The 57,671-nt window shown below is 35.5% G+C and carries 61 protein-coding genes and 1 tRNA gene (1 of these 62 only partly in view); 39 read left to right on the top strand and 23 right to left on the bottom strand.

Annotated elements, in window-relative coordinates:
- Together IEW94_RS14720 and IEW94_RS14725 are read right to left on the bottom strand one after the other, a co-directional pair.
- The coding region (locus IEW94_RS14720; protein WP_188654451.1) for a site-specific integrase at positions 1 to 859 on the bottom strand (859 nt) is incomplete at its 3' end.
- Between the two features lie 252 nt (positions 860 to 1,111).
- A tRNA-Pro gene (locus tag IEW94_RS14725) sits at positions 1,112 to 1,186 on the bottom strand.
- A gap of 175 nt (positions 1,187 to 1,361) precedes the next feature.
- On the opposite strand from IEW94_RS14725, the gene IEW94_RS14730 reads away from it, so the two are divergent.
- From IEW94_RS14730 to IEW94_RS14795, 14 genes are all read left to right on the top strand, one after another.
- Positions 1,362 to 3,653, top strand: a complete 2,292-nt coding sequence (locus IEW94_RS14730) for a TonB-dependent receptor (protein WP_188654452.1) — start codon at positions 1,362 to 1,364, stop codon at positions 3,651 to 3,653.
- 27 nt (positions 3,654 to 3,680) lie between these two features.
- Positions 3,681 to 4,814, top strand: a complete 1,134-nt coding sequence (locus IEW94_RS14735) for a PQQ-dependent sugar dehydrogenase (RefSeq protein WP_188654453.1) — start codon at positions 3,681 to 3,683, stop codon at positions 4,812 to 4,814.
- 1 nt (position 4,815) lies between these two features.
- Entirely contained in the window at positions 4,816 to 5,217 is a 402-nt protein-coding gene (locus IEW94_RS14740; RefSeq protein ID WP_188654454.1) for a c-type cytochrome, read from the top strand.
- 64 nt (positions 5,218 to 5,281) lie between these two features.
- Positions 5,282 to 5,887: a uridine kinase gene (gene udk, locus IEW94_RS14745; protein WP_188654455.1), complete on the top strand. Its 606-nt coding sequence runs from the start codon at positions 5,282 to 5,284 to the stop codon at positions 5,885 to 5,887.
- Positions 5,888 to 6,217 (top strand): FtsB family cell division protein, encoded by a 330-nt coding sequence (locus IEW94_RS14750; RefSeq protein WP_188654457.1) that lies wholly within the window; start codon positions 5,888 to 5,890, stop codon positions 6,215 to 6,217.
- Complete coding sequence (locus IEW94_RS14755; RefSeq protein WP_188654459.1) at positions 6,210 to 7,583, top strand: methylmalonyl-CoA mutase subunit beta; 1,374 nt, start codon at positions 6,210 to 6,212, stop codon at positions 7,581 to 7,583. The genes IEW94_RS14750 and IEW94_RS14755 overlap by 8 nt, the downstream gene beginning before the upstream one ends.
- 2 nt (positions 7,584 to 7,585) lie before the next feature.
- A complete protein-coding gene (locus tag IEW94_RS14760; protein WP_188654461.1) occupies positions 7,586 to 8,185 on the top strand; it encodes a hypothetical protein in 600 nt (199 codons plus the stop codon).
- Positions 8,186 to 8,227: 42 nt separating this feature from the next.
- Positions 8,228 to 10,351: a methylmalonyl-CoA mutase gene (gene scpA, locus IEW94_RS14765; RefSeq protein ID WP_188654463.1), complete on the top strand. Its 2,124-nt coding sequence runs from the start codon at positions 8,228 to 8,230 to the stop codon at positions 10,349 to 10,351.
- Between the two features lie 107 nt (positions 10,352 to 10,458).
- Entirely contained in the window at positions 10,459 to 10,878 is a 420-nt protein-coding gene (locus IEW94_RS14770; RefSeq protein ID WP_188654465.1) for a hypothetical protein, read from the top strand.
- Between the two features lie 230 nt (positions 10,879 to 11,108).
- Complete coding sequence (locus IEW94_RS14775) at positions 11,109 to 11,660, top strand: outer membrane beta-barrel protein (protein WP_188654467.1); 552 nt, start codon at positions 11,109 to 11,111, stop codon at positions 11,658 to 11,660.
- A gap of 200 nt (positions 11,661 to 11,860) precedes the next feature.
- Positions 11,861 to 12,688, top strand: a complete 828-nt coding sequence (locus IEW94_RS14780; protein WP_188654469.1) for an alpha/beta hydrolase — start codon at positions 11,861 to 11,863, stop codon at positions 12,686 to 12,688.
- Between the two features lie 252 nt (positions 12,689 to 12,940).
- Positions 12,941 to 14,389: a serine hydrolase domain-containing protein gene (locus IEW94_RS14785; protein WP_188654471.1), complete on the top strand. Its 1,449-nt coding sequence runs from the start codon at positions 12,941 to 12,943 to the stop codon at positions 14,387 to 14,389.
- Between the two features lie 206 nt (positions 14,390 to 14,595).
- The gene (locus IEW94_RS14790; protein ID WP_188654473.1) at positions 14,596 to 15,339 is read left to right on the top strand and encodes a DUF6090 family protein; all 744 of its coding nucleotides are present in this window, start codon (positions 14,596 to 14,598) and stop codon (positions 15,337 to 15,339) included.
- Positions 15,340 to 15,398: 59 nt separating this feature from the next.
- Positions 15,399 to 15,977: a methyltransferase family protein gene (locus IEW94_RS14795; RefSeq protein ID WP_188654474.1), complete on the top strand. Its 579-nt coding sequence runs from the start codon at positions 15,399 to 15,401 to the stop codon at positions 15,975 to 15,977.
- A 75-nt stretch (positions 15,978 to 16,052) separates the two neighbouring features.
- Here IEW94_RS14795 and IEW94_RS14800 read toward each other — a convergent pair whose 3' ends face one another.
- From IEW94_RS14800 to IEW94_RS14820, 5 genes are all read right to left on the bottom strand, one after another.
- Positions 16,053 to 16,742: a DUF6624 domain-containing protein gene (locus tag IEW94_RS14800; protein WP_188654476.1), complete on the bottom strand. Its 690-nt coding sequence runs from the start codon at positions 16,740 to 16,742 to the stop codon at positions 16,053 to 16,055.
- Between the two features lie 27 nt (positions 16,743 to 16,769).
- Positions 16,770 to 17,834, bottom strand: a complete 1,065-nt coding sequence (locus IEW94_RS14805; protein ID WP_188654478.1) for a serine hydrolase domain-containing protein — start codon at positions 17,832 to 17,834, stop codon at positions 16,770 to 16,772.
- Between the two features lie 24 nt (positions 17,835 to 17,858).
- Positions 17,859 to 18,194, bottom strand: coding sequence for a GIY-YIG nuclease family protein (locus IEW94_RS14810; protein WP_188654480.1), 336 nt, complete (start codon positions 18,192 to 18,194; stop codon positions 17,859 to 17,861).
- Positions 18,195 to 18,255: 61 nt separating this feature from the next.
- Entirely contained in the window at positions 18,256 to 19,176 is a 921-nt protein-coding gene (locus tag IEW94_RS14815) for a DUF6624 domain-containing protein (protein WP_188654481.1), read from the bottom strand.
- 4 nt (positions 19,177 to 19,180) lie between these two features.
- Positions 19,181 to 19,561 carry a hypothetical protein gene (locus IEW94_RS14820; RefSeq protein WP_188654483.1) on the bottom strand — a complete coding sequence of 127 codons (381 nt, stop codon included), beginning with the start codon at positions 19,559 to 19,561 and terminating at the stop codon, positions 19,181 to 19,183.
- A 258-nt stretch (positions 19,562 to 19,819) separates the two neighbouring features.
- On the opposite strand from IEW94_RS14820, the gene IEW94_RS14825 reads away from it, so the two are divergent.
- The 8 genes from IEW94_RS14825 (at position 19,820) to IEW94_RS14860 (ending at position 26,170) form a co-directional block, all read left to right on the top strand.
- Positions 19,820 to 20,341, top strand: coding sequence for a GNAT family N-acetyltransferase (locus IEW94_RS14825; RefSeq protein WP_188654485.1), 522 nt, complete (start codon positions 19,820 to 19,822; stop codon positions 20,339 to 20,341).
- Positions 20,342 to 20,597: 256 nt separating this feature from the next.
- Positions 20,598 to 21,362 carry a ParA family protein gene (locus IEW94_RS14830; RefSeq protein WP_188654487.1) on the top strand — a complete coding sequence of 255 codons (765 nt, stop codon included), beginning with the start codon at positions 20,598 to 20,600 and terminating at the stop codon, positions 21,360 to 21,362.
- A 3-nt stretch (positions 21,363 to 21,365) separates the two neighbouring features.
- Positions 21,366 to 22,277 carry a ParB/RepB/Spo0J family partition protein gene (locus IEW94_RS14835; protein ID WP_188654489.1) on the top strand — a complete coding sequence of 304 codons (912 nt, stop codon included), beginning with the start codon at positions 21,366 to 21,368 and terminating at the stop codon, positions 22,275 to 22,277.
- On the top strand, positions 22,267 to 22,842 hold the full coding sequence (locus tag IEW94_RS14840; protein WP_188654490.1) for a DUF5683 domain-containing protein: 576 nt from the start codon (positions 22,267 to 22,269) through the stop codon (positions 22,840 to 22,842). Before IEW94_RS14835 ends, IEW94_RS14840 begins: the two co-directional genes overlap by 11 nt.
- Before the next feature lie 3 nt (positions 22,843 to 22,845).
- Entirely contained in the window at positions 22,846 to 23,550 is a 705-nt protein-coding gene (gene dapB / locus IEW94_RS14845) for a 4-hydroxy-tetrahydrodipicolinate reductase (protein ID WP_188654492.1), read from the top strand.
- Between the two features lie 65 nt (positions 23,551 to 23,615).
- Positions 23,616 to 25,172, top strand: a complete 1,557-nt coding sequence (lepB, locus tag IEW94_RS14850; protein ID WP_188654494.1) for a signal peptidase I — start codon at positions 23,616 to 23,618, stop codon at positions 25,170 to 25,172.
- Positions 25,173 to 25,241: 69 nt separating this feature from the next.
- Positions 25,242 to 25,862 (top strand): WbqC family protein, encoded by a 621-nt coding sequence (locus IEW94_RS14855; RefSeq protein WP_188654496.1) that lies wholly within the window; start codon positions 25,242 to 25,244, stop codon positions 25,860 to 25,862.
- Positions 25,862 to 26,170 (top strand): DUF6122 family protein, encoded by a 309-nt coding sequence (locus IEW94_RS14860; protein ID WP_188654499.1) that lies wholly within the window; start codon positions 25,862 to 25,864, stop codon positions 26,168 to 26,170. The genes IEW94_RS14855 and IEW94_RS14860 overlap by 1 nt, the downstream gene beginning before the upstream one ends.
- Positions 26,171 to 26,178: 8 nt before the next feature.
- On the opposite strand, the gene IEW94_RS14865 is transcribed toward IEW94_RS14860, so the two are convergent.
- From IEW94_RS14865 to IEW94_RS14900, 8 genes are all read right to left on the bottom strand, one after another.
- Positions 26,179 to 27,210, bottom strand: a complete 1,032-nt coding sequence (locus IEW94_RS14865) for an endonuclease/exonuclease/phosphatase family protein (RefSeq protein WP_188654501.1) — start codon at positions 27,208 to 27,210, stop codon at positions 26,179 to 26,181.
- Between the two features lie 5 nt (positions 27,211 to 27,215).
- Entirely contained in the window at positions 27,216 to 28,088 is an 873-nt protein-coding gene (locus IEW94_RS14870; RefSeq protein WP_188654503.1) for a rhomboid family protein, read from the bottom strand.
- Positions 28,088 to 28,837, bottom strand: coding sequence for a rhomboid family intramembrane serine protease (locus IEW94_RS14875; protein ID WP_188654505.1), 750 nt, complete (start codon positions 28,835 to 28,837; stop codon positions 28,088 to 28,090). The genes IEW94_RS14870 and IEW94_RS14875 overlap by 1 nt, the downstream gene beginning before the upstream one ends.
- A gap of 2 nt (positions 28,838 to 28,839) precedes the next feature.
- A complete protein-coding gene (mutL, locus tag IEW94_RS14880) occupies positions 28,840 to 30,684 on the bottom strand; it encodes a DNA mismatch repair endonuclease MutL (protein ID WP_188654507.1) in 1,845 nt (614 codons plus the stop codon).
- Positions 30,685 to 30,975: a riboflavin synthase subunit beta gene (locus IEW94_RS14885; RefSeq protein WP_188654509.1), complete on the bottom strand. Its 291-nt coding sequence runs from the start codon at positions 30,973 to 30,975 to the stop codon at positions 30,685 to 30,687.
- A gap of 8 nt (positions 30,976 to 30,983) precedes the next feature.
- A complete protein-coding gene (locus IEW94_RS14890; protein ID WP_188654510.1) occupies positions 30,984 to 31,223 on the bottom strand; it encodes a hypothetical protein in 240 nt (79 codons plus the stop codon).
- A 126-nt stretch (positions 31,224 to 31,349) separates the two neighbouring features.
- The gene (gene ribH / locus IEW94_RS14895) at positions 31,350 to 31,835 is read right to left on the bottom strand and encodes a 6,7-dimethyl-8-ribityllumazine synthase (protein ID WP_188654512.1); all 486 of its coding nucleotides are present in this window, start codon (positions 31,833 to 31,835) and stop codon (positions 31,350 to 31,352) included.
- A 1-nt stretch (position 31,836) separates the two neighbouring features.
- Positions 31,837 to 32,610: a YfgM family protein gene (locus tag IEW94_RS14900; protein ID WP_188654514.1), complete on the bottom strand. Its 774-nt coding sequence runs from the start codon at positions 32,608 to 32,610 to the stop codon at positions 31,837 to 31,839.
- Positions 32,611 to 32,742: 132 nt separating this feature from the next.
- Between IEW94_RS14900 and recF the strand changes: the two genes are divergently transcribed.
- The 4 genes from recF to IEW94_RS14920 all read left to right on the top strand — a co-directional run bounded on the left by recF (position 32,743) and on the right by IEW94_RS14920 (position 34,818).
- Positions 32,743 to 33,822, top strand: coding sequence for a DNA replication/repair protein RecF (recF, locus tag IEW94_RS14905; RefSeq protein WP_188654516.1), 1,080 nt, complete (start codon positions 32,743 to 32,745; stop codon positions 33,820 to 33,822).
- A gap of 4 nt (positions 33,823 to 33,826) precedes the next feature.
- Positions 33,827 to 34,243 carry a lipocalin family protein gene (locus IEW94_RS14910; protein WP_188654518.1) on the top strand — a complete coding sequence of 139 codons (417 nt, stop codon included), beginning with the start codon at positions 33,827 to 33,829 and terminating at the stop codon, positions 34,241 to 34,243.
- Positions 34,243 to 34,539 carry a DciA family protein gene (locus IEW94_RS14915; protein WP_188654520.1) on the top strand — a complete coding sequence of 99 codons (297 nt, stop codon included), beginning with the start codon at positions 34,243 to 34,245 and terminating at the stop codon, positions 34,537 to 34,539. Before IEW94_RS14910 ends, IEW94_RS14915 begins: the two co-directional genes overlap by 1 nt.
- 87 nt (positions 34,540 to 34,626) lie before the next feature.
- Positions 34,627 to 34,818, top strand: coding sequence for a cold-shock protein (locus tag IEW94_RS14920; RefSeq protein ID WP_188654522.1), 192 nt, complete (start codon positions 34,627 to 34,629; stop codon positions 34,816 to 34,818).
- Between the two features lie 131 nt (positions 34,819 to 34,949).
- Here IEW94_RS14920 and IEW94_RS14925 read toward each other — a convergent pair whose 3' ends face one another.
- Entirely contained in the window at positions 34,950 to 35,369 is a 420-nt protein-coding gene (locus IEW94_RS14925; protein WP_188654525.1) for a nucleoside-diphosphate kinase, read from the bottom strand.
- 90 nt (positions 35,370 to 35,459) lie between these two features.
- Between IEW94_RS14925 and IEW94_RS14930 the strand changes: the two genes are divergently transcribed.
- The 5 genes from IEW94_RS14930 to IEW94_RS14950 all read left to right on the top strand — a co-directional run bounded on the left by IEW94_RS14930 (position 35,460) and on the right by IEW94_RS14950 (position 39,662).
- Complete coding sequence (locus IEW94_RS14930; protein WP_188654527.1) at positions 35,460 to 36,479, top strand: DHH family phosphoesterase; 1,020 nt, start codon at positions 35,460 to 35,462, stop codon at positions 36,477 to 36,479.
- Positions 36,472 to 37,011, top strand: coding sequence for a gliding motility-associated peptidyl-prolyl isomerase GldI (gene gldI, locus IEW94_RS14935; protein WP_188654528.1), 540 nt, complete (start codon positions 36,472 to 36,474; stop codon positions 37,009 to 37,011). The genes IEW94_RS14930 and gldI overlap by 8 nt, the downstream gene beginning before the upstream one ends.
- A gap of 12 nt (positions 37,012 to 37,023) precedes the next feature.
- Positions 37,024 to 38,154 carry a peptidylprolyl isomerase gene (locus IEW94_RS14940; RefSeq protein ID WP_188654530.1) on the top strand — a complete coding sequence of 377 codons (1,131 nt, stop codon included), beginning with the start codon at positions 37,024 to 37,026 and terminating at the stop codon, positions 38,152 to 38,154.
- Positions 38,155 to 38,227: 73 nt separating this feature from the next.
- Positions 38,228 to 39,157 carry a prolipoprotein diacylglyceryl transferase gene (lgt, locus tag IEW94_RS14945; RefSeq protein WP_188654532.1) on the top strand — a complete coding sequence of 310 codons (930 nt, stop codon included), beginning with the start codon at positions 38,228 to 38,230 and terminating at the stop codon, positions 39,155 to 39,157.
- Position 39,158: 1 nt separating this feature from the next.
- Positions 39,159 to 39,662: a DUF192 domain-containing protein gene (locus tag IEW94_RS14950; protein WP_188654533.1), complete on the top strand. Its 504-nt coding sequence runs from the start codon at positions 39,159 to 39,161 to the stop codon at positions 39,660 to 39,662.
- A gap of 59 nt (positions 39,663 to 39,721) precedes the next feature.
- On the opposite strand, the gene secDF is transcribed toward IEW94_RS14950, so the two are convergent.
- From secDF to IEW94_RS14970, 4 genes are all read right to left on the bottom strand, one after another.
- A complete protein-coding gene (gene secDF / locus IEW94_RS14955) occupies positions 39,722 to 42,700 on the bottom strand; it encodes a protein translocase subunit SecDF (protein WP_188654535.1) in 2,979 nt (992 codons plus the stop codon).
- 178 nt (positions 42,701 to 42,878) lie between these two features.
- Complete coding sequence (locus IEW94_RS14960) at positions 42,879 to 43,496, bottom strand: hypothetical protein (RefSeq protein ID WP_188654537.1); 618 nt, start codon at positions 43,494 to 43,496, stop codon at positions 42,879 to 42,881.
- 70 nt (positions 43,497 to 43,566) lie between these two features.
- Complete coding sequence (gene mdh / locus IEW94_RS14965; protein ID WP_188654539.1) at positions 43,567 to 44,493, bottom strand: malate dehydrogenase; 927 nt, start codon at positions 44,491 to 44,493, stop codon at positions 43,567 to 43,569.
- A gap of 178 nt (positions 44,494 to 44,671) precedes the next feature.
- Positions 44,672 to 45,688, bottom strand: coding sequence for a DUF6588 family protein (locus tag IEW94_RS14970; RefSeq protein WP_188654541.1), 1,017 nt, complete (start codon positions 45,686 to 45,688; stop codon positions 44,672 to 44,674).
- Positions 45,689 to 45,919: 231 nt separating this feature from the next.
- On the opposite strand from IEW94_RS14970, the gene IEW94_RS14975 reads away from it, so the two are divergent.
- The gene (locus IEW94_RS14975) at positions 45,920 to 46,690 is read left to right on the top strand and encodes a membrane metalloprotease (protein WP_188654543.1); all 771 of its coding nucleotides are present in this window, start codon (positions 45,920 to 45,922) and stop codon (positions 46,688 to 46,690) included.
- Between the two features lie 84 nt (positions 46,691 to 46,774).
- On the opposite strand, the gene gyrB is transcribed toward IEW94_RS14975, so the two are convergent.
- On the bottom strand, positions 46,775 to 48,715 hold the full coding sequence (gene gyrB, locus IEW94_RS14980) for a DNA topoisomerase (ATP-hydrolyzing) subunit B (protein WP_188654545.1): 1,941 nt from the start codon (positions 48,713 to 48,715) through the stop codon (positions 46,775 to 46,777).
- Positions 48,716 to 49,081: 366 nt separating this feature from the next.
- Complete coding sequence (asnB, locus tag IEW94_RS14985) at positions 49,082 to 50,755, bottom strand: asparagine synthase B (protein ID WP_188654547.1); 1,674 nt, start codon at positions 50,753 to 50,755, stop codon at positions 49,082 to 49,084.
- A 278-nt stretch (positions 50,756 to 51,033) separates the two neighbouring features.
- On the opposite strand from asnB, the gene IEW94_RS14990 reads away from it, so the two are divergent.
- Positions 51,034 to 51,570 carry a DUF2911 domain-containing protein gene (locus IEW94_RS14990; RefSeq protein ID WP_188654550.1) on the top strand — a complete coding sequence of 179 codons (537 nt, stop codon included), beginning with the start codon at positions 51,034 to 51,036 and terminating at the stop codon, positions 51,568 to 51,570.
- A 45-nt stretch (positions 51,571 to 51,615) separates the two neighbouring features.
- Here the strand turns inward: IEW94_RS14990 and IEW94_RS14995 are convergent, their stop codons facing one another.
- Positions 51,616 to 52,245 (bottom strand): 7-carboxy-7-deazaguanine synthase QueE, encoded by a 630-nt coding sequence (locus IEW94_RS14995; protein ID WP_188654552.1) that lies wholly within the window; start codon positions 52,243 to 52,245, stop codon positions 51,616 to 51,618.
- A gap of 102 nt (positions 52,246 to 52,347) precedes the next feature.
- Between IEW94_RS14995 and IEW94_RS15000 the strand changes: the two genes are divergently transcribed.
- The 6 genes in view from IEW94_RS15000 to IEW94_RS15025 are tightly spaced (at most 51 nt apart) and all read left to right on the top strand, a layout consistent with a single transcriptional unit that may run on beyond the window.
- Positions 52,348 to 53,892: a helicase HerA-like domain-containing protein gene (locus tag IEW94_RS15000; RefSeq protein ID WP_188654554.1), complete on the top strand. Its 1,545-nt coding sequence runs from the start codon at positions 52,348 to 52,350 to the stop codon at positions 53,890 to 53,892.
- Between the two features lie 51 nt (positions 53,893 to 53,943).
- Positions 53,944 to 54,903: an alpha/beta fold hydrolase gene (locus IEW94_RS15005; protein ID WP_188654556.1), complete on the top strand. Its 960-nt coding sequence runs from the start codon at positions 53,944 to 53,946 to the stop codon at positions 54,901 to 54,903.
- Positions 54,904 to 54,939: 36 nt separating this feature from the next.
- Positions 54,940 to 55,500 carry a hypothetical protein gene (locus IEW94_RS15010; RefSeq protein WP_188654558.1) on the top strand — a complete coding sequence of 187 codons (561 nt, stop codon included), beginning with the start codon at positions 54,940 to 54,942 and terminating at the stop codon, positions 55,498 to 55,500.
- Positions 55,501 to 55,511: 11 nt separating this feature from the next.
- A complete protein-coding gene (locus IEW94_RS15015; protein ID WP_188654560.1) occupies positions 55,512 to 56,486 on the top strand; it encodes a YitT family protein in 975 nt (324 codons plus the stop codon).
- 11 nt (positions 56,487 to 56,497) lie between these two features.
- Positions 56,498 to 56,860, top strand: a complete 363-nt coding sequence (locus IEW94_RS15020; protein WP_188654562.1) for a cupin domain-containing protein — start codon at positions 56,498 to 56,500, stop codon at positions 56,858 to 56,860.
- On the top strand, positions 56,860 to 57,671 hold the 5' portion of the coding sequence (locus IEW94_RS15025; RefSeq protein ID WP_188654564.1) for an alpha/beta hydrolase. The gene runs 16 nt beyond the window's last position; the window shows 812 of its 828 coding nt (coding positions 1–812); the start codon lies at positions 56,860 to 56,862; the stop codon falls past the right edge of the window. The genes IEW94_RS15020 and IEW94_RS15025 overlap by 1 nt, the downstream gene beginning before the upstream one ends.

Below are 57,671 nucleotides of genomic sequence, written 5' to 3' on the forward strand. Positions count from 1 at the left end.
GTCTGTAGTGGATCCATAACTCCCCATCAATTCCTATGCTGATATTGTCCTCTTTTAGGTTGATCACATCGATATAGCTCAGACTGGTATAGCAACTGAACACGAACAGGTCCTTGACCAATTGCAGCCGCCCTATGGTGAACCGCTTCTCCTCTACTGCCCTTAGTTCTTGTAAGCTCAAGAAGCCTCGTTCAGTTTTTATGAATTGGGACTTGAAGTTGGCAAAGGGGTCCCTGTCCAGCCATCCCAGTTTTACGGACAGGTTCACAAGTTTCCTTAGGCGCTCTATATGTTTCATCACCGTATTGTTGCCCATGGGTTTCTGGTGGTCCTCGGGGACATGCCCCCTCAGGTATTTCTCAAACTTGATTATGAAATTATAATCCAGTTCCCGTAAATAGATGTCCGTGGTCCCATGGTTCTTCAATAGAAATTTCGATAGGTACTTTTGCGTGGTGTAGTAGTTCTTCTGGGTGCCCCACTTTAACTTGCCCTGCATGTCCTCGTTATGGTACTTGATGATATCGTTGACCGAACGGTTCTGCTCGTCCTCTCCAAGATATCTTGCCTTAACGGCTTGGGAGGTGATGAGCCTGTGCTCGAGTTTCAGGTCCTGGTAGCATTTGAAAAGGCCACTGTTCACTTCCTCTAAATAACCGTTTAGGGCTCTTGTGAATTGGTTGTTTCCCCGGGAGCGTCCCTTATGGGCGTCCCAATCCGATACGGAAACTTTCCGCTTTAAACTGATGGTTGCTCGTTTGCCGTTTACCGTGACCCGTGCGTAAATGGAGGCTTGGTTGTCTTTTGCCCTGGAAAGGTCCGCCCAGAACAGGATGCTGAAGGTTGCTGTCGTTTTCATGTTTTCGTCTTTTTGTTAATACTTTTTTTTATTACCAGACGAAAGTCAAATCACCTTAAAGATACATTTATTCCAACAACTGATCGCTCAATTTTAACAATTCGGTCAACACGTTTTAAAAAAACATTTTGTTATCCGATTTGTTGACTTTTTTAACAGTGTTTTTTGTTCTCTTATGAAACCGTTAAAAATGCAAAAACCTGTAAATCATACGATTAACAGGTTTTTGATTTGGATTGATATACTCTTTTGTCGGGGTGGCAGGATTCGAACCTGCGACCTCCTGCTCCCAAAGCAGGCGCGATAACCGGGCTACGCTACACCCCGAAACGTTAAAAAGACTGATTTGGAAAGACCTATCATGGTTCATTTTAACAGTGTGCAAATATAGTTTTTTTTATAATATTACCTTGTAAAATGCATTAATTTTGGTTTGTTTGAAATCAAATTTTAAAAACCCACTTCTATAATTTAAATTTAGTCGAAATATATATTCTTTTAGATGAGATACACCAAAGCTCACACCATATCCCTGCTTTTAGTTTTGAATGTGTTTTTTACATATGCTCAGATAAAAGGCAAAATAATTGATAGTGAAAACAAAGCGCCAATTGCTGATGTTGAAATACTAAATACCAATAATGATATAATTTCTAAATCAAATGCTTTTGGTGAATTTGATTTACCTGATATGGGCACATATGAGTTCAAAAAATCTGGGTTTCAAGACAAGAAGGTTACTATCAAAAAAACTGGTTATTTGGTTATTCAACTTAACATTAATGTATCCCAATTAAACGAAATTATTGTTAGCGCCAATCATATCCCACAAAGGCTAAAAAAAGCAACTTCCAGTATTGATGTAATCACTTCGAATGACATTCAAAGAATCAACAATGTGAATCTAACAGAAGTTTTGAACAAGGTTCCTGGCGTCTACATGCAAACAGGTTCATTAAACACCAATAAAATTTCCATTCGTGGCATAGGATCCAGAAACCTGTATGGCACATCAAAGATCAGGGCATATTTTGAAGATATACCCTTAACAACCGGTAATGGAGAAACCACCATTGAAGATTTTGAACTTGGTGCTATTTCACGTTTTGAAATCATTAAAGGCGCAGCTTCCAGTATTTACGGTGCAGGCTTAGGTGGTACTATTCATTTAATGCCCAAAAATGCATTCCTTAATCAAAAGTATATCAAAACCGAACTATCTTTAGGCTCTTTTGGACTCACAAAGGAAATAGTCAATTTTAATTACGGAACAGAAAATAATAGTTTCAGGGCTGTTTATAGCAACACCAAAAGTGATGGCTATAGAGATAATAATGCATACAATAGACAAACCTTTACTATTAATACAAATCATTATTTAAATGAAACCAACAGCTTATCGTTTTTAGTGAGTTATGTAGATTTAAAATCATACATTCCTAGTTCTGTTGATGAAAATACCTATCGTAACAATCCAACTGCAGCAGCTTACACTTGGGCTCAATCTAAAGGGTACGAAGATTCTCAGCGAGGTATCTTTGGAAGCACATGGGACCATCAGTTCAATGAACATGCTAAGGTTATAACCAGTATCTTTAGTTCGTTCAAAAAATCTTATGAGCCTAGACCATTCGATATTTTAAGTGAAAACACGTTTGCGTTGGGTTTGAGAAGCAGATTACTGGGAACAGACACGCTTTTTGGCAAAGAACTAAACTGGACCTTAGGCACTGAATTTTTCAAAGACAGATATATTTATGGAACCTTTGAGAATTTATACCAAGATTATCCCCAAGGCACTGGCAGTGTAGAAGGTGATCGGTTATCCAATTTTAAGGAAAACAGAACCTATTACAATGCTTTTTTTGAAACAAATTACAATATAACAAAAAGCACAACGCTTTCAGTTGGACTAAATTACAACAGAACCCTATATAAGTTAAAGGATAGGTTTGTAACACAAGATAATCCAGACCAATCTGGTTCTTATGGTTTTAAGGGCATACTCTCACCAAAATTTGGTGTTTCCCATGAGCTATCAAAAAACATCAGTCTGTTTTCAAATATTAGCCATGGGTTTTCTCCACCCACTACTTCTGAAACATTGTTACCTGATGGCATGATTAACACTAATATAAAGCCAGAAACAGGTTGGAATTATGAAATAGGAACCCGAACGGCCCTCTACAATAGTCGTCTAAAAATACAGGTATCTCTTTATCGTCTGGCAATTAAAAACTTATTGGTAGCCAGAAGAACCGGTAACGACCAATTTATTGGCGTTAATGCCGGAAAAACTAGGCATGACGGTATGGAACTTAGCCTAAAATATCAATGGCTAACATCAAAAACATTCTCGCTTAACCATTATTTAACCTATTCATTAAATCATTACAGGTTTAAGGATTTTGTGGATGGAGACAACAATTATTCTGGTAATAAATTAACGGGAGTTCCCTCAAACATTCTTAACACGGGAATTGATATAAATTCACAAAGCGGGATTTATGGCACCATTAATTTTGAACATGTTGGTAAGATGCCAATAACCGATAGCAATTCCATTTTTAACGATGCCTACAACCTGACTAACCTAAAATTAGGATACAGAACATCCATTAAAAAGACTTTTTTGGTTAATGTTTATTTTGGCCTTGATAATGTTTTTGATGAACACTACGCCTCACAAATATTAATTAACGCTAGAGGATTTAATGGAGCTGCCCCAAGATATTACTATCCAGGCAGCCCAATAAATTTTTATTTGGGAATTAATATTAATTTTTTATTTTAAATAAATTTATTGAAACACTTGAATATCATGAAACAATATCTGGTTTTATTATCCGTAATTTTATACTCATATGTGTCTTATGCACAACCATACGCTACTAAAATTTTAGCTGAAGACCCTGTAAATCTTAACTATACTGCCGAACTCGTAATCCCTGATTTAAATGTCCCTTGGGGTATGGCTTTTTTGCCTGACGGAAGTATGCTAATAACCGAACGGACAGGTGAATTATATCACTTTAAGAATGGAATGAAAACTTCTGTCGAAGGCGTTCCAGATGTCTATGTGCGTGGCCAAGGTGGGCTTATGGATATTGAATTACACCCAGATTACCCTAACAATGGATGGATTTATTTTTCTTATTCTTCCCCTGAAGGAGAAGGTGAAGGCGGCAACACAGCCATCATGCGCGCTAAATTGAGTGATAATATGTTAGTTGATAAACAACTGTTATACAAGGCTGTTCCTAATACAAAAAAAGGACAGCATTGGGGTTCAAGAATAGAATTTGATAATGATGGCTACTTATATTTTTCTATTGGAGAACGTGGCGAAGGTTCTTATAATGCGCAAGACATTACTCGTGATGGCGGTAAGATTTACAGACTTAAAGATGATGGAAGCATCCCCAAAGACAATCCTTTTATTACTGTTACAAATGCCAAAAAGGCCATCTTCAGCTATGGTCATAGAAATCCACAAGGATTGGTAAAAAACCCTGAAACTGGTGAAATTTGGGAACATGAACATGGCCCTATGGGAGGCGACGAAATAAATATCATACATAAAGGTAAAAACTATGGATGGCAAGTCATATCATATGGTCTTAATTATGATGGCACTAAATTTACCGATATTACTAAAAAAGAAGGGATGGAACAACCTGTCTTTTATTGGGTTCCTTCAATAGCACCCTGCGGAATGATTTTTGTCACATCCGATAAATATCCTGACTGGAAAGGAAATCTATTGGTCTGTTCCTTAAAATTTAAATACTTGGAACGTTTAGTAATTGAAGACAACAAGGTTGTAAAACGTGAAAAATTATTTGGAGATCTACAAGGAGGAAAATTCAGAAATGTACGTCAAGGACCTGACGGATATATTTATTTTGCTGTTGAAGGAAAAGGGATTTATAAAATAATTCCTAAAAATAACTAATATGAGACTATTTTTCTTGGGTTTACTCTTTACTTTTTTTTCAATATTTACTGCTGTTTCACAAACCAGTCCGCTTCAAGAAAGCATTAAGCGTGGTAGTGAAATTTACACGGATTTTTGTATGCAATGTCATTTATCAACCGGATTAGGGCAAGAAGACATCTATCCACCACTGGCAAAATCAGATTATTTAATGACCAACAGAGAAGCCAGTATTCGAGGAATTAAGTTTGGCCAGCAAGGAGAAATGGTCGTCAATGGTAAAACCTATAACAATATCATGTCGCCATTAGGCTTGACTGATGACGAAGTTGCTGACGTAATGAATTACATCACCAATAGTTGGGGCAATACAAATGATAAAATGGTAACCATTGAAGAGGTTTCCAAAATCAAAAAATAGATTTTTTAACAGTTATTTCATGTCGCATTTAACTAACTTTGTATAGATAAACAAGATAATTTCAATGCTCATAATAGGAATTGCTGGCGGAACAGGATGCGGTAAAACAACCGTAGTAAATAAAATCATTGACGAGCTTCCAGAAGGAGAAGTTGGTGTTATTTCTCAAGATTCGTATTACAAAGACACTTCGCATTTAAGTTTTGAAGAGCGAATTAAAATTAATTTTGACCATCCCCGTTCCATTGATTTTGATTTACTGGAACAGCATCTTAAAGAATTAAAACAAGGGCAAGCCATACACCAACCAGTCTATTCGTTCGTTAAACATAATAGAACTGGTGACACCATTGTAACACATCCCAGAAAAGTAATGATTGTTGAGGGTATTTTAATCCTTACAAATCCGGAATTGCGAGAGATGTTTGATATTAAGATTTTTGTACATGCCGATACTGACGAGCGTTTGATAAGGCGTTTAAAACGGGATATTTCAGAACGTGGCAGGGATTTGGACGAAGTGTTAATGCGTTATCAAACCACTCTAAAACCCATGCATGAACAGTTTATTGAACCCATGAAAGAACATGCCGATATTATTATACCAAACAATAGGCACAACATGGTAGCAATTGATATATTGAGACAAATAATAACCCAAAAACTATAAATGGCACGATTTAAAATCAAATCCAAATTTTTAAAACCATTCAAAAATGTGTACATACTCATTTTAGTTGTGTTTGCGGTTTGGATGTTGTTTTTTGATGCCAATTCCTGGCTCATCCATCATGAGCTTAATTCTGATATTGAGGATTTACAAGACCAAAAAGATTATTATAAAAAAGAAATCGAAAAAGACAAAAAAGCCATTAATAAACTAAGTACCGAAGATGGCTTAGAAAAATTTGCACGTGAAACATATTATATGAAACGTGAAAATGAAGACATCTTTATTATTGAATATGAAGATAGCCTAAAAACAAAAGATGATGAGTAATATATTGTTTGATGAATTCAATCCCGTAACGTCCAAACAGTGGAAACAACTCATACAATTTGACCTTAAAGGGGCCGACTACAACGAAACCCTTGTTTGGAAAACCAATGAAGATATTGATGTAAAGCCTTTTTATCATGCCGATGAATTTAAGGAACTCCCTAAGATATCATCTACAAAAGCATCCCAATGGCATATATGCCAATCCATTTTTGTGGCAGATGTAAAAAAGTCCAATGAAAAAGCTCTAAACATCATTGAAAGAGGGGCAGAAAGCATTAATTTTATAATCCCTTCCGAAGATGTTTCCATTAAAAATTTAATAGAAGGCATTGATCTCTCTTCCACAATACTTTACTTTGAATTTCAGTTTCTTTCAGAAAAATATATCCAATCATTTTCTAATATCCTTAACAATAAGAACATTGTCATCCAAACGGATATTATTGGACACTTGGCCAGAACCGGCAACTGGTTCAGCACACTTCAAGAAGACCACAAACAGTTTGAGAGTATTATTAGCAAAACCAAAGCGCTAAGCATTAATGTGTCTTTATACCAAAATGCAGGCGCAACAATAGTGCAACAGTTAGCTTATGCCCTAGCACATACCAATGAATATTTAAATCATTTAGATTCTGTCATTGCGAGTGGAACGAAGCAATCTCTCGCTGTAATTTTCAACGTGTCTGTCGGCACCAATTATTTTTTTGAAATAGCAAAACTAAGGGCTTTAAGATTACTTTGGAATACCATTTCTTCAGAATACACCATCAATACAGACTGTCAGATTTTTGCTAAACCAACCAAACGTAACAAAACACTGTATGATTATAATACGAATATGTTACGAACCACTACGGAATGCATGAGTGCCATTTTAGGTGGAGCCAATACCATTTGCAACCTTCCGTATGATGCCATTTATCATAAAGACAACGAATTTGGTGAACGTATTGCCAGAAATCAACTATTGATTTTAAAACACGAAAGCTATTTTGATAAAGTGGATAATCCTTCAGATGGCGCATACTATATTGAAACACTTACCAAACAACTGGCCGAAAAAGCCTTGGAATTATTTAAAGATATTGAGGCCAATGGTGGCTTTCTAAAGCAATTGAAAGAAGGCACCATCCAACGGAAAATTAAAGAAAGTGCAGCAAAAGAACAAGAACAGTTTGATGCAGGCAAGGAAATTTTATTGGGTAGCAATAAACATCCCAACCCTAATGACCGGATGAAACACGAACTGGAATTGTACCCTTTTGTTAAGACCAATCAAAGAAAAACATTAATTGAACCCATTATAGAAAAACGATTATCAGAAAAACTTGAACAAGAACGATTAAAAAAAGAAGATTAAAAATGAAGACAAACTTTTACATTACCGCATTTTTATTAGTAGTTACTTTAGTAAGTTGTAAAAAAGAAAATTCGTTTACTGATTACAAGTATGCAGACAAACCACTAGCATTACCTTGTAATGACATCAATTCAAAACTATATAATGAAGCGCTTTACAGTTTTGAGGATGATATTTTAAATTTTTATGACAAAGACAAAAAAAGCAGTTTGCTAAGAGTGTATTCACAATTTATGAGGGAAGCCGTTTATAACAGAGCTAAATATCAAAACATGGTGTCTGAACACACCTTAAAGGTTTTTGATGCCCTAAAACAAGACAATGACTTGTGGAATCCAAACAATCCGGTAAGCAAATTGAATTACAACAGTAAACTCATGGATTGCATCTCAAAAAACATTAAGGACAATGATTTAAAAACCACGCTAAACGCCTTATTGACAACCAACAGTATGACTCCAGAATTATATGGCGCTCCAGTAATGAGTAGTTACCGTTTAGCCTTGAGTGACAAAGCATTGGCAAGCTACATTGCTTTTGATTTATATTATGCCAGATTGTTTAATGTGGATGTAACCCAAGTTGAAAAAACAAAATCCTAATCACATTTAAACAAAACCAATAAAAAGATATTTTATATATAGATGTCAAGAAAAAATCTTCAACATATCTCGCTAAATCAAGATACCAAAAGCAACATGCCAGAAACCGAAAGTGCTTTTAAAACGGCTGAAGGTATCGCTTTAAGAACAATCTATTCTGCTGAAGATTTAAAACACTTGGAACATCTTAACTTTGTTGCCGGGATAGAGCCATATCTTCGTGGGCCTTATTCAACCATGTATGTTCGCAAACCCTGGACCATCAGGCAGTATGCTGGCTTTTCAACTGCTGAAGAGAGTAATGCTTTTTACAGAAGAAATTTAGCGGCAGGCCAAAAAGGATTGTCCGTTGCCTTTGATTTACCCACGCACCGAGGCTATGACTCAGACCATGAACGTGTTGTTGGTGATGTTGGTAAAGCGGGTGTTGCCATTGATTCGGTTGAGGATATGAAAATCTTGTTTGACCAAATTCCTTTGGATAAAATGTCAGTTTCCATGACCATGAATGGCGCCGTGCTCCCCATTATGGCTTTTTATATTGTAGCGGCAGAAGAGCAAGGCGTCAACCAAATTGCCCTATCAGGAACCATTCAAAATGATATTCTTAAGGAGTTTATGGTACGAAATACCTATATCTATCCGCCTACGCCATCCATGAAAATCATTTCTGATATTTTTGAGTATACCAGTAAGCACATGCCCAAATTCAATAGCATCAGTATCTCAGGCTATCATATGCAAGAAGCTGGCGCCACCTGCGATATTGAACTGGCTTATACGTTGGCAGATGGCTTGGAATACATTCGAAAAGGATTGGATGCTGGCATGGACATAGACAGCTTTGCTCCACGCCTGTCGTTCTTTTGGGCCATTGGCATGAACCATTTTATGGAAATAGCCAAAATGCGTGCAGCACGTATGCTTTGGGCTAAAATAGTCAAGCAGTTCAACCCAAAAAACAAAAAATCACTGGCATTAAGAACCCATTGCCAAACCAGTGGCTGGAGCTTAACGGAGCAAGATCCCTTTAATAATGTGGCAAGAACCTGTGTTGAAGCTGCCGCAGCCGCTTTTGGAGGCACACAGAGTTTACACACCAATGCCTTGGACGAAGCCATTGCCTTACCAACCGATTTTTCAGCAAGGATTGCCCGAAACACACAAATTTTTTTGCAGGAAGAAACCAAAATAACCAAAACGGTCGATCCTTGGGCTGGTAGCTATTACGTAGAATCCTTGACCCATGATATTGCTCAAAAAGCCTGGTCGCTCATTGAAGAAGTAGAACGCTTAGGTGGTATGACCAAAGCCATTGAAGCGGGCATTCCCAAACTGCGCATTGAGGAAGCTGCGGCAAAAAAACAGGCGCGTATAGATTCTGGTCAAGATATTATTGTTGGCGTTAACAAATATCGACTGGAACATGAAGATCCTATTTCAACATTGGAAGTTGATAACCAAACAGTAAGAAATTCACAAATTGAACGGCTGAATACCATAAAAGCCACACGGGATTCCATAAAAACAAAAGCCGCTCTCGAAAAATTAACCGAAGCAGCACGTTCAGGAAAACAAAATTTATTAGCTTTAGCTATTGAAGCAGCCAGAGAGTGGGCTACACTGGGCGAAATTAGTGATGCCCTTGAAGTTGTTTTTGGAAGATACAAAGCTCAAATTAAATCCTTTAGTGGTGTGTACAGTAAAGAAATAAAAGACGACGACTCCTTTAAAAAAGCTCGGGAACTGGCTGATACATTTGCCGAACAAGATGGTAGACGACCACGTATTATGATTGCCAAAATGGGACAGGATGGCCATGACCGTGGCGCCAAAGTGGTGGCTACCGGTTATGCCGATGTAGGCTTTGACGTTGATATTGGTCCTTTATTCCAAACCCCACAAGAAACAGCCAAACAAGCCGTAGAAAATGATGTGCATGTTTTAGGCATCTCCTCATTGGCGGCAGGCCACAAAACTTTGGTACCACAAGTAATTGAAGAACTTAAAAAATATGGGCGCGATGACATCATGGTTATTGTAGGCGGTGTGATACCAAAACAAGATTACCAGTTTTTATTTGATGCCGGTGCTGTGGCTGTTTTTGGGCCAGGCACTAAAATTAGTGATGCCGCCATCAAAATTTTAGAGATTTTGATAGATTAAACCAAAAAGAACAACAAAAGCCCTATTATCTTGTCAAAACCAATGATAAACGAGAACTTTAGTGAACATATAACCAGTTGTACACCATTAAACAGAATCGAAAATAAATGACTTATAAATATTCTATTTGCCATCCAGAAAAAGAAAATATTGAATATCATAATAGTTCAATATCTGGGGATGAAGTAATAGAAATAGCTAAAAACTATCCTTGGATTGAAAAATTAAAATTTTCAGATTCATTAAACCCCAAAAATATTTATTACAACCCTTCACTTGATTTTACTTGTATTGAAAACGGTAAAAGTTTCTGTATGACTGCCAATTATGACAAGAACCAAAATCTTGAATTTTCTCTTTGGTATAACAGACTCAAAAAAGTCAAGGTCTTATTTGGCCTATTAGGAGAAAAAGAAAAAATGGTTGTCGACGATGTTTGGGGTTTCTGTATTGAGAAATCATTGATTTATTTGGAGCATTTTGTGAACGGAAATCACTCAATGATTGAAAAATTATATAAAAAATAACGGTGTACAACACTGGCTATAATCCATTGCTAATTATGGCTAAAACAGAAAAATCATTAACTTTAAAAACTATGATTCCTACTCCGAAAATCCTACGGATTTTCAACGCAACGGAATCATAGCCAAACACGTTGGCAACAAGGCGACTCACTCAAACTGTAAAATCCAACTTAGAAAGTAAAAACGTTTAGGAATTGATAGTCCTTTAATTGTTATATTTAAACATAATTATGAAAATATTAAAATTATTTTTCTTTATCGCATTACTCTATACTACTGCTAATGCGCAAATCACCAAAGGCAATTGGCTTGTTGGCGGTGATGCAAATTTTTCTTCTGTCAAAAATAAGTCAGAAACAGGCGATGAAAAATTTAACGATTTTAGAATAAATCCAAATGTGGGTTATTTTTTTATGGACAAAATATCCGGAGGATTACAAGTGAATTTAGTTTTTACAAATACAAACCCTGGTAATGATAGTACTAAAGCTTCATCTTATGGATTCGCTCCTTTTGTGAGGTATTATTTTCTAGAAACAGATGAAAGAATAAACATATTTGCAGAAGCGAATTATTCCTATAGAATTGGTAAGACAGGCTCAAGCGATAACATTAATTGGAATGGATATGGTTTTAAAGCTGGCACAGTATTGTTCTTTAACAGTAGTGTAGGTTTAGAATTTTCAATAAACTATGTAGATACTACAAGAAGAATTGACAACTTTAATATTAATACAATATTTGTAGGTTTTGGGTTTCAGATTCATTTAGAAAAAAAATAATATTAAATCAATTCGAAACAATATTTAGATAAATAAAAATAAAGCCCAGTTGCCAACACAGTATATAAAAAATTGCTATTTTTAGCTAAATCAAAGTTGGTTGCTTGTTTGCTAGTTTCTGATTTTCCTAGGGAAAATCCTCGTGCACAAACACGCAAAGTTCCTTACACAAAACCGTTACCAAAAACATAAAGCAAACTATGAGAAATTTGGCATATGTGATTTTATATATTCTTCTTGCAGGAGTACAAACCACATTCGGACAAAATAAAGCAGATATCGTAATAGGCAGCAAGTTTGTTATTAAATCTAATATTTTAGATGAAGAAAGAACTTGTTTAATAAGTCTTCCAGATTCATACAATGATTCATCTGAAGTGGCTAAAAAATATCCAATTATTATATTATTGGATGGATATACTCATTTTAAAACAGCATCTGGAATAGTACATTTTATGAGTTCAAATAGGAACCGAAACAATTTAATGCCAGAAAGTATTATTATAGCCATAGAGAATGTTGACCGTGAACGAGATTTTACTGTTACAAAAATTAAGACCAAACGACCGAATACTATGGGAGGTGGAAGGAATTTTTTGAATTTCATTGAGAAAGAACTAATACCTTATATTGATGAAAATTACAGAACAGAACCGTCCAGAACTCTAGTTGGACATTCTTTAGGGGGTCTACTTACATTAAATTCTTATATGGATAAAAATAGTGTATTCAATGCTTACATTTCTATAGACCCGAGTATTTGGTGGAGCGAGGAGATGATGAAAAACAAAGTTGATTCTATTTCATCAATATCATTTAATAAAAAACTTTATATAGCTACTGCCAATCAAGGAGAAGAGAATTACGAGCGAAATAAAAAAAGACACGACAATCTCTATGCATTAATAACAAAGAAATCGGAAGAACCCTTAAATGTCGAAATAAAATATTTTGAAAAGGAAAACCACCGCTCTGTACCATTAATAGCTTTGTACGAAGGGTTAACGTATATTAATCAAGAGAATTGATGATTTTTTTGCAAAAACACGTTTGGTAACACCGAATAAAATTAATTGCTGGAAAAACCTATTTACGAAAGTCCTCGCTCACAAACCGCCCCATTCTTATACAATCACGTTGTCAACAATTTGAACACATCATTAATAAAATATGACAACTCATTAATAAAATATGACAACTCGGTGACTTAATATTCTTAAAACAGATGCTTAATACGAGTTTTGCACCGTTAAACCAACGTAAAAATAATTAAACAATCCATGAAAAAATTTACTTTATTTATAGCAATAATTGGTATTCTGGGAATTTCTTGCAAAGACACCTCCAAATTGAAACAACAAGATAACACCGTAAAAAATAGACTCCAATCTTACCTTGACACGTGTAATAAAAACGGTCTTTCTGCAAGTATATTGGTTGCCAAAGAGGGAGAAATACTCTACTCTAATGGCATTGGATTAAGAAACAAAAACGAAAATCTTCCTGTAACTAAAGAAACAATTTTCACAATAGGTTCATTGACAAAGCAGTTTACAGCAACTGCTATTCTAACATTACAGGAAGACGGCAAATTATCGGTAAACGATTCTATTAATAAGTTTTTTGAAAATGTGCCTAAGGACAAACAAAACATTACGATTCATCAATTACTGACACACACATCAGGAATAGTGGGAAATCTTGGTTACGGAGTGGATTTCGTTCCCATTTCAAAAGAGAAGTTTTTAAGCGAAGTGTATAAGTCACCATTGGATTTTGAACCAGGAAAACAATTTAGTTATTCCAACGTGGGTTACAGTATTTTGGCCATGATAATTGAAAAAGTTTCGCAAACAGATTATGAGACCTATTTACAGGAACATCTTTTTCAAAAAGCAGGCATGAAACATACGGGTTATCTTTCCCCCAAATGGGATACAACTCAAATTGCCCACGGTTATAAATGTGGGGAAGATTGGGGAACGCATCTTATGAAATGGCAGGCAGATTCAAATCAAATCTCATGGCATTTAAAAGGCAATGGAGGAATACTTTCCAATCCTTCCGATTTGTATAAATGGTACATTGCACTCAAAGAAAACAAAATAATTTCCAAAAAATCATTTGAACAACTCACGTTTCCTTATGTGAAAGAAAATGAATCAGGAGATTCACACTATGCCTACGGATGGACTATAATGAATAGTGACAGGAATACAAAATTGATTGCACACAACGGCTCAAATGGTGTTTTTTATGCCGATTTCATACAACTGCCCGTAGAAAATACGGTGATCATTTATATGACCAATGAATTAAGATACGACACTCAAATTGTTGCATGGGAAATAGAGCAATTACTTTTTAATGAAAACTATACTCCCATTGTACCCAAAATGAACAGTATAAAACATGGTAGTACCGATATTACAAGCAAACAACTTGAAATCATACATCAGTTTGTAGCACTCATTTTGACCGATGATGAGAACATTGATGATTTTATCAACGAACATGTGGCCAGCAAAGAAAGAGAACGAAGATTCAAAATGTGGGTTAAGGACATGCAACATGAATTTTCAGGCTACAAATTAAACCATGTTTTGGAATATGGAGATATGAGCTATGATATAATACTGGAATCAAAAGATGGAAAAATTGTTGAATTAACACCTTGTTTTGATATACAATTCAATGAAAACAATAAAATTGTTGCCTTTGGATGGTAAATAGAAAAAACACTTACACATGAATATATAAAATTGCTTGTTTAAGCTTAATCAAAGTTAGCTGTTGGTTTGCTAGCTTCTTGTTTTTTCTTTGGAAAATCCTCGCTTTGGCTTATTTTGTTTCATTTTTCAAATCTTTTGCCTTAATTTACAATACAATATCCCGAACAAAGATGTTATCATTTAATATTACCAACCAATAACCAATGCTAAAATTCTTAAGAAAAATCCGCCAAAAGAGCATTAATGAAAACAAAACAATCAACTACCTTAAATATGCTATAGGAGAGATTGTACTGGTTGTCATCGGGATTTTGATTGCACTGCAAATTAATAACTGGAATGAGAAAAAGAAAAACCACAATTTAGTTAATATCTACCAACAAGGTTTGATTGAAAATCTTAGCAGTGATTCCTTGAATATTAGCAGAATGATAGATAATGTTAAAAGAGACTTAGAGAAAACGCATGAATTTGAATTAAGGGTTTCCAAATCAAGCAAACCTTTTGACACAATTTTAAAAATTGCTAGATATGAATACAATTTTAGAATTGCTGTAAATTATAATTATGAAAATGACACCTACCTAATTCTTAACTCTACTGGTCATCTTAGTTTGTTCAATAATGATTTAATAAGAGAATTAAGCGAATTATATAATCTTCAAAAGAAAGCCTTATTTGCCATGGAAAAAACATATGACAATTACAGTCGTGTTGCAATTCTATATTCTCAAAAATATCCATTCTGTTTTGAAAGTAATTTAATTCAAAACGGTACTGTTGCTGCCAGTGAAGTTTGGAATAACATTTCATTAGCTAATCACGCTACCGAATTCAATTCTTTGATTATCAATAAAAGTGACTGTTATAGATTGGAATTAGAAGTTTTGCCATTAATTCTAGAAAAGACTAATAAACTGTTACGCAAACTTCGAAAGAAAACTTAAACAGTAACAAAAGGCCAACAAAAACTAACCTAAGACATTAAAAACAACTAAATAAAACCATGAGTGAAACTATTAAAATTGGATTAAAAATAACCTGGTGGGTTGTTATGGCCTATTGGATTATTTCAGGTGTACGTGCCAAAAAAGCAAAAAGCAAAGAACCATTTCTCATTAGGTTTGTTTTATACATACTACCATTAATTATTGCAATTTTATTGTTGGGCCCCGGAAAATGGTTTGGACACACATTTTTAAGGGAAAATTTTGTTCCTCACAACAACTTGGTTGGAATCATTGGCCTTTCAATTTCTGTTTTGGGTGCTATCATAGCGTGTTGGTCACGTTACATGTTGGGGAAAAACTGGAGCTTATCTGTTCAAAAAAAGGAAAACCATGAGCTCGTTCAAAATGGCATTTATAAAATTATCCGTCATCCTATTTATACAGGTATATTACTCTTGTTTATTGGAAACACTTTGATAGTTGGTGACTATCGCGGCATATTGGCCGTTATGATTGTTTTTGTTTCTTTTTGGTTTAAACTTGTAAAAGAAGAAAAATTACTGCTTGACCTTTTTGGCAACCAATATACGGTGTACAAAAACAGGACCAAAGCATTGATTCCGTTTATACTTTAAAACACATGTATCAATTACTGTAACTTTTATAGAAATCATTTAGGTTAGTGAATTTTGACAATTTGCTATTAATTTTCAGTTTTTCTTTTTTTTAAATTCTTTAGTTCGTTTTATTTGATTCTCAAGGTTCCATTCCAATGGATATCTTCTGTCACGCAAAAATTCGGCCATTGGTTCCAGTCCTATTTCGGCCCGTCTTGCATCTACATTTTCTGGATCAACTATAGGCCAAACATCAAAGCTTTTTGTTTCAGGATAGTATTTTATTTGTCCACCATAAATTTGAAGCTCTCCACGGTCAGTGGCAATTCGGTCTTCAGCTCTTGCCAATAACCACGGACTTAACTGTTTTTCTTTTACGGCTTGACCCATTAATGGGAGATACTTTACACGTGTTTCTGGACTGCTGTGCTGAAGTACATTACAAATTGTTAGATTGCCCTGTTCACCAATTTTTTCTAGATCGGGCCAACCTTGCTTTAAAATTTCAGCTATTTTTTCTTCATTGATGATATGATTCCTTTTGTAGATGGCCTGATATTTTTTATATTCCTCAGAGTTGTCACCAAATTTATGGAAGGCTTCATCGCGTTTTCTAATAGGTTCTTGTTCGGTTGACCAAATGGTGTCTAAAATAGCTGCAAGGTGGTATTTATCTGATAAGGTTTCGCTATTGGATAGTTGTGTTTGGCTAGTTTTCTTTTTTTGGGCACAAGACATAACCACAAACACTAACAATATCATTAAGCCTTTTAATATTTTCATGAGAAAAAATGAATCTTATAAATTATATTATATGGGATTGTAAATTTTAACGGCTTTTTCCATGACTTTCATTTGAGTTTGAATGGAATTTCTTCTTCTGTAATCACTTTTGGTCTTATATGCCAATACAACATCTATTTCTGGGTAAACCGTAATATTTTGGCCTAAGGCTCCTTGCGCTGAATAGGCGTTTTTAAGTCTATAGTCATTAGTATTTTGTACAAGCCACCACATGTAACCATAGCCTAAATCTAGCCCGTCTTCTTTAAGAAGCGGTACGCTTTTTTGAGCTTCCAGATATGAGGTTCGTTCTTTTGTTATATCATCTATCCATCCTTCGGGAATGACTTGCTTGTCTTTCCATTTCCCATGTCGTAACATAAGCAACCCTATACGCGCCATATCACGTGTTGAAAACCACATGTGATAGGCGGGAAATTTTGACACATCATAATTACCACTTTTTCTTTGAAGGGATCTGTCCCAATCCTGCAAGTGCAATGGCACAACAAGTTGAGACTCTATTTCATCATAAATATTGCTGTTGGTTTCTTTTTCAAAGATATATCCTGCAACGTTAAAGTCCCAATTACTATAAAGCCAATGACTTCCTGGTTTTACAGAGCCTCTTTTTGGAGCATATCTTCTAAAATCCCCACCATTGGAGCCACTCAAATAGACTCCAGACCGTGCCGAAATTACATCACTTATTTTGGCCGTTTTTTCTACAGGAAGGAGTTCAGACACATCATTGATGTTTAAGTCTCCTAGCGTTTTGTCAAGTTTTATAACACCACTTTCAACATATTTCCCAAATAAAATAGCAAGAATACTCTTTCTGCAGGATGCTATATAGCTGTTTTCTTGAATATCCCCATATTCATATACAATTTGGCCTTTATGGACAATGACAAGCCCTGTAATGTTGGTACTGTCAATTATATAACGATTAAAAACAGAACGTTCTGTTTCTCCCCAGCCCATTTCTGCCGGGTCTTCTTGTCTTGACCAATCGTTGTCTGGATAAATTTGTGCTTTACTTGTGCAGCTTGATAAAAAATAAAAAGCTAATATAATGGTTGTTATTTTCATAATTTATGATAATTAATGCTGAAATTAATATAAATTTTTAATTTCAAATTCTTCTACGACCATAGCCTGAAGCGTTTTTAATTCTTTATTATAATTAAAGGTATCCTTTTCCTCATTTTTAAGTTCAGCCAAAACTTTAAAAACAAAATGTTCTTCTCCATGGATATTCCAATCGTTTTGAAGTATTCTATTACGGTGATTTCCAAATCTAAGCTCCATTTTATGTCTATTCCATTTGGATTGCATATCCATACTACAATCAATTAGAACCTTATTGTTTATTTTGTTTTCTATCTGGAAAACCCCTATTGGAAATTCCATTTGTTTATAGGCTTCTTTTAGTTCCTTTTTTGTTTTCATGCCATAAATCTAAAGCTTTTTCTTAAATCAAAACATACTGCTTTTTTATCATTTTGATATTTTATTCCTTTTGACCAACCGTCCAATCATAATCAATTTTTCGTTTTAAATAATCTTTTAAAGGCTCCAGTCCAATTTCTTTTCTGCGCTTATCAACATATTCAGGGTCTTTGATTGGAAATGGTTCCAAATGACGCTCGGCATTATAACGAAACTGCATACCATATAGTTGCGGTTTTTCATCATTGACTAATATCCTGTCCTGAATTTTAGCATATTCCATACAGCTTCCCTCACCTTCCAAGCAAGATTTTTTTATTTGAGCCAAGTATTTTTTTCTTACTGAATCATCTTCATGATGATTAATGACCAACAAAGGCGCGTCTGCGGCCAAAGTACCAACTGTAGAATATTTTGGCCATCCATATGCTTTTAGTAATTTCTTTAGATTACTATAATTTTCCTGTCCAATTTGCTTTTTATAGGCTCCTATTGGATAATACCATTGCGGGATATAACCATTTTCCATATAACATGTTTTGGCCTGTTCAACATAGTAATCCAAGGCTTGGTCCTTTAAAATAATATTGAGTAATTTTTTGGTGTAATCAAGCTGTTTCAGTTTGCCATTTGCTTTTTGAAATTTATTTAATTGGCTACTTTCAATTTTTGACCAACTCGCATCATCAATCAATGCATATAAATCGGTATCAGTCAATGCCCATAAGGAACTATCGTCTTTCAGAGCAATATTTAAATAATAAAAGGCACTGTCCTTTTGAAAGGTTAAAGCATAGGCGCAGGCAAGATTGTAGGTGTTCTCATGATTTTTGGGCGACTTATAATATTCATTTTTATAAGCTTTGATAGCTTCATCCAGAAAGCCTTTTTGTCTTAAACTATCTGCTTTTGAAACTTTATTTTGAGAAAAACAAGCATGGCCAGCTAATAGTATAGCAATTAATTTGAATACATTTTTCATCTTATTAGGCATTATTCATTTTGGGGTTAAACAGTCCTTTAAGTATTTTACTAATCATAAATAAACCAATCCCTAATACTGGGGTAATCAATGTGTATGAAATTCCTTGAAACATAAGATTAGGGGCTATCCCTCCAGATTTTCCTATAAAATAAAAACTGTGCAAAAGACCAAGCAATAAAGACAGAACACTGCAAATGAGTATCCAAAATGCTGCAGTATCAATTCTTGAGTTGTGATAGTTTACCAGTTTCTGAGCTTCTAAATTATTTTTAGCTTTTAGCTTTTTTATAAAATGGCAAATGGAAACTGAACTAAAAATGATAAAAACAATAATAAATTTCAAGTCACCATTGGTTATAAATTCAATAAAAGGCATTCTCATAATTTTGTGGTTTTAAATTGATGGGGCAAAAATATAATTGTAAAGAATCCATCTGCTTTTTATGCGATAAATGAAAGAATTAAACAAGGATTTAACAGGTTTTACATATTAATTGATTTTAGTGGTCTTTAAGGTTAAATCAATAACTAAATCCATCATTCGTCTCAATTTTTAGGGATATTTCTTTAAATTATTCATATTTGTCATAGTTTTTTTATAGAAGAAGTGCCTTGAAAAGCCTTGATTTTTTTAAACAATATGGATATACAAACCTACATCATAGAAACAAAGCGCACTAAAATTAGACCACTGACACCCAAGGATGCAGAACATTTTTATATGTTGAATCAAGATCCTGAAGTATTAAAATATACTGGTGATGTCCCTTTTAAAAATATTGATGCCGCAAGAGAGTTTCTGGAGAAATACAATCAATATGAAAAATACGGCGTGGGCAGAATGGCTGTAATTGATAAAGAAACCCATGAATTTCTGGGTTGGTGCGGTCTTAAATACTCACCCAATCTTGATGAGTACGATATTGGCTTTAGGTTCTTTAAGAGGTATTGGAATAAAGGTTATGCCACAGAAACTTCAGAGGCTTTTATTGATTATGGTTTTAACGCACTTAAATTAAATGAAATAGTTGGTAGAGCAATGGTTGAGAATATCGCTTCAGTAAAGGTACTGCAAAAAATAGGCATGATTTTAAGCAAAACATTTGATTTTGAAGGCCATAAAGGTGTTATCTATTCCATAAAAAACAACACTATCAATTAGTTGTTAATACATTAAACATATCATTAAGACCATTGTTCTATTAGTTATATGGTTGTCAACCTTCATATAAAGTGTTCGTTACAAACACCTATAAAACAGTTTATTTAAAAGCCAAAAACAAATATGAATCAAAACTCTTTTTCGACCAACTGAAATTATTCTTAAAAACCCGCATGTTTTCGACAACTGTTAACAATTAGGGTTTTTATTAGTCATAAATAATTGTATTTTTACCATCTATAAAACCAAATCATTAATGGGTAAAATCATTGCAATTGCTAACCAAAAAGGCGGTGTGGGCAAAACAACAACGTCTATTAATTTGGCCGCTTCACTAGGTGTTCTTGAAAAAAAAGTGTTACTAATAGATGCCGACCCTCAGGCAAATGCAACATCTGGATTAGGAATTAATGTTGAAACCGTTGAATTAGGAACCTACCAACTATTGGAACATTCCAATACAGCCAGAGAAGCTATCATACCTACAGATACGCCAAATCTGGATGTTATTCCGTCACATATTGATCTTGTGGCCATAGAAATAGAATTGGTTGATAAAGACAACCGGGAATACATGCTGAAAAATGCCTTAGCGGATATTAAAGATGACTATGACTATATTTTAATAGATTGCGCCCCATCTTTAGGCTTACTCACGCTTAATGCCCTAACAGCAGCCGATGCGGTTATCATACCAATCCAATGTGAATATTTTGCATTGGAAGGCTTGGGTAAACTTTTGAATACCATAAAAAGTGTCCAGAAAATCCATAATCCTGCATTGGATATTGAAGGATTGTTACTCACCATGTATGATTCCAGATTACGACTATCAAACCAAGTGGTTGAAGAGGTTCAAAAGCATTTCAACAATATGGTATTTCAAACCATTATTCAACGAAATGTGCGTTTGAGTGAAGCCCCAAGTTATGGTGAAAATATAATAAAATACGACGCCAGTAGTAAAGGTGCCACAAATTACTTAAGTTTGGCAAAAGAAATTATCAATAAAAACGCGTAAGGTATGGCTAAAGCAACCAAAAAACAGGCTTTAGGTAGAGGTTTATCAGCACTTTTAAAAGACCCTAGCAACGATATTCAATCGGTGCAAGATAAGAATGCTGATAAGGTTATTGGTAACATTGTCGAATTGGATATTGATTCCATTGAAGTAAATCCGTTTCAACCAAGAACCAATTTCAATGAAGAAACCTTGGTGGAACTTGCTTCTTCTATCAAAGAATTAGGGGTTATCCAGCCTATTACGGTCAGAAAATCAGGGTTCAATAAATACCAATTAGTTTCTGGAGAACGCCGCTTTAGAGCATCAAAACTGATCGGTTTGGAAACCATTCCTTCCTATATACGAATAGCCAATGACCAAGAATCATTGGAAATGGCCTTGGTTGAGAATATTCAGCGTCAAGATTTAGACCCAATTGAAATTGCCTTGTCATATCAACGCTTAATTGATGAAATCAATCTAACCCAAGAGCAAATGAGTGAACGTGTTGGTAAAAAACGGTCTACTATTGCCAATTATTTGCGCTTATTGAAATTAGACCCTATTATTCAAACGGGCATGCGTGACGGTTTTATCTCCATGGGTCATGGACGTGCCATTATAACCATAGAAGACCAAACTACTCAACTTGATATTTACGAAAAAATACTTTCCGATAAACTATCAGTTAGAGAGACCGAAGAATTGGTAAGAAATTATAATAGCTCACAAGAAGTGGCTGTTCCTAACAAAAAAGAATCCGCTCCAGAAGTTCCTGACTATATAAAAAAAGGAGTCAAAGAGTTCTCGGAATACTTTGGCCACAAAATAGACGTTAAAGTCTCTAAGAACGGTAAAGGAAAAATCACCATTCCGTTTCATTCAGAAGAAGATTTTAATCGACTTAAAAAATTAGTAAAACGTGCCAAGTAAAGTCATAATAGCAAATGCAGTCCTTTTTTTGTTCTGTTCTGCAATGTTGGCTCAAAATGACAAAAACAAGATAGCACAAACCTTAAAAAGCGCTGACACCATACAGGTTCAAGAACCCATTGACCCCTTATCTCCTGCTAAAGCCGCTTTTTATTCTGCCGTGTTACCCGGTTTGGGTCAGGCCTACAACAAAAAATATTGGAAAATACCCATCGTTTATGGCGCTTTGGGAACCGGTATTTACTTTTACACAAATAATAACAAAGAATACAACAGGTACAGAGATGCTTACAAAAGGCGATTGGCCGGTTTTGAAGATGACGAGTTTTTTGGCAGAATAGATTTGAACGGATTACAGCGTGCCCAAAAATTTTATCGAAAAAATAAGGAAATCTCTCTTTTGGTGACCATAGGCATTTATGCCCTGAATATCATTGATGCTAACGTTGATGCGCATTTGCTACAATATAATATTGATAAAAACTTAACATTAGCACCCCATTTTAAATTTAATGAGATGGATGCTAAAAGCGATTTGGGGTTAACTTTAAATTTTAATTTTTAAAAAATGAATATTGCATTACTAGGTTACGGAAAAATGGGTAAAACCATTGAAAAAATAGCACAACAACGCGGCCACAATATTGTGCTTACCGTTGATAAAGACGACCATGATTATGATATTACAAAAGCCGATGTCGCTATAGATTTCAGCATTCCGTCTGTGGCATTTAACAATATTTGCAATTGCTTTAACAATGGCGTTCCGGTTGTTTCTGGCACTACCGGCTGGTTACAGGATTACGATAAGGCTCTTGCTTTATGCAAAGAAAAACAAGGTGCTTTTATTTATGCCTCAAATTTCAGTTTAGGTGTCAACATTTTTTTCGAGCTCAATAAAACACTGGCAAGAATGATGAGCAATCTTAAACAATATCAAGTAAGCATGGAGGAAATCCATCATACCCAAAAACTGGATGCTCCTAGCGGAACTGCCATTACGTTGGCAAATGGTATCATTGCCGAACATTCAAATTATGAGCATTGGAAACTTGACGAAAGCAGAGAGCACACCATTCCTATTACAGCAAAACGTATTGAAGATGTTCCTGGCACTCACACCATAACGTACGAAAGTGAAGTAGATAAGATTACCATTGAGCATCATGCCTATAACAGACAAGGATTTGCACTTGGTGCTGTTATTGCGGCAGAATGGCTAGTTGAAAAAACAGGTGTGTTTACCATGAATGATGTGTTAAATATTGGTTAATACTCTTAAATACAGTAACATTTTAAAAAAGGAAACCACTAACAAAACAATAAAAAAATAAGATTATGACACTCATGCAATGGTTTATATTCTTCCTGGTTATTCAAGGAATTCATGGTTTAGGCACTTGGAAACTATACATTAAAGCAGGAAGACAAGCTTGGGAAGCTTTCATACCGGTTTACAACGCAGTTGTTTTAATGAAAATAATTAACAGACCTTGGTGGTGGACTATTTTATTATTCCTGCCAATTGTAAACCTCATCATGTTTGCCGTTGTTTGGGTTGAAACCGCCAGAAGCTTTGGAAAACACTCAAACCTTGATACCCTTTTAGCTGTTGTAACCTTAGGATTTTATAATTATTATTTAAATTATGCAGCAGATGTTGAGCATGTTAAGGACAGAAGCTTACACCCCAGAACAGGTTTAGGCGATTGGGTAAGTTCCATTTTATTCGCCATAGTGGCGGCAACCATTGTGCACACCTATTTTATTCAACCATTTACCATACCGACATCCTCCTTGGAAAAAACGTTGTTGGTTGGTGATTTTCTGTTTGTGAGTAAGTTCCATTATGGTGCCAGAGTGCCTATGACAACCATTGCCGCACCGATGGTTCATGACACCATTCCTATCTTGAAAACAAAATCCTATTTGGCAAAATATGAACTGCCTTACATGAGAATTCCTGGTTTTCAAAAAATAAAGCACAACGACATCGTGGTGTTTAACTGGCCTGTTGATACCATGCTGGACATGCGACATACCGATAAATTTTACTATAAACCCATTGACAAAAAAACCAACTATGTAAAACGCTGTGTGGGTCTTCCGGGAGATTCCCTTGAAGTCAGGAATGGATTTGTTTACATCAATGGAAAACAAAATGTACTGCCTGATAGGGCTAGACTTCAATTCTCATATGATATTGAATTTAAAGGTCAAATAACATCAAATGAGCAAGTATCCAGAATTTTAAAAAGATATGATATCACAGATGAATTAGGTTATGACCCTGAATCTAAAACGTATGTTGTTCAAGCAACAGAAGAAGCTGCAAATAGAGCCAAAAACCATCCCAATATAGCAAGTCTTACACCTAGAAGAGACATTAAAGGAAGAAGGGATCCAGGTATTTTCCCAAACAGTCCCGATTATAATTGGAACAATGATTTCTTTGGCCCACTTTATATTCCGCAAGCAGGTAAGACCATTGACATCAACTTAAATGTATTGCCGCTTTACAAACGTGTCATCACCGCTTATGAAGGCAATACCTTAGACGTTAAAGGCAATCAAATTTTTATCAACGGCAAGGTTGCGTCTACTTATACCTTTAAACAAGATTACTATTGGATGATGGGTGACAACCGTCACAATTCACAAGATGCCAGAGTTTGGGGATTTGTACCGTTTGACCATGTTGTTGGAAAACCCGTTTTTATCTGGATGAGTTGGGACAGCAATGCCAAAGGTTTGGATAAAATCCGTTGGAACCGATTGTTTACTACTGTTGGTGGTAGCGGACAACCCGTATCGTATTTTATTCCATTTTTAGTGGTTTTATTTGGATGGATGGGCTTTAATAAATGGCGAAAACGCAAGAAAGCTAACAGTTAATTTGTTATTTGTGGGTTTGTTAAGGTGTTCAGTCACTTATAACATGACAACAAATAAACGCATCAACAAATGAACATTATATTGCATCCTACATACTTTCCTAACATTGCGCATTTTGTAGCTTTGGTAAATGCTGAGGAAGTAACGTTTGAGATGGATGATAATTTTTTAAAGCAAACGTACAGAAGCCGAGCTTATATCTATGCTGCCAACGGAAAATTGCTTTTAAATATTCCTGTGATTCATTCGCAAAAAAACCGTCAGAAATATCGTGATGTAAAAATATCACATGATACGAATTGGCAAAGTTTGCATTGGAAATCCTTGCTTTCAGCTTACAGTACCTCGCCTTTTTTTGAATTTTACAAAGACGAACTAGAACCCTTGTTTAAATTGCAAGCCAACTTTATTTTAGACTATAATTTAAAATGTTTTGAAGTGGTTTGTGATTGCCTTCAGTTAGATCTCAATACAACAAAAACAAAGACCTATCAACAACAAATTGAAGACAAAACGGATTTCAGATATCTGGTAAACGCCAAAATGGAAGAACCCCAATTTGAACCCTATACCCAAGTGTTTTCAAACAAATACGGTTTTATAAATAACCTGAGTATTTTAGACCTGTTGTTTAATGAAGGCCCAAATACGCTCAATTATTTAAAATCTCAAACCTTAAAAACACCGTGATGCTTCAACCCATTGCTCATTATGGTTGCCACTTGTTACTTCCGCTTTTGGTTGCCCTATTGGCATATAGAAAAATTTGGGTTAAAGCCTTTTTAATTATGCTTGCAGGTATTTTAATAGATATTGATCATCTGCTAGCTAACCCCATGTTTGACCCTAACAGATGCAGCATTAATTTTCATCCGCTTCACTCCTATTGGGCCATTGGTGTTTATGTTTTATTATTGTTCCCAAAGAAAACCCGCTTGATAGCTTTGGGCCTCGTTATCCACATTATTTCAGATATTGTGGATTGTTCCTTTATGTAAACCGCTATCTATTGCTTTAAGCTTAACGTGGTCATGATAGGATAATGGTCGGAGAAATGGTCATCAAAGGTTTTAAATTTGTTTACCGCAAAAGCCTCATCAGCAAAAATAAAATCAATTCTAACTGGGAAAAACCTGAAATCATAGGTTCTGCCAAATCCGTTACCGGCCTCTTTAAACGTATCATTTAAGTCTCCTTTAATTTTTCTGTACACATACGAGAATGCTGTGTTGTTAAAATCACCACAGATAATCATTTTATAATGGCATTGCCTTTTGTGAAGTAAGAACAATTCTGTTTGAAATTGTTGCATTTTAAAAGTAGACCCTGCTACTTTAAACAAGCGTTCTGAACCTTCTTCCTTAAGTTTGTCCACATCTGTATCAATCCTTAAAGATTCCAAATGAATGTTGTAAACCCGAATAGTATCGTTACCCTTAACCACATCGGCATAAATGGCATTATTAGCTGTATTAGGAAATTCAACAGAACCAGAATTTACAATGGGAAATTGAGATAGAATGACTTGTCCGTGCTTGGTGTGCTTACCGGAAAGTTTGTCATATCGATATTTAAAAAATGATAAATCGATTCGGGAGTCTGGATGATATTCTTGAATACTTAAAATATCGGGCGCTTGTTCTTTTATAAAATCAACAATTTTGACATCAACATCCTGTTGTGGAATCCATTTGTACAAGTTAAATAATCGCACATTATAATTCATCACTTTAAACGCATCATCTGTATTGATATCACTGTCTTCTGAAGACGAAAACTTGTATAGCGACCCATAAAAAACATAACCAATAATCAATATAAGAAGCGAAAGAACCAACTGCCTTTTTACTTTAAGTAACCAATATAAAAAGAACAGCACGTTTACAACGATGAGAAATGGCACGCTTAAACTGAGAACGGAAAGCTGTGAGAAGGTTTTGGGTGGCAAATAAGGCAATACAAAGGACACTAATAAAACCGCAGCAAGAATTGTATTAAACACAAATACAATTTTATCAATAAGATGCAATTTTTTCATACACGTTACTTGCCAGATCTAAATAAATATTCCTTTTCTTCTGCCGTTAAACTATCATAGCCACTTTTACTGATTTTATCTAAAATAACATCAATTTTCTTTTGGTCATTAAACTCACTAAAATCACTTTTAGTATAACCTCCTACTTTTGATTTATTTTTATGAACGGTTTTTAAAGGTGTTTTTTTAGAAAACTTGAAAAGGCTCACCACCCAATCCATAAAACGCTCAAAACTTTTACCAATATCGTTCCCTTTTTTTAATTGAATGGCATAAACATAACCCAATGCGGCTCCTCCAATATGAGCCAGATTACCACCAGCATTATTCCCAAAAAGACCAAACATATCCAGAACGACAATTGCAACTCCAAGATACCAAAGCTTTAAGTTAAAGGTGAAAAACCGAATCTCTTGAGATGGCAAATAAGCACATAAAAAAATCAATAAAGCCCTTACGGCTGCTGAAGCGCCTACCAATCGGTTACCATATATAAATACTTGCGGAAACAAACTATAGCACGCCATAAATAAAAATCCACCGCAAATAGCTCCTAAAAAATAGACGTTTAGTGCCAATTTTGGATTGAATAAATTCAAAAACATCTGACCAATAACATACAACCATAGCATATTAAACAGAATATGCAAAAAAGCATAATGCACAAAGGCATAAGTTATAATGGTCCATGGCTTTACTATAAAATCAGAAAAATCGCTTGGCAATTCCAACCAACTTAAACTGGATTGGTGAAATGCGCCTTGTAGCATTTGAAGTAGTAGTCCAATTAAAAAAATAACAACATTTACTACAATAATTTTTTCAAGTACATTCAGTCTTGCTAACTTATATTTTATATCTTGATTGAGAGAGGACATTAATACCAACGGTTTTTATTAAACTGTGTTTTTTTCCAATACCACATAATGATAAATCCTGTTAAGGCACCACCAACATGCGCCATGTACGCTGTGTTGCTAGGACTGAAAAATGATTGTCCGGTAATTCCAGAGATTAAATCCAAAAGAATAATTCCGGGAATAAAATATTTTGCCTTTATGGGAATGGGTAAAAATATCATTAATAATCTGGCCTCAGGATTTACCATGCCAAAGGCTACCAAAATTCCCATGATACAACCTGAAGCACCTACCATACTAGCATTAAAAACCGGAAATATGGTTTGAAGATCAGCAAACTGGGCTTGTGAAACTCCTTTTATAACTTCATTGTTAGTCAACATCTGTGTTATTTCATTAGGTGTAATTCCAGAGCTGATTAAATTTTCATAAGATGGTAAAAACTGAAAGTAATAATAGCCTAACTGTAAGGCTACGGCTCCTAATCCAGCAGACAGATAAATGAACAAGAATTTTTTCCAACCCAAGTATTGTTCAACAGGCACACCAAACATCCAAAGGGCAAACATATTAAACAAAATATGCATCAACCCACCATGCATAAACATGTGAGTAATGATTTGCCAAGGCTCAAACGCTGGATTTTTAGGAAAGTGCAAAGCAAATAAATCATAAAACAAGGTGCCATTACCAATGGTCATGGTGCCTATAAACATAATCACGTTAATGATCAATAAATGCTTTACGGTTTCTGATAGTCTCATCATATTCAAATAAATTTTTTGTCCAATTCATCAACGCTCATGGTCACAAATGTGGTTCGGTTTGTAGGCGACACATTAGGTTCCTTACAGGCAAACAGACTGTTCACTAAATGTTCTTGCTCACTACTTTTAAGGGATTGCCCCGTTTTAATGGCCAAGCTTTTTGCCAATGACTTTGCCAACAAATCCGTGATGCTAAAATTACTGTCAGGCACTTCATTCTCAACATCGCTTATTAATTGTTCCAGTATGATTGTTACCTCACTTTCTGGTATACTCACTGGTACCCCGGTAATTTCAACCGCTTCTTTAGTAACGTTTGAAAATATAAATCCTGTATGTTCCAGGTCTTCTTTTAGTTCCTTGATAATATCAATTTCCCGTGGTGAAAAATGGAGTTGATGCGGAAACAATAACTGTTGACTTGAAGCCCCTTTTACCGTTAAGTTTTCTAAAAAATCCTCGTACAAAATCCGTTGATGCGCCCGGTGCTGGTCTATAACCAACATACCAGACTTAATGGTACTGACAATGTATTTGTTATGAAGCTGATACGTAGTTTGAACAGGCTCTTGCTCATCATCAAACAACGAGGTGCTTTTGTCTTCACTTTCAAAATGGACTTCGCTGAAATCCTGTTGCGTTTTGGTGCCTTTAGATTCCAATCCCACATACAAACTGTTCCAATTATTTAAGGTTTGCTTTTTAAAAGCTGTTGTTTGCTTTCCTGAACTGTACGATTCCTTAAACGGATTAAATGACCTATCGACCTCTATGACAGGCGTATTGGTCTCTTTTTGACTGTAATTATATGGTGTATCCAAATTTGGGTCACGTTCAAAATCTAAAACAGGCGCAATATTAAATTGCCCTAAACTATGCTTCACAGCCGAACGCAATAAAGCGTATAACGTATGTTCATCATCAAACTTTATCTCTGTTTTGGTAGGATGGATATTAATGTCAATGGTTTGTGGATTAACTTCTAAATTCAAAAAATAACTGGCGTGTGTACCTTGCTTAAGAAGCCCGTCAAACGCAGACGTTACCGCATGGTTTAAATAGGCACTTTTTATAAATCGATTATTCACAAAAAAGTACTGTTCGCCTCTTGTTTTTTTAGCAAATTCTGGTTTGCCCACAAACCCAGAAATAGTCAGAACCTCTGTTTCTTCAGTAACTGGAACCAATTTCTCATTGGTTTTGTTTCCAAAAATATTGACAATGCGTTGCCTGTAATTGCTAACAGGCAAATTAAATGTTTCACTGCCATTGTTATACATCACAAACGAGATATTGGGATGCGCCAAAGCCACTCGATGAAATTCATCAATAACATGACGCAACTCAACGGCATTGGACTTTAAAAAGTTACGCCTTGCAGGGATATTGAAAAACAAGTTTTTGACTGAAATAGATGTTCCTTTGGGGGTAACTACCACGTCTTGTGATACGATATTGCTCCCTTCAATAATAATGCAAGTCCCAACGTCTTCCTGTGCTTGTTTGGTTTTGAGTTCTACATGGGCAATGGCCGCAATACTTGCCAGAGCTTCCCCACGAAAGCCTTTGGTATGTAAATCAAATAAATCCTCGGCGGTTTTGATTTTTGAAGTGGCATGGCGCTCAAAACTCAATCGTGCATCGGTAGGGCTCATGCCTTTTCCGTTATCAATTACTTGAACCAGTGTTTTACCGGCATCTTTAATGATAAGTTTAATTATGGTGGCATCGGCATCAATGGCATTTTCAAGTAGTTCTTTAACAACCGATGCTGGCCTTTGAACAACCTCGCCAGCCGCAATTTGATTCGCTACATGATCGGGTAATAGTTGTATGATGTCGGCCATTTATTTTTTTGAAAAGAAAATTGACAAATCAAAATCAATGATGAAAAGAAATATCAAAATAAGAATACAAACTATAATAATGATGCGTCTATTAGCGGTTCTATCTGGGTTGTTTTTAAGATCATCTAAAGCATTGTTGATTTTAGTCTTTAATCCGGTATTTCCACCAACGGTCTTTCTATAGTCGTCAAACTTATGCTTGATCTCAAACGGATTGCCTTGTCCTTTATCATCAAAATGACGAGGCGTATAACTAAATCTTTTATTTTTTCGTGTTTTAAAAATCCCCATAATAATCTCTATTTAGACTTGATATCTAAAAGATACATACAAATCAATACAATTACTAAAACCAATAGCAACAACGATAACGGCAGTCCCCGTTTTGGTTTTTTTGCCCCTAAACCTCTACTTTCCCTCCATTTTGAACTAAAATCACCAATCTTGGACGTTTCATCTTGATTGGTATTGGCATCATTGTCTTTGGAAAATCTAGGCGTATAACTAAATGATTTATTCTTTCGTGGCTTCAACAACATGCATCAAATGTATAATTACCAAAAATACTTAAAAATAGACAGAAACAATAATAGGAATTGCCAAAAATTGTTAACAATAGCCAACGCTGATTGACCTACGATGCACTAATTAAGCAGCTTATTTTTCTAGCTATTTTTCCGAAGTTCTGCCATTTTTATGGCAGCAACGGCAGCTTCTGTTCCTTTGTTGCCATGTTTTCCGCCAGAACGGTCTATGGCCTGCTGCATGGTGTTATCTGTTAACACACAAAATATTACAGGGGTTTCCTCAGCAACATTAAGGTCCTTGATACCTTGAGCAACAGCTTCGCACACAAAATCAAAATGTTTGGTTTCACCTTGAATAACGCTTCCTATGGCTATCACTACATTGACCAGCTGTTCTTGCATTTTTTTACAACCATAAATAAGTTCAAAACTGCCCGGAACATTCCAACGAACAATGTTGTTAGGTTGCGCTCCATGTTCAATCAAGGTATTGTAAGCGCCTTGGTATAACCCTTCGGTTATGGATGGGTTCCATTCTGAAACAACAATCCCAAACCGAAATTTATTCGCGTTTGGGATTGTTGTTTTATCATAGACTGATAAATTATGATTTGCCGTAGCCATATTAATATTTATTTGCCAATACCTTTGCTTTGCCTATTAATACATCAACCATTGCTGTTTCTGAAGCATCTGGATATTTTTCTTTTATGGTCTCAAAGTAAGACAAAGCTTTATCGGCTTTACCTAAATCCAATGCAATGGTTCCTGCTTTGTACAGGTACATAGGTGTTGTGTACTCATTATCACGCATGTTTGCTGCTTGGTCATAATAATCCAATGCGTCATCCAATTGGTTTAATTGCACAAAGGCATCGCCTATATTTCCTTTTGCCAAAGGCGCCAATACTTCATCATCACTTGAAAAGTTACTTAAATATTGAATGGCATTTTTATAATCTTTCAATTTTAAATATGCTGTTCCGGCATAATAATTTGCCAGATTAGCAGCTTGTGTACCTTTGTATTCTGAAATGATATCCAACATTCCATACTTACCTTCTCCTCCATTTAACGCTAGATTATAAAGCGAGTCTTTTTTAGTAGACGTGATAGCCTCATTAAAATATTTTTGGGCTTGGAACATATCATTCATAGCAGTGGTTTGTTTGGGTTTAGCAACAAACTCTTTGTACCCCAAATATCCCAAAACAACAGCAGCAATCACCCCAATAGCCATTAAAATATACCTTTGGTTTTTTTCTACAAAGGCTTCGGTTTTTGTAGCAGTCGTGTCAAGCGTATTAAAAACTTCGGCCGTTGTTGACCCAGTTTCAATATTGTGCTCTTTTTCTTCTTTGTTTTTTGGTTTGTATCCTCTTTTATTATAAGTGGCCATATTTTTTATATTAATGCGTCGCAAAAATATAATTTTTCTTCATAAATTAAAGGTTATTTATTTGTTATTTTTGAATAATTTGCAAGGTCTTTCAACTCAAATACAATAAAAAGACCCTAAGTTATCTTTTATATGATTTTAAAATCACTTTCATTACTCAATTATAAAAATTTTGATAGCAAATCATTCGTTTTTAATGAAAAAATCAATTGCATTGTTGGGAACAATGGCATTGGAAAAACAAACGTGTTGGATGCCATTTACCATTTGTCCTTTGGGAAAAGCTATTTTAATCCAGTTGCCACTCAAAATATCAAACACGATACTGATTTTTTTGTCATTAATGGCGACTATATCAAACATGATGCATCAGAAAAAATTATCGTCAGCTTAAAACGGGGTCAGAAGAAAATCATCAAAAGAAACGGCAAAGCCTATGAAAAATTCAGTGAACATATTGGTTTTTTACCATTGGTTATTATATCACCTGCCGATAGGGATTTAATTATTGAAGGCAGTGAAACCAGGCGCAAATTTATTGACAGCGTCATCTCCCAAAGCGATAAGGTCTATCTGTCCGATTTGATCAACTACAACAAAATAGTATCGCAACGCAACGCCTTGTTAAAGTATTTTGCACTAAACCATACGTTTAACGCAGATACGTTGGATGTTTACAATAACCAGTTGTCTGATTACGGTTCAAAAATATTTGAAAAACGGGCAGCATTTCTAAAGGAGTTTATTCCCATTTTTAAATCACGTTACCAAGCTATTAGCAATGGTAATGAAGTTGTGGATTTAGTATACCAAAGTGATTTGTTTGAAAATAATTTAAACACCCTTTTAAAGAACTGCTTGAACAAGGATAAATCCTTACAATACACCAGTGTTGGCGTTCATAAAGATGATTTGCATTTTAATATTGAGGACTATCCCATCAAAAAATTTGGAAGCCAAGGTCAGCAAAAGTCTTTTTTAATTGCGTTAAAACTGGCTCAATTTGATTTTATAAAAAAACAAAGCGGAGACAATCCCATCTTGTTATTGGATGATATTTTTGATAAATTAGACGAGCAACGGGTTTCGCAAATTATTAAGTTGGTAGATAATGAAAATTTCGGACAACTATTTATTAGCGATACCCACGCAGACCGCACAGAAAAAGCCATTAAACACGTCCATCAATCGTATGAAATTTTTAAACTTTAAGACCATGAAACGCTTACTTCTTTTCTTAGTTATCCTTATAACTTATAGTTGTAAAGAAAACCCGGAAAAATTTATACCCCATTTAAATGGGTACTGGGAAATTGAAAAAGTTATTTTAGCTTCAGGCGACGTACATGATTACAAATACAATCCCTTAGTAGATTACTTTAAACTTACAGATAGCCTAAAAGGTTTCAGGAAAAAACTAAAACCGTTACCAGATGGCACCTTTGAAGACTCAAAAGACACCGAAGAATTTAATATGAAAATTGAGCAAGATAGTTTAAACATCTACTACAAAACAAAGTTTTCAAACTGGAAAGAAACCATATTGTTGGCCTCAGAAAACCAATTAAAGATAATTAACGCCAATAAAAACATATATGTATACAAACCTTATAAACCCATAAATATAAACTAATGGCCAAACGAAACAATGAACACATAAGCATAGCCGATGCGCTTAAGGAATTTGTTGAGATCAATAAGCTGGAAACCGGCTTGAACAAAGTCAATGTAGCCGATGCATGGGTCAAACTTATGGGCAATGGCGTTAATAATTATACCACAGCTGTGACATTGGAAAGAAGCACGCTACATGTACAGTTAAGCTCCAGTGTTTTAAGGGAAGAACTAAGCTATGGAAAAGAAAAAATAATAAGAATGCTAAACGAGGAATTGGGCAAGGAGATAATTAAAAAACTGATTTTACGATAATTACGAAAAAAAATAAAAGACCATTTATATGCAAAGTGTTAATTATTAATGTATATTTGTGCCTTAATTTTTATAATATTTAATACAATGAGTAAAGGTACAGTAAAATTCTTCAATGATTCTAAAGGGTTTGGATTCATCATTGAAGATGGCAACAAAAAAGAACATTTTGTACACATTTCTGGTTTAATCGATGAGATTCGTGAAGGTGATGAAGTAGAATTCGATTTACAAGAAGGCAAAAAAGGATTGAACGCAGTAAACGTAAAAGTAATCTAATATATACTTTAACAATTACAAGTTAAAGCCTATCAAAATTTGATAGGCTTTTTTGTTGGTTAAAGGTTTTAAAAACAAAAAGCCCCACCACATAAAGTAGCAGGGCTTTTAAAAAATATATTAATCCTAATTTAAAATATTTCTCTTCCCGAAAAATGAAAAGCACCTTCAATGGCTGCATTTTCATCACTATCACTCCCGTGGATGGCATTTTCACTAATGGAGTTTGCAAATAATTTTCTGATGGTTCCATCAGCTGCATCAGCCGGATTGGTAGCACCAATAAGCGTTCTAAAATCATCAACAGCATTCTCTTTTTCTAAAATAGCTGCCACAATAGGACCACGAGTCATGTATTCTACCAACTCACCAAAAAATGGACGTTCGCTATGGATAGCATAAAACGTTTGCGCATCATGTTTGGTCATTTGTGTTAATTTCATTGCTACAATTTTAAAACCTGAAGCTGAAATTTTTTCTAATATTGCACCAATGTGTCCTTTCTCAACAGCATCTGGCTTAAGCATTGTAAATGTTCTATTTGTTGCCATTTTGTAATTTTAATTTTCGGTGCAAAAGTAACGTATTTCTTATTAAAAACAAGGCAATCCAATTTTAAAAAAATTGTATATTCGCTTTCTATGACACAACAGGACATAAAAAATATCAAGCAATTATTGGCAACCCCTAAACGCATTGTAATTGTTCCACATAAAAATCCTGACGGAGATGCTATTGGCTCTACCTTAGGTTTATACCATTATCTTTTAAAATACAATCACAACGTAACTGTTATTGCACCTAATGACTACCCTGGTTTTTTAAAGTGGATTCCTGGTGAAAGCACTATTTTAAAATATGATTCCCAAGCGGATGATTGTGATGCTTTAATCAAAAAAGCGGACATCATTTTTACACTTGATTTTAATGCCCTGCACCGAACTGGTAATATGGAACCGGTTTTAGAGCAAAGCGACGCTGTCAAGATTTTAATTGATCATCACCAAGAGCCCGATGATTATGCTACCTATGTATTTTCAGATGTCAGTATGAGTTCCACTTGCCAAATGATATACCATTTTATTGATATGTTGGGCGATAATGACAAAATAGACACAAATATTGCTACCTGTTTGTATGTTGGCATCATGACCGACACAGGTTCATTCCGGTTTGCTTCAACAACAAGCACTACCCATAGAATTATTGCCTATCTCATTGAAAAAGGAGCCAATGTGGCTGACATTCACAATCATGTGTATGACAACAATTCTTATGATAGACTGCAACTTTTGGGTTGTGCACTTAGCAATTTAAAAGTCATTCCAGAATTAAGAACTGCATACATTTCACTGTCACAAAAAGAACTCAATAAGTACAATTTTAAGAAAGGTGATACCGAAGGCGTTGTTAATTATGGGCTTTCATTGGAAAATATTGTATTGGCAGCCATCTTTATAGAAGACAAACAAGAAGGTATTATAAAAATCTCATTACGCTCTAAAGGAAATTTTTCTGTAAATGATTTGTCCAGAGCTCATTTTAATGGTGGCGGACACATCAACGCGGCTGGCGGAAGGAGTGAATTGTCATTAAATGAGACTATAAAAAAATTTATTAGTATATTACCAGACTATTCAAACGCCCTAAATAATGAATAAGACACTTGCTATAATCATTATTGCAACACTCACATTGGCTAGTTGCAAGTCTCCAGAAGCCAGAAGGCCCGTTTCAGTAAAAACAGGCTCCTTTATTGACGCTTCTGTTGAGCGAAACAAAAAATTGAATGCCAAAGAACAGGCAATCATTGAGAAACTTCTAAAAGACCAGAATAGAGATTACATAGCTTCGCAAACTGGTTTTTGGTATTATTACAACAATAAAGTTGAAAGTGATTCCTTAAAAACACCAGGATTTGGCGACATTGTGACCTTTAATTACAATGTAAAAGCATTAAATGGCAGTTTGGTATACTCCAAAGAAGACACCAAAACGCAAACCTATGCCATGGATAAAGAGCAACTGTTTACTGGCTTGCGCGAAGGTCTTAAACTGATGAAAACTGGAGAGACCGTCACGTTTTTGTTCCCTTCACAAAAAGCGTATGGCTACTATGGTGATGAACATAAAATAGGTACCAATATGCCGCTCATATGTGAAGTAACCGTTCAATCCATATCTGACAAATAGTTCGTTACACCCATGCGTGCTGCAACACACATCATAAAGGTTTTGGTTTTAGGATTTGCATTGCTGTTCATTTCCTGCAAAGACAAATACCCCAATCTAAAAGATGGTATGTATGCTGAGTTTGTGACTTCAAAAGGTACTATGGTAGCTCAATTATTCTATAAAAAAGCACCATACACCGTTGCCAATTTTGTATCATTGGCAGAAGGCACCAATACTCTGGTTGACAGTATTTACAAAGGCAAAAAATTCTATAATAACACCATTTTTTACCGCGTAGTTGATAGTTTTATCATTCAAGGTGGTGACCCAACCGGAACAGGAACTGGCAATCCGGGCTATCGTTTTGATGATGAGTTTAATCCTGATTTAAAACACGATCAACCTGGCATTTTAGGAATGGCTAACTCTGGACCCAATACAAACGGCAGTCAATTTTATATAACCGAAACAGCTCAACCCAATTTAGATAATACACATACTGTTTTTGGAAAGTTGGTTTTAGGTTTAAATGTACTGGATTCCATTACTAATGTTAAGGTTTCAAAACGTGACCAAAGACCTGTCAAGGATGTTGTTTTAAAACAGCTAAATATCATACAAAAAGGCATTAAAGCCAACGCCTTTGATGCCAATAAAATATTTATCAATCACTTTGCAGAACTTGAACGGCTTGAAAAAATAAAAGAAGCCAAAGAAAAGGCCTTATTGGAATCCACCAGAAAAAAATTCAAAGTCCAACAAGAGCAAGCTATTTTGTTACCTTCTGGTTTGCAATATTATATCACTAAAAAAGGAACCGGTGAACAACTGTCTGAAACTTCAAAAGTGCTTGTTGACTACGCTGTCTATTTTGAAAATGGAAAGCTTATTGAAACCAGTAACCTGGAAACAGCAGAAGCTTTACATGCTGTTAATGAGAAACGAAAAACCGAAGACAACTACAAACCCATTGTTGCTAGTTTAAGTCCAGACGCAAAAATGATAGCCGGCTTTAAAGAAGGTTTACAACAATTACATGTTGGTGACAAGGCCACACTTTTTATCCCTTACCATTTAGCTTATGGCGAGTCTGGAAATAGTGCTATTCCACCAAAATCCAATTTAATATTTGAAGTTAATATTTTAGAACTTGTAAAATGATTAACGCTTAATTAACAAAAAATATTCTGAAAGTTATACCAATCCATTATCTTTACATTGAAAATAAAAGCCTATGTACGCATTAAAATTTGACTGGAATCCGGTAACAGGAATTGATATTATTGGAAATTTTAAGCTTCATTTCTACAGTGTTATGTGGATTATTGCTTTTATTCTTGGTTGGTACATCATGAAGCGCATATTTACCAAAGAGAAAGTATCTTTAGAATATTTGGATCCCCTATTCATATACACTGTTTTAGCCACCATGATTGGTGCGCGTTTGGGCCATGTGTTGTTTTACCAATCTGAATTGATATCACAGGATTTTTTCAGTATTTTTCTTCCTTTTAAGTTCCATCCAAAGTTTGAGTTTACCGGTTTTCAAGGGTTGGCCAGCCATGGTGCCGCCATTGGAATCATTATAGGCATGTATCTGTACAGAAGAAAATACAAGTATAAATCACTGCTTTGGATTTTAGACCGTGTAGTTATTGCCGTAGCTTCGGGTGCCATTTTTATCCGTATTGGAAATTTCATCAATTCTGAGATTATTGGTAAAGTGACCGATTCGGATTTTGGTGTAAGATTTATTCAAGATTATTATTACAAAAGTGAAATTGTCAGGCTGACGGGCATTAGAGATGTGCAAAAAGCCTATGATGCCGTAACTGACAATCCAAAATTCCAAAATCTTTTAGAGGCAGTTCCTTATAGGCATCCAGCACAATTATATGAATCGTTTTGTTATGTTTTTGTCTTTTTGATTTTGTGGTATGTGTATTCAAAAACCTCCAAAAAAGACCAAACCGGATTTTTATTCGGATTGTTTCTGGTTCTTCTTTGGACCATTCGTTTCTTTGTGGAATTTGTTAAAGAGCCTCAAGGTGATGAATACATTAATTGGTTTGGCTTAAATACAGGGCAATGGCTCAGTATTCCTTTTATCATTATTGGATTTTATTTCATGTTTGTTTACAAACCTAAAACGCCTGTCAAATAACATGTCATTTAAAAATGTTCGTTTATTTAAATTATTGGTTTTAGGGTGTCTTTCCTTAAATATCACCTCTTGTAAAAACGAACATAAAAGCGTTAAGCCCATTGAAATTACCTTTAAAAAAGAAGGTGAGTTAAACCTCTACAAATCTACTTCAGATTCCATTAAGGCCAAACTTGATATTGAAATAGCTGACAACGAGTATGAAACCCAAACTGGGTTAATGTACAGAAATACCATGAAGGGTAACCGTGGCATGCTGTTTATTTTCAACAATGAACAAGAGCGCTATTTCTACATGAAAAACACAAAAATTCCATTAGATATCATTTACATATCAGCAGATAAAAAAATAGTGAGTTTTCAAAAACATGCCAAGCCTTTAGATGAAACGTCTTTACCGTCTAATTATCCAGCCAAATATGTCTTGGAAGTAAACGCTGGACAAGCAGATGCTTGGTCACTGGCTGTTGGTGATAGCATTTCCTTTTCAAACATCACAAATTAGCATAATAAAAAAAGCCTATCAAAATTTGATAGGCTTTTTCATTAAAGAAAAAGTTTGAGTTAGTTTTTCTTTCTTCTTTTATCTTCTCTTGTTAAGGTATCATACATTAGCGGTGTTGCAATAAATAATGATGAATAGGTTCCTACTACAATACCTACTATCAATGCAAACATAAATCCTCTTATGGAATCTCCTCCAAATATAAAGATTGCCAACAACACAACCAAAGTTGTTGATGATGTATTTAAGGTTCTACCTAATGTACTACTTAACGATAGGTCAACTGTCCTTTCAAATTCCCAGCTAGTATGCTCAGCTAAGTATTCACGAACCCTATCAAAAACAATTACCGTATCGTTTAACGAATACCCAATTACCGTTAATATAGCGGCAATAAACGCTTGGTCTATTTCCATGCTAAATGGTAAAAACTTATACGTTAATGAGAAAACACCTAACACAATAAACACGTCATGGAATACTGCCAATACGGCACCCAATGAAAACTGCCATTTTTTGAATCGTAATAAAATGTATAAGAACACCACTATCAAAGACCCTAAAACGGCCCAGAATGAGGCTTGTTTAATGTCATCGGCAATGGTTGGGCTTACTTTATAATACTTCATCAGCCCTACTGTTTTTGTATCAGCATCACTAATGAAATCTACATAAGACACACCATCTAAATGAGGTTGTAACGCATTGTACAAGTCTTTTCGTATTTGTTCATCAACTTCAGAACCTGTTTCATTTACCTTGTACTTAGTCGTAATCTTTAACTGGTTGGCACTACCAAATGTTTTAGCATCGGCACTTCCAAAGGCATCTTTTAAGGTCGCCGTAATTTCAGCTGCATTTACATCTTGAGGAAAACGTACTTGATAGGTTCTACCACCAACAAAATCAACACCTTGATCAAGACCTTCAGTAAATAAGGAACCTAAACTAATAACAAGGAATGTTCCTGATACGATATAAGCAACCTTACGTTTTTTCAAGAATTCAATACTAAGATTCTTGAAAAGATTTTTAGTAAGCGCTGTAGCAAATATCATTTTACCACCTTTGTTAACATACCAGTCAATAAGCAATCTAGTCACAAAAATTGCCGTGAACAATGACGTACCAATACCTATTAATAAGGTAGTTGCAAATCCTTTAATAGGCCCTGTACCAAAAATAAACAATATCAAGGCTGTTAAACCAGTGGTTATGTTGGCATCCAATATGGAAGAAAGTGCATTGCTAAAACCATCTTGAATGGCTTCTTTTAGTCCTTTACCTTTGTCCAATTCTTCACGGATTCGCTCATAGATAATAACGTTGGCATCAACCGACATACCTATTGTAAGCACGATACCCGCAATACCAGGAAGTGTCAACACAGCCCCTAATCCCGATAAGATTCCGAAAATCAGTAAGATGTTAAACAACATGGCAATATCTGCAAAACCACCTGCTTTTCCGTAATATACAATCATCCATACCAATACCAATGCCAAGGCAATCATAAAGGATATTTTACCATTATCAATGGCTTCTTGACCTAGTGATGGCCCAACAACTTCACTTTGAATGATATCTGCTCTAGCTGGCAATTTACCCGCACGTAATACATTGGCTAAATCTACCGCTTCATTTAATGTAAAGTTTCCAGAAATGGATGAATTTCCACCAGCTATTGGTCCAGATGTTACACCTGGTGCTGAATAAACAACATTATCCAATACAATGGCAATTTGAGTGCCTTGATTAAAGGCCCTACCAGTCATTTCCTCCCAAATCTTAGCACCTTTTGAGTTCATTTGCATTGACACTTCTGGTTTACCTGAAGGCCCAAATTGATTACGTGCATCTGTTACAACGGCACCACTTAACTCAGGAATATCGTCTCTGTTTCCTTTTAAAGCATATAAATCAACTAAATCCGTATCCTTGTCTGGCTTACCGAACACAAATTTTACATAACGTTGTTCTGCGGGAAGCAAGGCTCTAACTTGAGGTGAGTTTAAATAATTAAGTACTTTTTGCTTGTCCTTAGCTTCAAACTTAGCAATTACTGGACCTCCTTGATAGCCTTGTCCTCTAATTAAGTCAAATAATGGGTTGACATCAACCGCTGTAGAGTCTGTTGAAGTATCTCCCAGAAGTTCATCAATTTTAGAATCGGTTGCATTTTCTTGGTCGTTTCCTTTAGTTTCTTCTTCTGTTTTTTCTTTAACCGTCTTTTTTAAGACTTGGTTTGCTTGTGATAAAAACGAAAAGAATTGCTCACCTTTATACGCATCCCAAAATTCTAATTGAGCGGTACTTTGCAATAATGAGGTAGCACGCTCTACATCTTTAACACCTGGCAATTCAACCAATATACGTCCTGATGTTCCTAAACGTTGAATGTTTGGTGAGGTAACCCCAAACTCATCAATACGCTTACGCAATACTTCAAAGGCAGAAACAATGGACTCATCAATTTTTCTTTTAATGACTTGTTTTACCTCATCATCGGTCATGCTTCCATCAATCTCTCCATCAAGTGCTTTGGTGTAAAAAATATCAGGAGAAGCTAATTTGGTATCTCCTTTAATTTTATCAAATGCTGTAAAGAAATCTTCTAAATAAGTATTTTGACTGTTCTTTTGAAGTTCAGACGCATCATCAAGCGCTTTATTGAAAACTGGATTCTTACTTTCATTGGCCAATCCTTTTAAAATGTCTTTTACAGACACTTGAAGAATCACGTTTATACCACCTTTAAGGTCTAAACCAAGGTTCATGGCCTTTTCCTTCACTTCATTATACGTGAACTTTGCAATACCAATGTTAAACACGGTATCATTGGCAATTGAAGTTAAATAATCGGCTTCTTCATTACTTCTTTTTACTCTGTAATCTGCTACGGTATCTGAAATTTTACTAATGGCAGCTTCTTTAGCATTTCTTTCTATTTGGTTTGCTTTAAACGTAAAAGAGAGTTGGTAAATACTCACTAATCCAAATAAAATAGCAAACAATTTTACTAATCCTTTATTTTGCATGTTTCTGTTATTTAATGCCAAACTCGATGGGTCAAAACGTTTGTTGACTTTGTGCTTGACAATTTATTTTTATGGTTATTTAAACTTATTTTTTTCAAAAAAAACAATCCTTTTTTTGAATGGTAATTGGAGTGAATTTGTAAGGAATAGTTCTTAAACATTAGAGCGTTCAAGAGTACTATACAATCCCGTTGGTAATTGGCCCTGCCCTACCATCTGGTATGTTACTTAACGTATTGTCTATTGCGACGGAACTGTTTTTAAAAGCTTTAAATGATACTTTTACAATGTTGCTTACATCATTTGGGTCTACATCATTGTTGAAAACATAAACATTTGGATTGTAAAACCGCTCATTGTTTTGCTTGAGGTTAAACACATATTTTCCATCCAAACCTGAACCTAAATCGTTGTTTTTATGGATTTCAAATACATCAAGCTTATAGTTTTTTGGTGATTTTTCTGAAGGGAGGCCATTGTTGTTTTTTTGGGAAACACCAAGTTCTATTTTACCATCTTCTACAAGTAGTTTTTTGATGCTTTCAACATCAACTGAACTGTAATAGCTTATTTTAAGCTGACCTTCCTTAAGTTCTTGTACTCTTACCGTACTGATACCAATGGTTTGTAACTGCTCTTTAATAGCTACAATAGCACTTTGCGCCTCATCAGATGTTACGGAAACATCCGTGAACTTTAACACGATTTCCTGATTAGGTTCAGAAAATTGATTCTGATAGATACCTAAAAAGGTAAAAGCAATTAATAAAGCACCAAAGTACCAGGTTTTTTTCATGCGCCAAATATAAAAATAAAGACCGTATTTCTACAGTCTTTACCTAAATATCTATTTAAAATATTGAATATTACAATTCCAATAAGTCATTTACTTTTCTAACGGCTTCGGCACTTGATACCATGTTGTCTTTCTCAGCCTGATTAAGTTCAATATCAACGATTTTCTCGATACCGTTTTTACCTAAAATTACTGGAACGCCAAAGCTAATATCGTTTAAACCATATTCCCCTTCAAGCAAAACAGAACAAGGGAACATTTTCTTTTGGTCGCAAGCAATGGCTTGAACCAATCCTGAGACCGCAGCTCCTGGCGCATACCAAGCAGATGTGCCTAATAATTTGGTAAGCGTAGCACCTCCCACTTTTGTATCCTCTTTAACCGTATTTAATCGCTCTTCTGATAAAAACTCAGAAACTGGTACGCCATTTCTTGTGGCCAAACGTGTTAAAGGAATCATTCCGGTATCACTGTGTCCACCAAGCACCATACCATCTACATCACTTATTGGTCCGCCTAAGGCTTCTGCCAATCTGTACTTAAAACGAGCCGAATCCAAAGCACCACCCATTCCAATTATTTTGTGTTTAGGTAAGTTTGTGGTTTTATGAACTAAGTACGCCATGGTATCCATAGGGTTACTAACCACTATCATGATTGTATTTGGAGAGTGCTCAATTAAACTAGATGATACGTTTTTTACTATCCCTGCATTGATACCAATCAATTCTTCACGGGTCATGCCTGGCTTACGAGGTATCCCTGAGGTAATCACACAAATATCACTATTTGCTGTTTTGCTGTAATCATTGGTTACACCTGTTATTTTTGTATCAAATCCGTTTAAGGAAGCTGTTTGCATGAGGTCCATTGCTTTTCCTTCCGCATACCCCTCTTTGATGTCCAATAAAACGACTTCTGATGCAAAATTTTTAATGGCAATATACTCAGCACAACTGGCACCAACTGCTCCTGCTCCAACTACTGTTACTTTCATAATGTATTTTGTTTAATATGTGTTAATTTAAAGGCCATAAAATTACAAATAATAATGCTCTAAATGAAAAAAGTGCAAGATAAAACTTGCACTTTTTGTGACTAATTCAAATAAACTTAAACTAACTAAAACTAAACAATTATTTTGTGTTTAAAAATCAATACTTTTTAAACTATTTTTATCTAAATCCAAAATTGATACCAACTGAAAATGCATTAAACTTGGACAAATGATATTCTGCATTCAGTCTGAAAAAACCTAGTTTTAACTTGGTTCCTAAAGTTCCTCTTGCTCCAGATACTTTACTTGAAACCGAAAATGGGTCTACAATATCTTCTGAAGTTACAACACCGTTTGAGACCCTGTAAGTTCCCAATAAATCTGATTCAGATTTTCCTTTGATATATCCAATACCTCCATAAAAGTTAATCACTGGCAATTTTGTTGAGGCAACTAATTGGAACAACCACGTATTGACAGAAGTTTCCAAGCGCTGGTTTTCACCATCTACATTTGACGAATTTGTTAAATCATAGGATCCATCTAAATGCGTATAGGCAACCAAACCAGAAATAGCCACTGGCAGTAATTTATCAGCTGGTAGCCATTTAGTGAATTCATGTTGCAATCCTACGCCATACATATTCAATGACACATCATCAGTCTTGATTTTAGGAACAAACCTAGCTTTCAACTCAGTCCCTTTAATGAGTCCAACTGCACCTTGTATGAAAGCTGTTGGCAATAAATCAACACTTGAACTACCAATACCGTTTGGCAAGGTAATTTGTTCTGTTTGCTGACCAAAAATAGGGTCATCATAAGTTACTTCAACAACAACATCAGGATTATTTTCACCTAAAGCTGAAGACACCATTTGAGCACTAGGTCCTTGTACAAATGTCACATTATTATAGGTGTCAGTATCCATTAAAAACGATTTGTTTTCACTACCTATTGTGGCTGCATTGGCAATTACGGAAATTTCAAATCCGCCCAAAGGCTTGGCATCTGCAGTATTGAACCAGTTGGCATTCATGCTGTACATGAGCCCATTGGTTCCTGGTGCTAAATAGTCATTCGCAAAATGTTGGGCATCTTCTTTCCCTGCTGCCAGCAGAGCGTCTAAATCGTTTTGTGCTTTGGCTGAAATTGCTGCTATGCACAGTAACATAAATAAGGATATCTTTTTCATAAGTTGATAATTTTGGGTATACAAATGTAATAAAAAAAAATAAAAAATTACATTTTATCGATAAATTTTACGTTTTGACGATAATCAAACATTCATTATTAGGCAAAAACCATATTTTTACAATAAGAATACTTAGCTTGCAACGGCATATTAAATGAAAATCAAACCTTTATAAAGAGCAAGTATCATTGCTTAATCTGTACTCTATTTCAGTTTAAAAAATAAACAAAAATGAAATTTAAAGCCTCAATTACCATATTGCTATTCCTTTTTTTAATACAATCTTGTAGTAAAAATGACCTAAGTAGCAACAACCCTGACATTACCATAGCCAATAAAAAAACAACCGGCACTTCGGCTCATGACCTTTTATCGGATGACACGTTCACTTCCATGGTTATTGAAATTGTTTATGTTGAGGGATTTGAACCTTCACAAACGGCCATCAATAATTTCGTGAATTTTATTAAAGCAAGAACCTATAAACCTGATGGGGTAACCGTAGAAACAAGGTCTATTGTCTCACCGGGTAAATTGCAATATACCATCCAAGATATTAGAGACATTGAAGATGCCAACAGAACCGAGTACAATACCAATACAACTATTGCTGTTTGGGCATTCTTTGCGGATGGCGAATCTGACCAAAACACAGATACTAGTTCTATAATTGGAACAGCCTATAGAAATACATCGTTTGTGATTTTTGAAAATACCGTTCATGATTTTAGCAACAACAATTTTGAGCCTCCAAGAGATTTATTGGAGACCACGGTTATTGAACATGAATTTTGCCATATTTTAGGTTTGACCAATTTTGGGTCACCCATGCAAACCCCACATGAAGATCCGGATCATGAAAAGCATTGCAATGTTGACACATGCCTAATGTATTGGTCATCAGAATTTGGATCTGGACTTAACAACATGCTTGGATCAAGCAGCATTCCTCAACTTGACTCCCAATGTCTTGCAGATTTGAAAGCAAACGGTGGTAAATAAAAAAGCCACTTAAAAATTAAGTGGCTTTTCATTTTTACAAAAACAAATCTAAGATTAAGTGATATTAAATTTGTTTGTTTTTAATTAAGCATCAATATTGGCATAAACCGCATTTTTCTCTATAAATTCCCTTCTAGGCGGTACATCATCACCCATTAGCATTGAGAAAATTCTATCAGCCTCTGAACCATTATCTATTTGAACTTGTCTTAGAATTCTAAACTCAGGGTTCATGGTGGTATCCCAAAGTTGTTCGGCATTCATCTCACCAAGACCTTTGTAACGTTGTATGCTGGCACTACCACCCATGCTTTCAATAATCTCATCACGCTCTTTTTCGGTCCATGCATATTGTTTTTTTGCACCTTTTTTAACTAAATATAACGGTGGTGTAGCAATATATATGTGTCCGTTCTCTATCAATTCCTTCATATATCTAAAGAAGAACGTCAAAATAAGTGTAGCAATGTGGCTACCATCAATATCGGCATCACACATAATAACAACTTTGTGATACCGTAATTTTGAAAGGTTTAAGGCTTTACTATCGTCTTCAGTACCTATGGTTACACCAAGAGCCGTAAAAATATTTTTAATCTCTTCGTTTTCAAATACCTTATGGGTCATGGCTTTTTCAACGTTAAGGATTTTACCTCGTAACGGAAGAATCGCTTGGAAAGCACGATCTCTACCTTGTTTTGCCGTTCCACCTGCCGAATCTCCCTCAACCAGAAACACTTCACATTTTGTTGGATCTTCTTCAGCACAATCACTTAATTTACCGGGCAATCCGCCAATGCTCATAACCGTTTTACGTTGCACCATTTCACGTGCTTTCTGGGCAGCATGTCTGGCTTGGGCCGCCAAAATAACTTTTTGCACGATAATTTTGGCATCATCGGGATGTTCCTCAAGATAATCACTTAACATCTCAGAAACCGCTTGGCTAACAGAAGCTGACACTTCTCTATTACCCAACTTGGTTTTAGTCTGGCCTTCAAATTGGGGCTCTTGAACTTTTACCGAAATAATAGCTGTTAAGCCTTCACGAAAATCATCCCCAGCGATATCAAACTTTAGCTTGTCGGTCAAACCAGAACTGTCGGCATACTTTTTAAGCGTCATGGTCAATCCACGTCTGAAACCGGAAAGATGGGTTCCACCTTCATGAGTATTGATATTATTTACATAGGAATGCAAGTTTTCAGCATAAGACGTATTGTAAATCATGGCTACCTCAACAGGAACACCATTTTTTTCACCCTCAAAGGAAATAACCGATTTCATTAAAGGCTCTCTGTTTCCATCTAAAAACTTAATAAATTCTGGCAATCCTTCATCAGAGTAGAAGGTCTCACCTTCAAATTCACCATTATCCTTTTTAGTTCTTCTATCCGTTAATTTAATGGTAATTCCCTTATTTAGAAATGATAATTCACGCATTCTACTGGCCAATGTATCATAACTGTATTCCAGGGTTTGTGTAAATATGGTTGGGTCTGGTGCAAAAGTTACAACAGTTCCTCTTTTATCTGTATCACCTACTGCTTTAACAGGGTACAACGCTTTTCCTCGTTCATATTCCTGTTCCCAAATTTTTCCGTCTCTGTAAACAGTGGCTTTTAAATGTTGTGACAAGGCATTTACGCAACTTACACCAACACCGTGCAATCCACCGGATACTTTGTATGAGTCTTTATCAAACTTCCCACCGGCACCAATTTTCGTCATAACGACTTCCAATGCTGAAATGCCTTCTTTTTTATGTATATCTACCGGGATACCACGCCCGTTGTCTTCTGTAGTAATGGAGTTATCTTCATTTATTGTTACGCCTATAGTATCACAATGTCCAGCCAATGCCTCATCAATGGAGTTATCCACTACTTCATACACTAGATGGTGAAGCCCTCTTACCCCAACATCTCCAATATACATGGATGGACGCATGCGTACATGTTCCATACCTTCCAAGGCCTGAATATTATCGGCTGAATAATCTTGTTTTTTAATGTCGTCACTCATATTTTTAAACTTTTTATTTTGGATTTATCCCATAAAAAAATGATGCTGTTTGCACCATTTCAGGATACTTACAAATATACGGAAATATCACTTTTTTTAAAAGTATTTTATCGATTATACTTATAAATTATCAACATTTGTTAATTACTCAAAAGTGTCTTAAAAAGGCTAAAAAGCACCTTAAAATAGATTTTAGGATTTTGTTTTAAGATTTAAAATTGCAAAAATAAGAAAATAGCTTAAAACTGATATTTTGAAAAAACATATATGCTTTTTGTGCCATATTTAGCTCTAAGAAAACATCATTTAACTAAAAAAGACCAATTAAAAATTGGTCTTTTTTACTATTTATTCATTTACAAAGCGTTATGATTTCACATACGCATCCGTATGTACTTTGGCAACGGCCCTACCACTTGGATCGTTCATGTTCTTAAAGGCTTCATCCCACTCCAAAGCTATTTTTGTACTACAAGCCACACTTGCCTCTTGCGGTACACTCAATGCCGCAGCATCACTTGGGAAATGTTCCTCAAAAATAGAACGGTAATAAAACTCCTCTTTGTTTTGTGGTGTTTGAATGGGGAATCTGAAATGCGCATTTTTCATTTGCTCATCAGAGATTTCATTATTTACCATCTCCTTAAGTGTATCAATCCAACTGTAGCCAACACCATCACTAAATTGTTCTTTTTGTCTCCAAGCTACACTTTCTGGCAACATATCCTCAAAAGCTTTTCTGACCACCCACTTTTCCATACGCTCCCCATTGATCATTTTATCTTGAGGGTTGATACGCATGGCCACATCCATAAATTCTTTGTCCAAAAATGGCACACGCCCTTCAATACCCCATGCTGCTAAACTTTTGTTGGCACGTAAACAATCATACATGTGAAGTTTACTTAATTTTCTAACAGTTTCTTCATGAAACTCTTGGGCATTTGGTGCTTTATGGAAATACAGATATCCACCAAACAATTCATCAGCACCTTCTCCAGAAAGCACCATTTTAATTCCCATGGATTTTATAACTCGAGCCATTAAGTACATAGGGGTACTGGCGCGAATGGTTGTGATATCATAGGTTTCAAGGTTGTAAATAACATCCCTTATGGCATCCAAACCTTCTTGGATGGTGAATTTTATTTCATGGTGAACCGTACCTATATGGTCAGCCACTTTTTTGGCAGCGGCTAAATCAGGAGAACCTTCCAAACCAACCGAGAACGAGTGCAGTTGAGGCCACCAGGCATCAGATACATCATCAGATTCGATACGTTTTTGGGCATATTTTTTTGCTATGGCCGATGTAACGGAAGAATCCAATCCACCAGATAATAAGACGCCATAAGGCACATCGCTCATCAATTGTCTGTGAACTGCAGCTTCAAGAGCTTCTTTTATCGCTTTGATACTGGTTTCATTGTCTTTAACGGCGTCATACTCTGTCCAATCCCTAACATACCATTTAACAAACTTTCCATCTCTACTTGACATGTAGTGGCCTGGAGGAAACAATTCAATTTTAGTACAAACACCTTCTAAAGCTTTTAATTCTGAAGCCACATAAAAGGTTCCGTTTTGATCCCAACCAATATATAATGGAATAATCCCCATGTGGTCACGAGCGATGAAATACTCATCTTTTTCAACATCATAAATAGCAAAGCCAAAAATACCGTTCATCTCATCAACAAAACTGGTCCCTTTTTGTTTGTACAAAGCTAAAATGACTTCGCAATCACTTTCTGTTTGAAAGTTATAGGTTCCTTTAAATTGTTTTCGCAATTCACGGTGGTTATAAATCTCTCCATTTGCTGCCAAAACCAATTTCTTATCCTCACTAAAAAGGGGTTGTTTTCCTGAGGCTGGGTCTACAATGGCCAAACGCTCATGTGCTAAAATGGCTTTATCATCACTATAAATACCACTCCAGTCTGGCCCACGGTGTCTCACTTTTTTTGACATTTCCAACAACTGAGGTCTTAAGTCCTCAGACTTCTGCTTTAAATCAAATGCACATACAATTCCACACATAACTCGTATCTTTATTTTTTAAAATGTTTTTATTTTATTTAATGATGCAAATATGAATATACTATATCTATTTAAAAACATAAAAACACTTATTGATTACATTTTTAAACTTTTTACAACCTTTTTATTTAAAAAAGTAATTTTCGTTAAATATAAATAATTACTACAATTAAAATTCAGAACTTAATACGCCTCAATATCTTTTAATAAAACATTAAGAAACTTGCGTGCTGTTTTCTATAACTTTATCAAACTAAAAATAAAAACCAAAAAGCACAATGAAAAAGTTCACTCATTTCACCAAAGCAACCTTTGTGTTGCTATTGTCTTTAACGTATCATGCAAATGCCCAAGAATTTAAAGGCCTGGATGTAAGCCCTATGGATGCGGCTTCTTATCCAACCAGTAGCAAAGTATCTGATAAATTGATTAAAGTTATTTACAGCCGGCCCCAATTAAAAGGACGATCACTAAGCCAATTAACTCCCAACGGAAAAGTATGGAGAACCGGTGCCAACGAGGCCACTGATGTCATTGTATATAAAGATATGAAACTTGACGGTAAAGAAATCAAAGCTGGCGAATATTCATTGTTTACCATTCCAGGTGATACTGAATGGACTATTATTTTGAGCAAGGACATTAATGTTTGGGGAGCCTACTCCTATAATGAGGCCAATGATGTCATTCGGGTTAAAGCACGCGTAACAACAAGCGATGAATCACTTGAAGCATTTTCTATAACTTTTGACAAAAACGGCACCATGTATATGGGTTGGGGAACGGTTAGGGTTGCCATACCATTTAGTATGTAAACTATTTTAGAAACTAAAAAAGGCTTGTTAAAACAAGCCTTTTTTTTATGGAATATTTAAATATTTATGGGTTTGCAAAGACACTTTCCATTTAGGGTGTTTCATTACATAATCCACGATTTCCGGAATCACCTTATCACGCTTACTCCACTCTGGTTGTAAATATAATATACAGTTTTGGTTTACTTTAGACGCTTGCTCTTCTGCAAAGCGAAAATCGTCCTTATTGTACACAATCACTTTAAGTTCATGGGCTTGGTCATAAACTTCCTGGGTGGGTAGTTTTAATTTTTTGGGAGATAGGCATATCCAATCCCAAGTTCCTGTTAATTTATAGGCTCCCGATGTTTCTATATGGACTTTAAGATTTTCAGATTTTAATTTTGATGTCAAAAATGTCATGTCCCACATCAACGGCTCTCCACCAGTAACTACAATGGTGTCACTATATTTCTTTGCATTTTCCACTATTTTAATGGTTTCTGTAGGTGGATGCAGATCTGCATTCCAACTTTCCTTAACGTCACACCAGTGGCACCCAACATCACAGCCACCTAATCTTATAAAATAAGCAGCCGTTCCTTTATGAAATCCTTCTCCTTGAATGGTGTAAAACTCTTCCATTAAAGGTAACATTTCACCCGAATCGACTAACTGTTGTATTGCTTTATCCATAGTTGGCAAAGATACCATTTTGCAAACTAAATGTTGATAGTTTTATTTATCTTGTTGTCAAAATTAAATAGGAATAATTATTTTTATGCAAAATTACAAGCAATGAGCAACAAGGAAGCATTTTCTAAATATATAAATGACGGCAACATGACCAAAGGGGATTTTATTCCCATTGGAGCCGCTATGCTGGATGGCGAAACCATCACTGGCGCCCATGTAAAAATTCCCTTAAAAACGCTAAACAGACATGGTTTGATTGCCGGAGCAACTGGAACCGGAAAAACAAAATCCTTACAAGTTTTAGCTGAAAACCTAAGCGACAAAGGTATTCCCGTATTGCTCATGGACATTAAAGGTGATTTAAGCGGTTTGGCTGAACCCAGTCCCGGACACCCAAAAATTGATGAGCGGATGGAAAAAATCGGGTTACCTTTTGAACCCAAACGGTTTCCTGTTGAAGTTTTAACCCTATCGGAACAGGATGGCGTGAGGTTGCGAGCAACCGTTAGTGAATTCGGCCCCATTTTGTTATCACGGATTTTGGATTTATCTGAAGCACAATCAGGTATTGTGGCCGTTATTTTTAAGTATTGTGATGATAATAAAATGCCGCTTCTTGATTTAAAGGATTTTAAAAAAATACTGCAATATGCCACTCAAGAAGGCAAAGACGAATTTGAGGATGATTACGGCAGAATTTCAACCGCCTCCACAGGTGCCATATTGCGTAAAGTTGTAGAATTGGAACAACAAGGAGCCGATTTGTTTTTTGGCGAAACCTCTTTTGACACACAAGACCTGTTGAGAATTGATGAAGATGGCAGAGGCTATATCAATATTATACGCCTTACCGATATTCAAGACAGACCCAAACTGTTTTCTACCTTTATGTTGAGTCTGTTGGCTGAAATCTACTCAACCTTTCCTGAACAAGGTGATAGTGACCGCCCAGAATTAGTTTTGTTTATTGATGAAGCACATTTAATTTTCAATGAAGCCTCGAAGGCCTTAATCAATCAAATAGAAAGCATTGTTAAATTAATACGCAGTAAAGGGGTTGGCTTGTATTTTGTAACCCAAAACCCAACCGATGTTCCCGAGGCTGTATTAAGTCAGTTGGGTTTAAAAATCCAACATGCCTTAAGAGCGTTTACGGCCAACGACCGAAAAGCCATTAAACTAACAGCTCAAAACTATCCAAATTCAGAATATTACAACACAGAAGACGTACTCACCTCTCTTGGTATTGGAGAAGCCTTGGTGTCTGCTCTTGACGAAAAAGGACGACCAACACCATTAGCCGCTACCATGATGCGAGCCCCTATGAGTCGGATGGATGTGTTAACCGATTCCGAATTGAGTGCACTCTTGTCAAAATCTAAACTTGTAAAAAAATATAACGAGGAAATTGACAGGGAAAGCGCTTATGAAATGTTGAATGAAAAAATAGAAAAGGCTGAAGCCGAAGAAGCCAAGGAAAAAGCACGGCAAGAACAGGAAGCACTAAAAAAAGCTGAATCTAAATATAGAACAACTACAACATCCAGACGCCGGAGCTCTGCCATGAATCCTGTTGTTAAAGTACTAACCAGTGCTACTTTTATAAGGAGTGTCTTTGGCATTTTAACCAAGGTTATGAAAAAGTAACTTTTAAATAATTACAACCAACACCAAAAAACGAATTAAAAGCCAGTATTCATGAAAAAAAACATATTACTCATTTCAGTATTATTTTTATGTCATTTTGTATTCTCCCAACAATTTCCAAACAGCTTAACAGACGGCAAATATTACAATGTCAATGGCGCTAACCTATGGGTAGTGACTGTGGGTGAAGGTGATCCTTTGATTTTGATAGCAGGAGGTCCGGGCGGCACTCACAGAGGTTTGCGAAGTTTTGATTCCTTAAGTGTAAAGGGAAACATAAAACTCATTTATTTTGATGGCTTTGGCCGAGGAAAATCGGATACCGCAAAAGATGTGAAAGAATACACATTGGAACGAGATATTGAGGATATTGAAGGATTAAGAAAGGCCATGCGCCTGGACAAAGTAAGTTTGCTAGGCCACTCGTATGGTAGTTTGGTTGCACAGGGCTATGCCATAAAATATGGTCAAAATGTGAGCCATCTCATCATAGCAAACGGTTTTCATAGCTATTTGATGTGGCAAAAAAATGATGATAATTCAAATCATGAAATCAAAACCAATTATCCAGAAGTCTGGAGTGAATTAATGGCTTACAGAGAGCAAGGCGGCATAAGTAGCGACAGCATTCACCAAAGCATTTATGGCCGTGTTCCTTATGGATTTTTATATGCCTACAATCCTGATAAATTTTCAGGAAGAGGTGGAACGCCTTACCCCAATTCATTTAATTCTAAATTATATTACCAAATGGTTGGAAAAGATGGTGATTTTATTGTGGGTAGTGACATCGGTAATTTTGATTTTAGAAAACAATTGAAAGACCTAAACATGCCAATCCTCATAATTGGCGGCCGTTTTGACAGAGTTGCCGTACCAAGCATGATGGTAAAATACAAGGAATATTGTCCGCAAGCCAAATTTGTAATGTTCGAACACAGTGGCCACAATCCACAAGTAGAAGAACCAGAAAAAGAATTCCCCATTATTTTAGATTTTTTAAAACAATAACATAATAACCCATTAAAAACCAACACCTATTTACAAATGAATAAATTATTCTCAAGCCTCATCATCGCCATTACATTATTTACAAGTTGTAAAAAGGAACAAGACCCTTTTCAAATTAGTGCGCAACACGTTGGACTTTTAACAGATTCAACACAAGTAAAAGACCTCAAGGCTATTTACAGCCAAGATTCTTTGGTTAATTATGAAGGCGACGAATTTACAGGAGCCATTAATGATATAGAAATTTTTGAAAAAGGCGGCAAAAAATTATTAAGCTTAAGTCCGCGTAACGCATCCGATTCTACGTCTTACATTCAAAGTGTGCGTATTTTTGACCCGCGTTTTAAAACAGACAATAATATATCGGTAGCAAGCACATTTAAAGACATTGCAAACAATTACAAGATAACCAGGATTGACAACTTGATAAATACTGTTGTTGTAACGGTTAACGAATTAAATGCATCATTTACCATAGACAAAAAGGAATTGCCTGCTAACATGCGATTTGACCGGGATTTAAAAATTGAAGCTACCCATATTCCTGACAAGGCTAAAATCAAGTATTTTTTCTTAAATTGGAATAAAAGTAACTAGATACATTTATAATGAACCCATACCTTTCAAAAATATTTGTTGATGTTGCCCGAAAAAAAATCAAGGCAAAAAAGGGTTCAAAAACTATCAATGACAAAGACATCTTACCTGTAGTTAAAAACCTTCAGGTAGAATTTTCGCATGCCATACAAGACTACATTTTTATCATTATTGGTGTTTTTTCAGCCGGTTTTGGTTTAAAAGGCTTTTTGTTGCCAAACCATTTTATTGATGGTGGCGCCACTGGTATTTCATTGTTGTTAAAAAATATCACAGTGCTTAATTTAAGTATGCTGTTGGTACTTGTAAACCTGCCTTTTTTATTGTTGGCTTCAAAGACCATTAATTTAAAATTTGCAATCAAAAGTATTATTGCTATTTCTTTTCTGGCAGCTGTAGTTCATTTTATTGATTATCCAATCATTACTGAAGACAAACTACTTATAGCTGTTTTTGGCGGTTTCTTTTTGGGTCTTGGAATAGGCATGTCCATGCGGGGAGGAAGCGTGATAGATGGCACTGAAATATTAGCCATTTTTTTAAGCAGAAAATTATCATTGACCATTGGTGATGTACTATTGCTAATCAATATCATCATTTTCTCTTTTGGCGCCTATATGTTGTCCATTGAAACTGCTTTGTATGCTATTCTTACGTATTTAGCAGCCGCAAAAACGGTTGATTTTGTTGTGGATGGCGTTGAAGAGTATGTAGGTGTTACCATTATTTCAAATCATCACGAAGCGATACGAACCATGCTTATTGAAAAATTACGCAGAGCCTGTACCATTTATGCTGGGAAAGGTGGTTTTGGAAAACAAAAAGAAAGCTATGACAAGGATATTATTTACACGGTCGTCACACGTTTAGAGTTGTCAAAACTGCAAACCGAAATAGACAAAATTGATAGAAATGCCTTTATTGTCATGGGCACCGTAAAAGATTTAAAAGGCGGTATGATCAAAAAAAAGCCCCTCAAAAAATAAAATAGATTCAGATGAAAAAATACACCATACAAAATAATCCATTTGTAGTTCCCACAAATGATGGCAAAGTCATCAAAGAACATTTTGGCCTGGCTACCGATGGCAATCCCAACATTAGCATTGCACACATGATTGCGCCTGCTGGCTGGAGCGAACCGTTTCAAACACCTGAATTTGATGAATTCACATTTATCATCAAAGGCAAAAAGCAATTTATCATTGAAGGTGAAATGGTTGTTCTGGAAGCTGGTCAATCCATAAAAATAGAACGACATACAAGAGTCCAGTACTCTAATCCGTTTACCGAGCCTTGCGAATATTTGGCGATCTGTACACCTGCCTTTTCAATAAACAGTGTTAACAGGGAAGATTAATGGCGTCTGTTTTAGTCAAGCTTGTTGGTGCTTATGTTAATGCGTTAAGTTATGTGTCAAAAAGCTATGCTGCCAACATGGCACTGGCTTTATTTTCAAAACCAAGAAAAGGCAAGATCACTGAAGCCCAAGCTACCTTTTTAGAAACATCCACAAAAGAAAAACTTCATTACCAATCTAAAGAAATAATGACCTACCAATGGCCTGGCAATAAAGAAACCGTCATATTAGTTCATGGTTGGGAAAGTAATTCAGGCAGATGGAAACCGCTTGTAAATCATTTAAAAAAAGAGGGTTATAATATCATCGCTCTTGATGCTCCCGCTCATGGCAATTCTAGGGGCAATGTTTTTAACGCTCTGCTATATTCAGAATTCATTCATGTTGTGGCTAAAAAATTCAATCCCAACATTATCATTGGACATTCCGTTGGTGGTATGGCTACGGTTTTTTTTCAGAATAAATACCAATTAAAAAGTATTGAAAAACTGGTTCTTTTGGGCGCGCCATCCGATTTTAAAGATATTTTAAAACGCTATACCGATATGCTTGGTTATAATGAGCGGGTCATCAATGAGCTAAACACACTCATTGAACACCGATTTGGAGCACCACCAGAGTCATTTTCTACAGCAATATCTTGCAAAACAATAACACCCGAAGGACTTATCATTCACGATGAAAATGACGATATTATTCCATATGATGACGCCATTCGCATTAAAAATAGTTTTAAAAACAGCAAACTCATCACCACACAAGGCCTAGGGCATTCCCTTAACCATAAAACGGTAACCTTATATATTTCAGA

It is taken from the genome of Yeosuana aromativorans, assembly GCF_014646655.1.
GTDB classification, from domain to species: domain Bacteria; phylum Bacteroidota; class Bacteroidia; order Flavobacteriales; family Flavobacteriaceae; genus Yeosuana; species Yeosuana aromativorans.

Excerpts from the sequence above, each read along its gene's own strand:
- IEW94_RS14815 (WP_188654481.1), bottom strand. The coding sequence starts at position 19,176 with ATGAAAAATGTATTCAAATTAATTGCTATACTATTAGCTGGCCATGCT.
- IEW94_RS14910 (WP_188654518.1), top strand. The coding sequence starts at position 33,827 with ATGAAACGCTTACTTCTTTTCTTAGTTATCCTTATAACTTATAGTTGT.
- IEW94_RS14775 (WP_188654467.1), top strand. The coding sequence starts at position 11,109 with ATGAAAATATTAAAATTATTTTTCTTTATCGCATTACTCTATACTACT.
- IEW94_RS14760 (WP_188654461.1), top strand. The coding sequence starts at position 7,586 with ATGAAGACAAACTTTTACATTACCGCATTTTTATTAGTAGTTACTTTA.
- IEW94_RS14915 (WP_188654520.1), top strand. The coding sequence starts at position 34,243 with ATGGCCAAACGAAACAATGAACACATAAGCATAGCCGATGCGCTTAAG.
- IEW94_RS14925 (WP_188654525.1), bottom strand. The coding sequence starts at position 35,369 with ATGGCAACAAATAGAACATTTACAATGCTTAAGCCAGATGCTGTTGAG.
- scpA (WP_188654463.1), top strand. The coding sequence starts at position 8,228 with ATGTCAAGAAAAAATCTTCAACATATCTCGCTAAATCAAGATACCAAA.
- IEW94_RS14995 (WP_188654552.1), bottom strand. The coding sequence starts at position 52,245 with ATGGATAAAGCAATACAACAGTTAGTCGATTCGGGTGAAATGTTACCT.
- lgt (WP_188654532.1), top strand. The coding sequence starts at position 38,228 with ATGTACGCATTAAAATTTGACTGGAATCCGGTAACAGGAATTGATATT.
- IEW94_RS14835 (WP_188654489.1), top strand. The coding sequence starts at position 21,366 with ATGGCTAAAGCAACCAAAAAACAGGCTTTAGGTAGAGGTTTATCAGCA.
- IEW94_RS15010 (WP_188654558.1), top strand. The coding sequence starts at position 54,940 with ATGAATAAATTATTCTCAAGCCTCATCATCGCCATTACATTATTTACA.
- IEW94_RS14830 (WP_188654487.1), top strand. The coding sequence starts at position 20,598 with ATGGGTAAAATCATTGCAATTGCTAACCAAAAAGGCGGTGTGGGCAAA.
- IEW94_RS14750 (WP_188654457.1), top strand. The coding sequence starts at position 5,888 with ATGGCACGATTTAAAATCAAATCCAAATTTTTAAAACCATTCAAAAAT.
- ribH (WP_188654512.1), bottom strand. The coding sequence starts at position 31,835 with ATGGCTACGGCAAATCATAATTTATCAGTCTATGATAAAACAACAATC.
- IEW94_RS15005 (WP_188654556.1), top strand. The coding sequence starts at position 53,944 with ATGAAAAAAAACATATTACTCATTTCAGTATTATTTTTATGTCATTTT.
- IEW94_RS14735 (WP_188654453.1), top strand. The coding sequence starts at position 3,681 with ATGAAACAATATCTGGTTTTATTATCCGTAATTTTATACTCATATGTG.
- IEW94_RS14780 (WP_188654469.1), top strand. The coding sequence starts at position 11,861 with ATGAGAAATTTGGCATATGTGATTTTATATATTCTTCTTGCAGGAGTA.
- udk (WP_188654455.1), top strand. The coding sequence starts at position 5,282 with ATGCTCATAATAGGAATTGCTGGCGGAACAGGATGCGGTAAAACAACC.
- IEW94_RS15020 (WP_188654562.1), top strand. The coding sequence starts at position 56,498 with ATGAAAAAATACACCATACAAAATAATCCATTTGTAGTTCCCACAAAT.
- IEW94_RS14920 (WP_188654522.1), top strand. The coding sequence starts at position 34,627 with ATGAGTAAAGGTACAGTAAAATTCTTCAATGATTCTAAAGGGTTTGGA.
- IEW94_RS14930 (WP_188654527.1), top strand. The coding sequence starts at position 35,460 with ATGACACAACAGGACATAAAAAATATCAAGCAATTATTGGCAACCCCT.
- IEW94_RS14800 (WP_188654476.1), bottom strand. The coding sequence starts at position 16,742 with ATGAAAATATTAAAAGGCTTAATGATATTGTTAGTGTTTGTGGTTATG.
- IEW94_RS14875 (WP_188654505.1), bottom strand. The coding sequence starts at position 28,837 with ATGATGAGACTATCAGAAACCGTAAAGCATTTATTGATCATTAACGTG.
- IEW94_RS15015 (WP_188654560.1), top strand. The coding sequence starts at position 55,512 with ATGAACCCATACCTTTCAAAAATATTTGTTGATGTTGCCCGAAAAAAA.
- asnB (WP_188654547.1), bottom strand. The coding sequence starts at position 50,755 with ATGTGTGGAATTGTATGTGCATTTGATTTAAAGCAGAAGTCTGAGGAC.
- dapB (WP_188654492.1), top strand. The coding sequence starts at position 22,846 with ATGAATATTGCATTACTAGGTTACGGAAAAATGGGTAAAACCATTGAA.
- IEW94_RS14785 (WP_188654471.1), top strand. The coding sequence starts at position 12,941 with ATGAAAAAATTTACTTTATTTATAGCAATAATTGGTATTCTGGGAATT.
- gldI (WP_188654528.1), top strand. The coding sequence starts at position 36,472 with ATGAATAAGACACTTGCTATAATCATTATTGCAACACTCACATTGGCT.
- gyrB (WP_188654545.1), bottom strand. The coding sequence starts at position 48,715 with ATGAGTGACGACATTAAAAAACAAGATTATTCAGCCGATAATATTCAG.
- IEW94_RS14975 (WP_188654543.1), top strand. The coding sequence starts at position 45,920 with ATGAAATTTAAAGCCTCAATTACCATATTGCTATTCCTTTTTTTAATA.
- IEW94_RS14790 (WP_188654473.1), top strand. The coding sequence starts at position 14,596 with ATGCTAAAATTCTTAAGAAAAATCCGCCAAAAGAGCATTAATGAAAAC.
- mdh (WP_188654539.1), bottom strand. The coding sequence starts at position 44,493 with ATGAAAGTAACAGTAGTTGGAGCAGGAGCAGTTGGTGCCAGTTGTGCT.
- IEW94_RS14950 (WP_188654533.1), top strand. The coding sequence starts at position 39,159 with ATGTCATTTAAAAATGTTCGTTTATTTAAATTATTGGTTTTAGGGTGT.
- secDF (WP_188654535.1), bottom strand. The coding sequence starts at position 42,700 with ATGCAAAATAAAGGATTAGTAAAATTGTTTGCTATTTTATTTGGATTA.
- IEW94_RS14820 (WP_188654483.1), bottom strand. The coding sequence starts at position 19,561 with ATGAGAATGCCTTTTATTGAATTTATAACCAATGGTGACTTGAAATTT.
- IEW94_RS14900 (WP_188654514.1), bottom strand. The coding sequence starts at position 32,610 with ATGGCCACTTATAATAAAAGAGGATACAAACCAAAAAACAAAGAAGAA.
- IEW94_RS14890 (WP_188654510.1), bottom strand. The coding sequence starts at position 31,223 with ATGTTGTTGAAGCCACGAAAGAATAAATCATTTAGTTATACGCCTAGA.
- IEW94_RS14990 (WP_188654550.1), top strand. The coding sequence starts at position 51,034 with ATGAAAAAGTTCACTCATTTCACCAAAGCAACCTTTGTGTTGCTATTG.
- IEW94_RS14870 (WP_188654503.1), bottom strand. The coding sequence starts at position 28,088 with ATGTCCTCTCTCAATCAAGATATAAAATATAAGTTAGCAAGACTGAAT.
- mutL (WP_188654507.1), bottom strand. The coding sequence starts at position 30,684 with ATGGCCGACATCATACAACTATTACCCGATCATGTAGCGAATCAAATT.
- IEW94_RS14865 (WP_188654501.1), bottom strand. The coding sequence starts at position 27,210 with ATGAAAAAATTGCATCTTATTGATAAAATTGTATTTGTGTTTAATACA.
- IEW94_RS14885 (WP_188654509.1), bottom strand. The coding sequence starts at position 30,975 with ATGGGGATTTTTAAAACACGAAAAAATAAAAGATTTAGTTATACGCCT.
- IEW94_RS14730 (WP_188654452.1), top strand. The coding sequence starts at position 1,362 with ATGAGATACACCAAAGCTCACACCATATCCCTGCTTTTAGTTTTGAAT.
- IEW94_RS14825 (WP_188654485.1), top strand. The coding sequence starts at position 19,820 with ATGGATATACAAACCTACATCATAGAAACAAAGCGCACTAAAATTAGA.
- IEW94_RS14940 (WP_188654530.1), top strand. The coding sequence starts at position 37,024 with ATGCGTGCTGCAACACACATCATAAAGGTTTTGGTTTTAGGATTTGCA.
- IEW94_RS14970 (WP_188654541.1), bottom strand. The coding sequence starts at position 45,688 with ATGAAAAAGATATCCTTATTTATGTTACTGTGCATAGCAGCAATTTCA.
- IEW94_RS14795 (WP_188654474.1), top strand. The coding sequence starts at position 15,399 with ATGAGTGAAACTATTAAAATTGGATTAAAAATAACCTGGTGGGTTGTT.
- IEW94_RS14770 (WP_188654465.1), top strand. The coding sequence starts at position 10,459 with ATGACTTATAAATATTCTATTTGCCATCCAGAAAAAGAAAATATTGAA.
- IEW94_RS14810 (WP_188654480.1), bottom strand. The coding sequence starts at position 18,194 with ATGAAAACAAAAAAGGAACTAAAAGAAGCCTATAAACAAATGGAATTT.
- IEW94_RS14805 (WP_188654478.1), bottom strand. The coding sequence starts at position 17,834 with ATGAAAATAACAACCATTATATTAGCTTTTTATTTTTTATCAAGCTGC.
- recF (WP_188654516.1), top strand. The coding sequence starts at position 32,743 with ATGATTTTAAAATCACTTTCATTACTCAATTATAAAAATTTTGATAGC.
- IEW94_RS14755 (WP_188654459.1), top strand. The coding sequence starts at position 6,210 with ATGAGTAATATATTGTTTGATGAATTCAATCCCGTAACGTCCAAACAG.
- IEW94_RS14960 (WP_188654537.1), bottom strand. The coding sequence starts at position 43,496 with ATGAAAAAAACCTGGTACTTTGGTGCTTTATTAATTGCTTTTACCTTT.
- lepB (WP_188654494.1), top strand. The coding sequence starts at position 23,616 with ATGACACTCATGCAATGGTTTATATTCTTCCTGGTTATTCAAGGAATT.
- IEW94_RS14855 (WP_188654496.1), top strand. The coding sequence starts at position 25,242 with ATGAACATTATATTGCATCCTACATACTTTCCTAACATTGCGCATTTT.
- IEW94_RS14740 (WP_188654454.1), top strand. The coding sequence starts at position 4,816 with ATGAGACTATTTTTCTTGGGTTTACTCTTTACTTTTTTTTCAATATTT.
- IEW94_RS15000 (WP_188654554.1), top strand. The coding sequence starts at position 52,348 with ATGAGCAACAAGGAAGCATTTTCTAAATATATAAATGACGGCAACATG.
- IEW94_RS14860 (WP_188654499.1), top strand. The coding sequence starts at position 25,862 with ATGCTTCAACCCATTGCTCATTATGGTTGCCACTTGTTACTTCCGCTT.